Raw genomic sequence first — 55,296 nt, forward strand, 5'->3', positions numbered from 1 at the left:
AAGGAGGGGGCGGTGAGGGTGGCGAAGACGCGAGGGTGGTCGCGGACGGTGGCGGGGATGTCGCGGCGGTCGTCACCCGCGAGGCCCGCGCGGATCAGGTGGTAGGTGTCGCCCGCGTACGTCCAGGCGCAGGCCGGGCAGCGGGAGGCCCGGCGGTTGCCGCAGGCCACGCGGAGACGTCCGCCGGGCTCGTTCTCGGTGCTGTAGTGGTGCAGGGTCTCGCCGGTGACCTTGTCTTTGTGGAGGACCCAGCCGCGCAGGTGGATGGGGTCGGCGCAGCCACCAGTGCGGCGGATCTGCTCTTCCCAGCGGGCGTAGTCAGGGGCCGAAGCCACCCTCAGCAGGTCGCCAAGGGTGGTCGGGTTCAGCAGCAGGTCAGGCACGGGCACCCTCCCGGTCACGGCGGGCGGGAGCGGTGCCGGTGCCCTGGCAGGCCGGGCAGTCGGCCGTGATGGTGCGCAGGTGCCCGCGGCGGTCGCGGCCGCCGACGGTGATGGCGACGGAGGCGAAGCCGTCGCAGTTCGGGCAGATGCGGGGCGAGGGTGTGGCGCGGTCGGTCATGCTGGGTGTTCCTTCCGGTTGCGAGATCGGTTGGGGGCGCGGCTTCCGGGGCGGCGGAGACTTGGCGGTTGACGGCCGCCCCGGGGGCCGGTCAGCGGTGCTTGGCGTCGGCGTTGATGAGCGAGCGGATCACCAGGGCGCAGATGGCGACCGAGGCGCCGGTGATGGCGACCGCGAGGAGCATGGAGACCAGGACTGCGCCGACGACCAGGACCACGGCGGTGCCGCCGCCGACGAGGGCGAGCGCGGCGCCGGGGGTGAGCTGGACCGTGGGCCGGGACGGCACCGGAGCCGCCGGGGCGGGCGGAGGGGTCTGGGCAGCCGGGACGACGGCGGTCGGCTCGACCACGGCGAGCGGGGTCACCTGGCCGGTCGGCGTGGGATTGGTCGGAATCTTCGGGCGGAACATCAGGGGTTCTCCCTTCCGGGTGGGCTACTTGATGAGCGCGTTGATGGCGGGGGCCAGGACGCTGTCGGCGAGGAGGAAGCCGCCGAGCAGGAGCACGGCGATGAGCCACCAGGGCGGGCGGATGAGCTTGACGCCGAGCCATCCGACGACGAGCAGCGCGAGCCAGAGCGGAACCTGCACGGGGCCTCCTAACGGACGCGGCAGCGGTGGGTGCGGGCGGCGAGCTGAGCGGCGGACTGGCTTGAGTAGTCGGCGGACCAGCCGCAGCGGTCCGCGGTGCACACGGCGGCGTGCTTGGTCCGGCCGTTGCGGTCGCGGTGGGTGCCGATCTGCACCGGGCCGATGCTCATGACGGAGTGGAAGTGGTCGCGGGCAGGCATCGCGGCGGTTCTCCTTTCGGGTCAGGCGATTTGAGTGGCGATGGCGTCGGCCAGCTGGGGCGGGACGCCGAGGCGTGCGCGGAGGGTGTCGGTGTCGATCCGGGCTCCGGTGCGTGCTTCGTGGTCGGCGGCGACCTTCCGGGCGTGCTCGACCAAGGCGGCCGGGACCGGCACGGCCGGTGCGGCGGGCGGAGGCGGAGCGGCAGCGGGCAGCGCGGGGGTCTCTTCGATCTCTGCCTCCGGGGACATGTCCGTTCCCGCCTCGCGGGTCGGTGCGTCAGGGACGGGTTCCGGCTCGGCGGCGGGTGCCGGCGGAACCGTCTCCCGGTCCGTGGCCGCTGAGTGGGCGAGGAGGGTGCCGCCGAGGAAGGCCAGCGCAGGCCATCCGGCGACGCCGAGGCGGAGCAAGGCGGGCGGGTTGGCCAGGTCGAGGAATCCGGCGGTGGCGACGTTGGCGCCGAGGGAGGCGAACAGGGCGATCAGGAACCAGCACCAGGCCAGCCGGGACGGACCGTCCGAGCGGAGCCGTCGCCAGGCGGCGACCAGGAGCAGGTCGACACTGATCGGGTAAGCCCAGGCCTTCCACCCGCTCTGCCCGGCAGCGGCGGCCAGGTCGTGCAGGTGGGCGAAGGACAAGGCCCCGGCGATGACGGCCTGGACCAGGACGGCGTCGACGCGCAGGGCGGGGCGGGCCATCAGGAGTCCTCGCCGGGGTAGGCGGGGCCGTCGTTGGGGTCGTAGCCGGGCGGGAACATTCCGGGCGGCGGCTCGGGCAGCGAAGCGGCCAGCGACGGGCCGATGGCCTCGATGAAGCTCTGGTCAGCGCCGGTCGTGTGGGCGTAGTGGCCGAGCTGGAGGAGCAGGAACACCGTGCGGGCGAAGTCCTCGCGGTGAGGGCACATAGCGGGGCTCTCCCTTCGTCAGACATGGCGGGGGTAGGGACCTGGCGCGAAGCGGTCGCGCCGACCATGGGGAGGGGAGGGTCAGGCCGTCGCGGGGGCTGTCTTGGTCAGCGGCACCCGGGCCGAGGGCAGCAAGGCAACCGCGGGCCTGTAGGCCGCCAGCGCGGGCAGGTCGGGCGTGCGGTCGGCGTACTTGTTGCAGATGTTCACGGCCTGCCGCAGCGAGGTGTGCGGGGCGCGGATGCGGTGCCAGCCACCGGTGGAATCACCCGCGATGGCCACCCCGCGCATCTCAGCCGGGATCTGGATAGCGGCCAGGACAGCGTCCGGGGAGATGTCCCCGAAGGCCATGTTGGCCGAGGTCTCGTCGTTGACGCGGTGGGCGGTGCGGCCGGTGAGCTGCGCGCGGAGCATGGTGATGCCCTTACCGAGTTCGGAGCCGAAGCGCTGCCCGCAGATCTCCAGGTAGATGCCGGCCGCGCGGCCGAGCTGAGCGAGCCGAACCAGGGCGGTGATGATCCGGTCCCTGCGCTTCTCCTCCTCCTTCGTGGTGAACAGGGACAGCTCGGCGACCTCGTCGACCAGGACCACGACCGGAATCGGGCGCAGGTCCTCGGCCAGGTCCCAGATGTCGGCGGCGATCTCCGCATCCGGCACGGCCACGCTGATGCGCTGCTCGGCCCGTATGAGCTGGTACACCTCCTCCATGTGCGCGACCAGAGCTTCGAGCACCTCCAGCGCGGTGTCCGGGTTGTCGGCCAGTGCGGAGAAGCGGCGGGCCAGCGGGAACAGCTCGACCCCTTGCTTGCAGTCGATCCCGACCAGGGCCACGTGGTGCGGGGCCAGCCCGGCTACCAGGTTGCGCTGGTAGACGGACTTGCCGGACTCCGTGGCACCCAGAGTCAGGCCGTGGGGGACGGCCCGGTAGTCGCGGTAGTGGACCGAGCCGTCCTCCCGCAGCGCGACCGGGATCCGCATCGGCGCACGGTCGACCTTGGTCGGCATCTGCACTCGCTTGAGCACGTCGTAGCCGGTCATCCGCACCTCGACCACACCCGAGCGCACCTCGCGGGAGGTCACGCCGTACATCGCGAAGGAGTGGCGCAGCCGGTCCGTGGCGGCCGAGACGTCGAAGGCGTCCTGTCCAGGCCGCAGCTTCAGCCGCAGCACCAGGCCGGTCCGGGTCGGTCGGAACCGCAGGATGCGCGGCGGGCGGGATTCCGGCACCGGGCGGTTGGTCATCCGGGCCAGGGCCAAGCGCCAGCGGGAGGGCGGGACGGTCAGGCCGCAGGCGTCCATGACCGAGGCGTAGCGGATCAGGACCCGCAGCGTGGCGAGGGTGACCCCGAAGGTCAGCCAGTACCAGGCGGGGCGCCGCCACCGCAGGAGACCCGCAGCGGCGACGACCACAACCACAGCGACCATGAACCACGTCATGATCAGGCCGCCTTGGACGCCGAGCCGGTGGCGGCCAGCGAGGTGACGGCGACCGCGCGGAAGGCGATCCCGTGCCGCTTCTGGCCGTTGAACTCGTTCTCCCACGGCCGGGCGATCAGACCCGTGAGGGCGACGGGCGTGCCCATGGCCAGGTCACCGGAGATGCCGGTCTCCGGGACGGTGATGGACAGGATCTCGACCTCGTCGTTCGCCGCGAACATCACATCGACGGTCATCAGCTTCGCGCCGGTCTCGGTGTCCGTGGCGATCTCGCCGGTACGGCGGTCGCGGACCTTGGGCTGAGGGGTCTTGGCGACCATCACGGTCGCGGCGGTGGTGTCCACGGGGATCTGACGCATCATCTTGTCTCCTGGCTGACTGAGTCGTTGGCCGACGTACCGTCGGTGAAGCCAGGAGACCGTGAGAGTGGGTGGACGCATCACCGTCCCCATGGACGTTTAGGGACGTCTGAGGTATCGTCAAAACGTCCTCAGCGTCCCGAGGAAGGGCACGTTCATGGCGAACGAGCGTCTGCGCGCGGCGATTTCAGCGAAGGGCGAGACGATCCAGTCCGTTGCCGAACACGTCGGAGTGGACCCCAAGAGCGTCGAGCGGTGGATCACCACCAACCGCACCCCGCACCGTGGGCACCGCTGGAAGGCGGCGAGCTTCCTGGGAGCCGACGAAGTCTACCTCTGGCCGTCAGTGGAGCAGCAGGCGGAAAAGGCCAGCACCTCCGAACTGATCACCTACTACCCGCACCGCGGCGCGGTTCCAGCTCCGCTCTGGTCGTCCCTCATCGAGAAGGCGAAAGACCAGGTCGACATCCTCGTCTACGCCGGACTGTTCCTCTTCGATAACCACCCCGACCTGCCCGACCAGCTGGCCGAGAAGGCGAAGGCCGGCGCCCAGGTCCGCATCCTTCTCGGCGACCCCGACTCCGAAGCAGTCCGCCAGCGCGGCGAAGAGGAAGGCATCGGCAACGACCTGGCCGCACGCGCCCGGATCACCCGCCGCTACCTCGAGCCCGCCATGTCGACTCCAGGCGTCGAAGTCCGGCTGCACGACACGATCCTCTACAACTCCATATACAGGTTCGACGAGGACGTTTTGGTGAACCCGCATGTACTGGGAGCTCCCGCCGGGCAGAACCCGGTGATGCACTTCCGGTACCTCCCCGGAGCGCGGACCTTCCGGCACTACATGCGGAGCTTCGACTACGCATGGGAGCAGGGCCGGACGGCATAGCAGGCCCGGGACGTGCAACGCTGAACACATGGCCCGTGTCGACTACTTCAACGATCCCAACGCCCCGAAGGCGAACAGCCTCGTCCCGTCCGTGACCGCCGTTGCCCGCAACGAGGCCGGAAAGGTCCTGCTGATCCACAAGACCGACAATGACCTCTGGGCCCTGCCCGGCGGCGGCGTCGACCTGGGCGAGTCGGCCCCCGACGCAGCCGTACGCGAGACGAAGGAAGAGACCGGCTTCGATGTGGAGGTGACCGGCCTCGTCGGCATCTACACCAACCCCGGGCACGTCATGGCGTACGACGACGGCGAGGTCCGCCAGCAGTTCTCCATTTGCTTCCACGCCCGCATCATCGGCGGCGAGCTGCGGACGAGCAGCGAGAGCAAGGAAGTCGCCTTCGTCGACCCGAGCAAGCTGGACGAGTTGAACATCCACCCGTCCATGCGCATGCGGATCGAGCACGGCCTGGCCGACCGAGCAGAGCCCTACATCGGCTGATGGAGCATGCGGTCGCGAGTCCGCTCGACAGCGCCACGGAGGTAGGGCCGTGCCTTGCTGATCGCGTTGTGCACCTCCGAGCCCGGTTCGTAGCGGACCAGGATCTCGTCGATCCGGGTATCGAAGTCGAACGACTGTCCGGCCGGGCCGGTTGTCATGTCGGCGAAGATCAGGGCGTCCAGGACCGGGGAGTCCTCCCGCTCGTAGACGGCCAGCTCGGCCGACAGCCCCCGCTGTTCCGCCTCGTACACGGCCCCGGAGTGGTGGGCGACCAGCCGCACCAGGCGCGCCGGCGCACCCAGCGATTCGAGGTAACGGGCACCGTCGAGGGGATGGAACCCCGTATCGCGCAGCTCGGGCGCATAGCCGATGTCATGCAGCCACGCGGCAGCGACGAGGAGATCCCGATCCGCCTCGGACACAGCCGCGGCAGCCTCACGAGCCCGAGCAGCCACGGCCTGAGTGTGCAGCCAGCGGTTCCCGAGCGGAGGTAGCAGGGACTCGGCGAGTTCGGCCGATCCCTGAGGCGTGTCCAGTGCAGAAGGCATGGATGGAACGGTAGCCGAGTCGAGCTGTGAGCCGACAGGCCATGATCCGACGATTACCGATCATGGTGCGGTAAGACTTTCCCTACGTTCATCAAGGCCCGCGCACGGCGCGGGCGCGCGCCGCCTTTGCGGCGCGGCCTGCCTCCTGTCTTCGCCCCGGCTGGCCGCGCCCGGCGGCGCGCTGCGTGCAGCGGGCAGAGCAGAGGAAACCCTCTGTGGCTGAGGCCGGTCGGCTCCACGACTTTAGCCAGCCACTTTGGCGCGAGCCTCGCAGATCATGGCCCCAACGTCGTGCTTTACCGGGCAGGTGCACAGACTGCCCGACGCGCCGGAAGCTTACGGGGCCATGATCACTCGCGCCAAAGCAGCTCCAGGCCAAAGTCGTTCCGCCGACCTAATTTGCGCTTCCCTCTGCATCTCCGCCTAGCCGACCGAACGACCATCCTGCAATATCAATCAGCCTACCCCTCCAAAGCATTCCGTTGGCGGGCAGGGGAGATTGCCCCGGATGAAACACCTTGGCCTTTCTGAGGTGAATAAAACCGGTAGTGGTCGCTTCGAGTATAGCCTGCTGAAATCGTGGCGCTAGAGACTCTGCCGCAGCCTCGGCTTTATCCTGCTCTTCCTTCTCTTCTTTCAGGGTGTCTTTGAAAGAAGAGAAGAAGTAGGCCCAAGGATTTTCATCCGAAGGAGTCTCTAGCTCTTTCTCGTAAGTCTCAAACCACAGCCAGTTGGGAATTAGTTGGCCGCTGATAACCAGCCCGCCAGTGGTCAATACCAACCAAGGGCCTCCGATGTCTTCTTTGGAGGCATTGAGTAGGTTGACCAGCGTCACCAGCGAGTAGTCCAGGTCATCCCGGGCAGACATGTTGATCCATTCTGTCTAGCGACTTTCCGCGTGCCGGTGTACTAGCCTGCTAAGCTTCGCGTTCCGTGCTTGCGTGTCAGCGGTGAGTAGGTCGTGTCCCGAATTCAACGCGTATCGCGCCCTTACTGAGTGGCTCAACGACCTGAGTCGCTCAAATGAGACGGAAGTCGTTTCATTTGGCGCGGAAGTGATAACCACGGGCCCGGTATCTTGGGTCGGTGTCGAAGATTCGTCGGCTTTGGCTTTTTCGAGTCCCTGCTGCACCCATTGACGCATCAACTGGGTTACCGGAATGCCGCACCTGGACGCTACCTTGCGGATCTCAGACATTGTGGACTGTTCCATTCGGATGGAACGAGACACCATCGGCATGCGTGAAGGTTCGATCGGCACTTCTTCGCTGTCTATATCAGCTAGACTGGTCGACTCGAACAGTTGTGCCAGCCTCTCAAGATCTTGAGGGCTTTCCGCCTGTGGCTGCATTTCCTGATCACTCATTTTCCCGCCTTCCTGAAAGTTGCGCGCTCCCTTGCGTCCATGTCTCGGGCCGTCACGACGTAGTACGAATTCCTACCTCTAGGGGCTAGAATGACTATGAGGTATCGGCCGCTGTGCGTTATTCCAAGCACTGCATATTTGTCATCGCGTACACGCCGCGCTTGAAGGGGTTTCGTCTGGCAGGCCTCCTCAACCTCGTCGGCAGTCACGCTGTGTCCGGCTATGTGCTGCTCGTTCCAGTCGTCCCAGATCAGCTCGTCGACCCGCACGCGGGGACCGTACCACGGTCGTACCACGCCTGCGTATGACGGAAACGCGTGCCGAGGTGATCGTCATTCCCGGTACTGCTCGCCAGGTTGCCCAGTAGTTGCAGTGGGGCAGTCCAACCAGGCGGGGCCGGATGCTCTGGGCAGCGGCCTAAATGTCGAAGTCGCCGCTCTTTGGGCGGCCTGAGAGCGGTCCTGGTGCCGACCCTGAGCCGTCGCTGGGCCGTCCGCCGAGGCTCCCCGAGGCCGGCCAACTGCGACCGACAGCGACAGACGAGCCCAAGCCATCGGCAGCGAAACCGCAGGTCGGAGCCCCTCGAGCATGCGCGTTTCCGCCCAGGGCTGCCGCACGGCAAGAGGGGGTGTTCTTGCCCTATTCCGCTTGCGTACCCGATCGACCGGTCAACTACGGTGCTCGGAACTGCCGCCTCGGAGCCACTCCTCGATGTCGCTTCTCTGCCAGTACAGGCGATACAGCAGCCGATGCGGTGACGGGAACGGTCGCTTCTTCGGCCCTCCACGCGCCAGCCAGCCGGTAATGGTCTTGGGATTGACGCGCACCAATGCCGCTGCACCAGCGGTGTCTACCCACACATCATCGGCGTCCAGTTCCGGCAACCCAAGCAGGCGGCCGGCCGGGACAGGCCGAGAGCCAGCCAGGGCCTCAAGGAGCGCCTGGTGCTGTGCAGCCAAGGTCACGCGGACTCCATCAGCTTCAGCCATTGCGCCATCGTACAGTTTTAAGACTGCAACGCCGGGCGCTCTGCACCGCCCTAGGTGATCTCCGGTTTTGAAACTGTCCGACTTATTCCGATACTTGGCGTTGATCGACACCAAGCTCAGAGAGGACAGAAGCCACCTGGTCGTCAGGGATTCGCTGAAGTAGTTGCCGCTTCAGCGCAAGCGTTTCACGCTTGCGCTTGTGGTCAAGGATGTCGCGGATGATGCACCGCAACACCCATCCAACTCCAGGAATCGCTCCCAACGAAGCCAGGCCACCAAGGATTTGCACCTAGGGCTCCTGGGATATAGAGGCTGGTTAACTCGTTCCAGCCGTATAAGTGTCACCACTCATCACGAGTGCATGAGAATGGGTCACGGAGAGGCCCGAAACACGTTCGGGCAACCAAAAAGGCGGAGACTTCTTGCTGTCCCCGCCTTCTAGGCATTCGCGCACCCAAAGATGGCCTACACCTCAGGTCGCGGAGAGGTTCAGTCAGGTCGAACCGAGTCCGTGTCTGCATACATGACATCTGGAGACGAGCTATGGAGCAGATGCCCGCGGTCGCTCCAACCCGGCGAACTCATGTCGTTTCTTGGCTAGCCGAGGATGCGCGGCGCTTGCGCTGCTCAATCAGCGCCTGTACGTGGTAGTCAGCGAAGAGGTGGCCTTGTTGGTCCGTGAGGACCGGTACTAGCTTCCCTCGACGAACCCACTGCAACACGGTTAGGTGCTGCACACCACACCGACGAGCTACCTCGACAGTGTTGATCAACTGTCGTGGACGAACGTTAAAGATCTCGTCGCTTGCCCTGGTGGTCATAGCCCTCCAGACATGCAAAAACCCTCCGCATCCGCGAAGGGTGATGAGTTTAGGCGCACTTGTGCTGCCTGCAGGAACTATGACAGGACGCCGCCGATGATCGCAACAGCCCCCCGGGCAGGTCGGCGTGATGGTGCAGGCTGGGCCGTCTCTGGGCCGTTCGAGATCACTCGACGCCGACCAACAACGACAGAAGCCCACGGCATCTGAGCTGGTCAGAGCCGTGGGCTTCGTCGGATCCGCTGGTCAGCGGAAGGGGCCATCAGTAGACCGGCTACTGAGAGCCGTCTGCGGGTCTCACGAAGGCGAGTCGAATGCGTGTCGAAGTCGGCAGGCAAGCCGCCATCGGGCCGAGCGACTGCCCAGGTCAGAGCCCTGTTATGGGCAAACGCACAAAGCGCCTTCTAAGCGCTTGGCCGCAGGTTCGAGTCCTGCCGGGGGCGCACGTTTCTGCCCTCCCTTCGGGGAGGGCTTTTTGCTGGTCAGGGTGGGTGCAGGTCTACGCAGAAGAGCGCCGGACCGCTCCTGGTGGTCGCGGTGGGAGTCCGGCGCTGTCCGGCTGTCACCGGTTTCCTGCGGGTGGCTGCGGTGAATACGCGGAGAAGTTCTCCGGGCACCGTCAGGCCGTTCAGGCAGGGCGGAGAGGTAACCGCGAGCCAAGGTCGCTCTCGTCCCGAAGCTGCTTCGAGATGCACAGGGGCAGCTCCGACCGTGCGGTCACCCGGCGGCCGGCACGGCCCCCTCGCCGAAGGCAGCAACGTCCTGTGGCGCCATGTCCCCACGGAGGCGGATGAACCGCACCGGATGCCGCCCAGGCTCCCCTGTCCTGGGCAGTGTCCACGTCGATCTCCGCGACCAGCGCTGGCTCGACGAGGACGACGTCGAGTGGTGTCCGGGACGCCCAGGACGTGGTGAATCGCACACCCTCCCACGTGTGCCCAGGCCCGGCAGCGGTGAGCCTGCCGGCGACACGCCGGGCCGACTCAGGGGACAACTGGGTGCTACGGGCGACCAGATGCAAGGCTCCGTCCTGGTCGTAGCGGCCCATCAAGAGGCTTTGCGGGCGGGGCAGGGTGCCGGTGATCGCCCCGACGATGCCCTCGGTCGTGTTCCTGCGGCGGATCTTGTACCAACCCCGAACGCCCGGGAGGTACCGCTGGTCCCGCCCGCGGATCACCAGCCCCTCAAGGCCTGGCACCTGCGTCCAGGAGGCCAGCCACTCCTGTGCAGTCCGGACGTCGCTTGTCTCGGGGCACAGCGTCCACGGCGTAATCAGCCTGTCGATGATCACCGCCGGACGACCGCGGAAGCACGCCTACTTCTGAATGGTCACCGGCCGCCAACACCGTTTTCACACGTGGCCCAAAGGTTCCTCTCAGGGGCGGCTGACACCGTCGGCGTGGACACTGCCTGACTGGGAGAAACGCCATCATGAACGCTTACGACCCCACAACCCCCCATGAGACGAGCGCGACGTCAGGGCCCTCGGTCGCTGGGAGTTCAGGCGGCGCCGTACGGCGATCGCTGACGAGCACAAGAAGTGGAGGGATCGGGGCCGCTGCGCTCATGTGTGCGGTGATCGGACTTTCCGCCGGTTGCGCCACGTCCCCCCCGGCAACGGCCGGGTCCCCCTCGGCAACGACCGGGTCCGCCTCAGCAGCAGGGCACCCCAGGCCTGGAGGGAGCGGCTTCCCTGGCGGTCCCGGAGCCGCCGGCGGAGGATCCAACGCTCGGTCTGGACCGGCCCCAGGGGGAGTAGCTGGCACAGTCGCCAGCACGTCCAAGGCGACCTTCACACTGTCGACAGCAACGGGTCAAAAGGTGACCGTCGACGAGGCGTCCTCCACGACGTTCCAGAAGGGGACGAGCTCGGCCTCGGCGAGTGCCGTTACAAAAGGCGAACCCGTCCTCGTCATTGGGTGGGCCAGCAGTTCGACCATCACGGCCACGCAGGTGACCGTGCAACCGACTGGCGGCGTATCTGCAACTTCCTCGGCGATCCCCTTCAAACAGGGTTCACCGGCCGTAGACAAGAAAGTCGGTCAGATCCCCGCGAACTACACAGAGGGGGATGGAACGCTCGTCATCGGAACGGCAGCGACTAAGGCGACGGAAGCTTCGCTGACGTCCGCCTACTCGGGGGGCGTCGTCGACCGTGTTGTGAAACTGAGCAACGGCGAGTACGAGGTCCACAACATCGGCACGCAATGGCCGCACCACATTTTCGTCAACCAGGACTTCAAGTTCGTTGGCGCCTTTTAGCCGTCGAGGTAGAGCGTCGGTGAACTTCGTACGATCAACTCGCCTGAAAAGCGGAAGGTCGCCCAAACGAAAGTCTCGGTGGCCTGCTTAGCATCCGGCCACTCCTGCAGGTCGCGGCTTCGCGAGCTAAGCCGCAGTTCCAGAGAACGTTGACATCAACGACCACAGACAGCGGCAACATCCAGCAGCCACGTGCGGCCCCTATGGGTGCGGTGGACCGCGACCACGCCGGAGTGAGATCGAACTTGTAAAGCGGCGGTCGGTGCGGTTGCTGTACAGCAGGGAGGTACAGCAACCACCGCAACCACTCACGACTACCAGCGGCCCCAAGTGACCGTGTGACGTGCCCAGCAGACCTCATTGACCGCCATGCCCATGGTTCGCATCGAGGGGCGTCGATCCCGGTCGGCGGGTTGCCTCGGCCATTAAAACTGCTCCATCCGAGCGGTATCGGGCTGCCAGAACTGCGGAGGGAATCAGGCTCGACGGTCGCCGTAGTACGGTTTCCGCTCCCGTGACCAACATAATTCACTGGGGAGCTGACGCATGGCCAGCTACGAAGAACACTGCCAAGCCGCGAGCGATCTATTGGCATCGATGAAGCTCGGAAAGCTGTCCTCGTATGAAGACCGTGCCAAGGCCGCACAGGTCGAAGCCCTACTGGCACTCGCCGCAGCCGTCGCCGGCAGTCAGACGGGATCGTCATTGCAACCGCCACAGTGGGAGCGGTAGCTGGGCCGTCCGGAGCGGACCACCTAACCACGAGTCCTCCGGGCCCGGGACAGACCGTGCCGCCTACCGTCGCCCGTAGCTGAACCAGGCGGGGTCTCCTGACATCCATGGCTGACATCAACGGCACTGGACTCGAGCGACTTCGGACGGCCATAGGCGTTAGCTCAAGCCCTGCGCCAGCCGACCGCTGAAGGGATGGGATCGAACTCCTAAAGCGGTGCTCATACACGAGCGCCCTCCGGGGCCGCCCTGGGGCCGTGGAAGGGCACTCAATGGTGACCAACGTCGACAACTACCGACAGCTCAGCAGCAGGTCAGAGCGTTGATCGATAAGGCGGCCGCAGGTCGCGGCCGCGCGGATCAGTTGTGGCTGTGCAGATCACACAGCGCCGAGCTGAGCGGCCAGGAACACCGCTGCCACCGAGGGGCGGACCGCGTACGTTGCGCCCGCGCTCCCCTCAGAAGCCTCCCACCAGTAGAACGGAAGCCGCCGCTCGCTGTTGCTGTGTGCCTTGCTCATCCCGGACAGCACCCCTGCCACGCGCCGCGCCGGGTCACTCTCGTTCGGCCCGCCCAGGGCCTTGTCCACCAGCTCCGTGCAGTGGATCCTCCGGCCAGGGTTGCGCAGCAGGTGCTCGAACACTTGACGGGCCTGCAGCGCGAGTTCAGCCGAGAAGGTTGCGGCGCGCTCCAAGTCCTCCGGACCCCATTCCGGGGCACCGTAGTGCCCCTCTTCGCCAGAGTGCTCAGCCCATCGCGGATCAACCTCTGACAGATACTCCGTCATGCCCGCCCCCAAGAGTTAGTCCCTAGCGTGTGTGTCGTTCGCACCGTACAGATCGGCCAGGACGCTGTGTGTCGAATCCGTGTCGAAGTTCTACTGGCAAGCCGCTCAGCTGAGGAAGAGCCACAGGTCAAGAGGAGGGCGGAGCCCAGCCACAAGGTGCCGTCTCAGAGGTCGTTTCCTCCCGATGTTTCATCCCGGAATTGGTGTTTGATCCCGGGACGTCGGGTCGCGCCAGGAGATGGTGGCTTCGCCGGTGAGGCGGCGGGCCATCAGGTCGGTCATGGCGAGGTGGATCATGGCTTCCGAGCGGGCCGGGAGGGTCTCGTAGTCGCGGGCCAAACGGCGGTGGAACATCAGCCATCCGTAGGTCCGCTCCACGGTCCAGCGTTTGGGCAGCGGAGTGAAGCCCCTGGTCCCGGGGGTGCGTTGGACGATTTCCATGTCGATGCCGAGGGTGGCGGCGTGCTCGACGAGGTGCTGGCGGTAGCCGCCGTCGACCCAGACTTTGCGGATGCCGGGGTGTTCGGCGGCGACCTGGTCGATCAGGTGAGTTCCGGCTGCGGAGTCCTGCACGCTCGCGGCCGTGACCAGCACCGCGAGCAGCAATCCGAGGGTGTCGGTGACGATGCTCCGCTTGCGGCCCACGATCTTCTTCGCCGCGTCCGTGCCCTGTCCGGCGGCCGGGACGCTGGTGGAGGTCTTCACGCTCTGCGCGTCGATGACGCACGCGGACGGCTCCGCACGCTTGCCCTCCTGCTGCCGTAACAGCCTGCGCAGTACGCCGGTGAGCTGGGCGAACACACCCGCCTTCTGCCACTTGGCGAAGTAGCCGTACACGGTTTCCCAGGGTGGGAAGTCGTGCGGCAGGTAGCGCCACTGCACCCCGGTGCGGTCCACGTACAGGATCGCGTTCATGATCTCACGCAGATCGTGCTCGGGCGGGCGTCCGATGTTCAGCGCATGCCGGCGCCGCTCGGCCCGCCAGGCGCTCAGCACCGGCTCGATCAACTCCCAGCGGGCATCTGACAGATCACTCGGATACGGACGTCGTTCAGCCATGACTTGGACGTACCGCCGGCCAGGGGCGTGCGCCCAGGCGCTTACCGCGAGCGGCGGGAGCACGTCCCATACGACCGGCGTCTTGGGATGAGACGGGTGCAAGCCACACTCCGTCCCAGCCGTCACCCCATCCGGCGCATCCGCCACATGCACCACACCAGGCCCGCCGGGATAGCGACCCTTCGTCAAAAAGCCCAGGGCAAAGCACACATCACAGGTGAAAACGACCTCTCAAAGAGCGTTTTGTCCCGGCGAGGCTGTTTGGTGGCGTTTCGGGGGACGAGCGGATCTACGGCTGCTGAGGCGAGAGTGGTCAACGCGAGCTGTGCGACAGGAGACTCCATAGCTCTGCCCGTTTGAGTCGAGTCGCTCCTGTCCGATCCCAAAGCGCCCCCGGCTGAAGCTGTTTGCGCCCTGCAGGTGCGTCGTGCCCGACGGTACTACCGAAACATGACGCAGCACCGCCCGTATCCCAGCGACCTCTCCGACACTCGCTGGGAGTTGATCGGTCCCACCCTCACCGCCTGGCGGGCCGAGCGCAGAGGCAAGGGCCTGGACATCGGCCGCCCGCCCGAGCACGACCTGCGCCGCATCATGGACGCCATCCTCTACGTCGACCGCACCGGGATCCCCTGGCGGTACCTGCCGCACGACTTCCCGCCGTGGGAGACGGTCTACGGCTACTTCACCGCCTGGCAGAAGGAAGGCATCTTCGACCAGCTCAACGGCCTGCTGCGGCGCCTACTCCGGGAAGCCGAAGGCCGCAACGCCGAGCCGAGCGCCTGCGTGCTGGACGCTCAGAGCGTCAAGACCTCCGCCAACGTCCCCACAGCCGACCAAGGTATTGATGCAGGGAAGAAGATCGCAGGTCGCAAGCGCCACATCGGCGTCGACACCCTCGGCCTGCTGCTGGCCGTCTGGGTGACTGCTGCCAGCGTCTCCGACAACGCCGGCGGCATCCACCTGCTCTCCCAGATCTCCGCCACCAGTCCTCAAGTGACCAAGGCGTGGACCGACACCGGCTATCGCACCAAAGCCATCGACCACGGCGCCCGCCTCGGCATCGACGTCAGGTCGTCCAACGCGACCCCGGCGTCAAAGGGTTCAAGGTGATCCCCCGACGTTGGGTGGTCGAGCGGACCTTCGGCTGGCTGATACACCACCGCCGTCTCGCCCGCGACTACGAGACCCACTCCCACCGCTCCGAAGCCATAATCCACGTCGCGATGACCGCACCCGCCCGCTGGCGCGCTGCGTGCATGCGGGCAGAGATGGGAAAACCCTCTGTTGCTGAGGCCGGTCGGCTCCACGGCCCTCAGTCGTTCACCTCGAACGAGTCGATCTGACTCTGGGGTGTGCGCCGGGGTTGGTGCGAAGGTGACGGGATGACACGAGCAGAGACCGCGTACCACGGAGAGCTGGGCGAGTACTTCGCCGCCCTTGCCACGAACAACGCCTCCAACGCCCACACAGATCGGCCGGCCATGCTCAAGTTGGCCGGGGACGTTCGCGGGCTGCGGGTGCTCGACGTCGGGTGCGGGGCCGGTCACTACGCGGCCGAGCTGCGGGATCGTGGGGCGGCGGAGGTCGTCGGGGTGGAGGGCAGCGAGACGCTGCTCCGCGCCGCGCGCGAGCGGCTCGGGGACGGCGTCGAGCTGCACCAGCATGACCTGGAGGAGCCGCTGGCGTTCCTGAAGGACACCTCGTTCGACCTGGCGGTGATGGCACTGGTGTATCACCACGTGGAGGCACGCGAGCAGTTGCTCGCCGAGCTGCGGCGCGTCCTTCGCCCCGGTGGCAGGCTGCTGGTCTCCACCACGCACCCCGCCGGTGAGTGGACATGGTTCGGGGGCTCGTACTTCGCCGACGAGCGTGTCGAGGCCCCCCTCGACGGAGGGTTCACCATCCACTACTGGCGGATGACGCTGGAGAAGTTCCTCGGAGAGCTGCTCGGGGCCGGGTTCGTGCTGGAGCAGCTGATGGAGCCGCGGGCAGTGGAAGAGGCCCGCGAAATCGATCCCCGCCGGTACGAGAGGACCCACACCGTGCCCTACTTCCTGGCCGTCCGGCTACGCCGCCCGTAGCCGGCTCCGGTTCGAGATCTTGTCCGGTCGTCTCTTGCGTGGCGAAGTGACCACGGCAACGTGTCTGCCTGCCGGTTATCCTCCCTTGTCCTGGACAAGTCAGGGAGGCCCCCACCATGAGCAGCACCAGGCCCTTTCCCGAGCGGATCGAGCTCTCGGGTGAGGGGCTCGTTCTCCGCGACTGGACGGAGGTGGACCTGGCCGCGATGCCGGAGTTGTTCGACCACCCCGACATCGCGTACTGGACACCGATCGTCTCCCCCTTCGACGAAGCGGCCGCCCGAGCACGGTTGGTCCGGGACCGGCAGCTGCGGGCGGAGGGCACGACCATCCTGCTCGCGATCACCGTCGACGGCGGCGCACCGCTCGGCGAGGTGATGCTGCGGCGTACCCGGGAAGGCGCAGAGCTCGGTTACGCGGTCGGCCCGGCGCACCGCGGCCAGGGGCTGGCGGCGCGGGCGGTGCGGGTGATGGCTGCTTACGCCTTCGAGCAGCTGGGCGCGAGGCAGGTGATCCTGGAGCTTGAGGCCGAGAACGCCGCCAGCGTCGCCGTGGCCACCAAGACGGGCTTCACACTGCTCGACGTGCCGCTGATCAGGGGGGAGGAGAAGGGCCGGCCCTACGCCCTGCAGACGTGGGGTATGAACCGCCCCTGACCGACCGGCCGTATGCCCCACTGGGGCCGTGACTGGAGCCGTGCCCATCAGGAGGTGTCTCCTCCGACAGGCCCTTCGCTGATTCAGGTGCTGTCGTGCTGTCCCACACATGCACGTGCCGATGTGCCTTACGAGTGAATCCAGCCGTTCGTTGCTTGGCAGCCGACGTGACAGCGGGAAGGCCATTCTGCACACCGGACAAGTGACGGGCAGGGAGCGCCCTATGCCGAAGTTCCTCATCCAGTCCACCTACACGCCCGAGGGGACGAAGGGCTTGCTCAAGGAAGGCGCCAGTGGCCGCCGCGCCGCCGTCGAACAAGTCGTCGCCGGCCTCGGCGGGACGGTCGAGGCCATGTACTTCGCCTTCGGAGAGGACGACCTCGTGTGCATCCTCGACTTCCCCGACCCGGTCTCCATGGCTGCCGTAAGCCTCAGCGTCAAGGCCAGCGGAGCGCTCCGCACCCGGGCCACTCCCCTCCTCACCGTCGACGAGATCGACGAGGCTGCCCGCCGGCAGGTCACCTTCCGCCCTCCCGGCGCGTAAGCCAAGGCGGCCTGGCCCGGGAGAGCTTGCAGACACGGCACAGATCGTGCAGACGGCACAGATCGTGCGGGCAGAGGACTCCGGGGCCCAGACACCTTTCGGAGGCTCAGCCACTCTCCTGGTACGGGTGACCCACGTCACACCCGGCTCCTGTCAGCAATCGGGGCGCCGTCTCGTTCAAGGGGCACGCGAACGAGACAGGAGCATCGCCATGAAGCACCGCATCGTCGTACTCGGCGCCGGATACGCCGGGGCCTTCGCCGCCGGAAACCTGGCCCGCCGGCTGTCCCCCGCCGACACCGAGATCACCGTCGTCAACGCCGTGCCCGACTTCGTTGAGCGGATGCGGCTCCACCAGCTCGCGATCGGCCACGACGTCGCGTTCCGCAAGCTCGCCGACGTGTTCGCGGGCACCGGGGTGCGGCTGCGCCTGGCGCGCGTCACCGGCGTCGACCCCGAGCGCAGGACCGTCGCCGTGACCGGCGAGGACGGCGACGGCGAGCTCGCGTACGACACCCTTCTCTACACGCTCGGCAGCTCCGTGGCCCACCACGGCGTGCCCGGCGTGGCCGAGTACGCCTTCGATGTGACCGGCCGGTCCTCGGCGCTGCGTCTGCGCGAGCGTCTGGCCGGCCTGGGTGAGGGCGGCACCGTGCTGGTCGTCGGTGAGGGGCTGACCGGCCTGGAGACCGCCACCGAGTTCGCCGAGTCCCGGCCCGACCTCTCGGTCGCGCTCGCCGCCCGCGGCGAGCCGGGCGCCTGGCTCTCCCCGAAGGCCCGCCGCCACCTGCGCCAAGCCTTCGACCGGCTCGGCATCACCGTCCACGAGCACACCTGCATCGAAGCGGTCGAGCCGACACGGGCAATAGCCGCCGACGGTACTGCCATCCCGGCTGACGTGATCGTGTGGTCGGCCGGGTTCGCCGTGCATCCCATCGCGGCGGCCAGCGGCCTGGAGGTCGCCGAAACCGGCCAGATCGTCGTCGACCGCACCATGCGCTCGGTCTCGCACCCGGACGTCTACGCCGCCGGTGACTGCGCCTACGCGATCGGCGAGAACGGCCGGCCGCTGCCGATGTCCTGCGCCTCGGCCGGCTTCACCAATATGCAGGCGACCGCCGCGATCATCGCGCGCCTGACGGGCAGCCAGGTCCCGACCGTCGGGCTGAAGTACCACGGCAACCACATCAGCCTCGGGCGGCGGGACGCGATCTTCCAGATGGTGGACGAGGACGTCCGGTCGAAGGACTGGTACCTGGGCGGCCGGACCGCCGCGTGGCTCAAGTCGGGCATTCTCAAGGGGTCCGGGTGGAGCATCGCCCACCCGACCTTCGGCATGCCGAAGCGCAGGCGCCGCCTGGTCACCGCGCCTGACCGGGCCGGTGCGAAGGTCGCCGCATAGGCTCCTGCGCATGGACAGCGCAGCCATCGATCGATTCGAGGCCGGCCGGGGCCGGCTGGCCTCGCTCGCGTACCGTCTGCTCGGCTCGGCCGCCGACGCCGAGGACGCCGTGCAGGACGCGTTCCTGCGCTGGCAGGCCGCGGACAGGGCACGCATCGAGGTGCCGGAAGCGTGGCTCACCAAGGTCGTCACCAATCTCTGCCTCGACCGGCTCCGCTCGGCGCAGGCCCGCCACGAGCGCGCTGTCGGAGACTGGATGCCCGAGCCGCTCCTCGAGGGCGACCCGATGCTCGGTCCTGCCGACACCTTCGAGCAGCGCGAATCGGTGTCCTTGGCCGTACTGACCCTCATGGAGCGCCTGTCTCCGGTCGAGCGGGCCGCTTACGTCCTGCGCGAGGCCTTCTCGTACACCCACGCAGAGATCGCCGGGATCCTCGACATCACCGAGTCCGCGAGCCAGCAGCACGTCCACCGGGCCCGGCGCCGGGTCGCCGCCGAGCGCCGCGGCGGCGACGAGGTGGATCCCGCGTCCGCGCGCCGGATCGTCGAGGAGTTCCTCGCCGCGGCCACGTCCGGGCGCACCGAACGGCTGGTGGCGATGCTCACCGCCGACGCGACCATGGTCTCGGACGGCGCCGGACTGGCCAGGCGGCTGCTGCGGTACAAGACGCGCGAGCGCATCGCCTCCTACGTGCGGGCCGGCTTCAAGCCCACTCCGGCGAAGCGGCGGTTGGCCGGCGGCTCCCCCGCGATGCACATCGCGCTGGTCAACGGCTCCCCGGCCGTGCTCGCCGTGATCGACGACCGGGTCGTGGGCGCCGTGGCGTTCGAAGTCAGCGACGGCAAGGTCGCGTCCCTGCGCGGCATCGCCGCCGCGGACCGGCTCGCGCGCCTCAACGAGGCCTGGCAGCAGCACGAACCCGAGGCGCCGGTCATCAACGCATGGTGACCGGGCTTCGGCCACCGGTTCCGTCCTCGATCTCGGCCTCCCGCCGGGCGTGCCGTGGTTGTTCCCGCGCACCTCACGGCCACGAGCACGCCGTCGACGCCATGCTCGGCGCCACCGCCCTCGCCGCCCCCGGACCGGTCACGGTCCTCACCTCGGACCCGGAGGGCTTGACTGCGTTGTGCGGCGGACGACCACCGTGATCAAGGTCTGACCCAGCCCCTCGTCGCCGGGCAGCGCCCGGCATCCACGCCTCCCGGGAGCCGGCCGGTGCCTGGTATGTCGACACGGTTGCCGACGAGCTGAAGGACGTCTGCGCCAGGTGATCCGCACGGGGACGGGCCGGCGGAGCCGTGGTCAGAACAGCCATACCCCGAAGGCCGCGACCGCCATGCCGACGGCGAGGATGACGGCCGCCGTGACGGTGAGCGGAAGCAGTTGCCTGCGTCGGCGCGGCGGATCGAGGCCGCGCCATGTGCTGCCCGCCGCGTAGACCCCGACGAGCGCGATCACACAGCCGAACACCACGGCCAGCAGCCCGAAGAACTTCGCCCAGGTGTAGGGGTGGTCAGGGTTAGGGGTCCAGACCGCGGCCAGGTCGGTGGCGCTCGGTACTCTCACTCGTCCTTCTCGTCCTTCTCGTCCTTCTCGTCCTTCATCAGGTCCTGCAGGTCGGACTCGATACCGGAACCGGCGGCGTAGACACCCGTGTTGAGGGTGGTGCCCACGGTGTTCCTGAAGGCGCCGTCCGCGAGTTTCCCACGGTCGCCGAGGTTCTCTCCGCCGAGGCTGCCGTGCTGCTCCAGGGCATGGTTGACGCCGTGGTTCTGGGCGTTGCCGAAGGCACCCGTGGCGGCGTTGGTGAGCGCGTCCTGGCCGATCGTCGACGGGTCCTGGCCGGCGATGACGTCGGCCGTGAGACCGCCCGCGACATTGCCGGCCGCGCCGTTGACGGTCGTACCGAGGAGGCCGTCGCCGCGCAGGATGTCGCCGGCCGTCCCGGTCAGGCGCGCTCCCGCGGTTCCGGCGGCCGCGGTGAACGCCGCCGTGCCGGCCGCGGCGCGGCTGCCGGCGGTGAGGTCCGCGCCGACGGTCACCGGCCGCCCGTCGACGGCCTGGTTCAGCATGAGGCTGCCCGAGTCCGCCGCGAAGTTGGTCACGAAGCTCTCCAGCCCCGTCTTGGTGAAGCCCGCGGTGATCCTGGCCACGGTCGTGAGGACCCGCTCCAGGGTGGCGACGGTCTCCGCGCTGAGCCCCGTGAACCGCTCCAGGAGAGCGGCCACCTTCTCCGCCGCCGACGTGAACAGCTTGACCAGGTCCACGATCCTGGCCACCCGCTCGGCCACGGCCGTGTTGGCGACGAGGTCGGAGAGGAAGCCGGTGAAGAAGGACAGTGCGGCGCCGCGATCTCGCCGAGGTCCGCGCCATGGGCTTCCCTGTCTTCGCCCGGGGCGTCATCCCCGTCCCCGGCGCCAAGTCGGTCGTGGAGCCGCTCAACGTGGAGGTCCGCTGCGGCGGGGTGCCGGTGCGCGCCGGTGACCTGGTGGTGGCCGACGAGGAGGGCGTCGTCGTGGTCCCCGCCGCCCGCGCGGACGAGGTGCTCGCCGCGGCCCGGGCCAAGCTGGCCAAGGAGGCCGCCGAAACCATCGACGCGTGGGAGGAGGCTCACCGCGCCCGCGTCGACGCGATCCTGCGTGCCCAGGGCTTCGAGGGCTGACGGCACGCCTGACGGGCCGTCGGAGGCCGAAGGGCACCGTCCCGGGAGTGCCGCCGGGGGCATTGGGGTGATGCCCCCGGCGCCTCCGTTTGACAGGAACGGGAAACGTCAACTGGTTCCCCGTCGACGCACGCCCGGGAATTCCATGGGCCCGGTACCGAGAGGGAACCTGATGGCACGGAGGAAACGAATCCCCTTCCGTTGGATTCGCATCTGGGCCACAGTGGGCATGGCATTTCCCATCACGCTCGCCGCCACCTCGGCTTCTTCGGCCACGAGCATGCCTCACATCCGCCCCGCCGACGACGAAACCCCGGAATGCCGGCTCACCACGGGGCCTTTTCAACGGCAGGTGGAGAAGTATCTGGGTCTGCTCGAGGACGGACAGCAGTCCGCGACGGACTGCGCGGCCATCCAGAAGATGCAGCAGAAGTACGAGATCGATCCGGCGGACGGGTATGCCGACCTCATCAGCTACCGGGCCGCGACCGCGGCCTGGGCCGCGGCCCACAAGAAGTCCCTCACCGGATGCCCCAGCGGGGCGAAAGTCGCGGTCTGCGTGGACCAGAACCGTCAGCTGCTGTGGGTGCGGAAGAACAAGAAGATCGTCTTCGGCCCCGTCCCCGCCCGTACCGGCAGGCCCGGATACGCGACCCGCAATGGCCGGCACAAGATCTACCGGCGCGTGAAGGACTTCTGGTCGACCCAGTTTCCCGGCCCCATGCCGTACAGCCAGTTCTTCGACCGCGGTGAGGCCCTCCACGCGAGCCGCCGGCCGATTTTCGAGGACCCGGGATCGCACGGGTGCGTGAATCTCCGGTACGACGACGCGAAAGCGCTCTGGTCCCTGCTCCGCATCGGTGACAGCGTCTACCTCTGGGGGACCAGGAAGGGAGAGTAGTCACACGGCGAATTCCCGGGCAGCCGTCCACAGGGCCACCAGGCCGCCGTACCCCGTCCGATAAGGTGCCCCCGTTGATCAAAGGGGGCTGACATGCGGCTTCGCTGTGCCGTGCTCGACGACTTCCAGCAGATCGCGACGACCGTCGCGGACTGGTCACCGATCGGGGACCGGGTGGAGGTGGTGTCCTTCGCCGAGCACTTCGGCGACGAGGACGCCCTGGCCGCGGCGCTGGCGGGGTTCGACATCGTGGTCACACTGCGCGAGCGCGTGCCGTTCCCTGGCTCGCTGTTCTCCCGGCTGCCCCGGCTGCGACTGCTCGTCGCCTCCGGCATGCGCAACAGCGTCATCGACTACGCCGCCGCTGAGGCGCACGGGGTGACCGTCTGCGGCACGGAGAGTTCCGGCACACCGCCCGTCGAGCTGACCTGGGCCCTGCTGCTCGGGCTCGCGCGCGGCATCGTCGAGGAGAGCAACGCCCTGCGGCACGGCGGCCCTTGGCAGAGCACCGTGGGCGCGGACCTGCACGGACGGCGGCTCGGACTCCTCGGTCTCGGCAGGATCGGCAGCCGGGTGGCGCGGGTCGGGCTCGCGTTCGGAATGGAGGTCGCCGCCTGGAGCGAGAACCTCACGAAGGAGCGCGCGGACGAGGTCGGGGTGGAACTCGCCGGCTCCAAGGAGGAGTTGCTCGCGGCGAGCGACTTCGTCTCGGTGCACCTGGCGCTCGGTGATCGCACCCGCGACCTGGTCGGCGCCCGTGAACTGGCGCTCATGAAGCCGACCGCCTACCTCATCAACACCTCCCGTGCGGCCATCGTCGACCAGGACGCCCTGCTCGCGGCCCTGTACGAGGGCCGTATCGCGGGCGCGGGCGTCGACGTGTTCGACGTGGAGCCGCTTCCGGCCGACCACCCGATGCGCACCGCTCCGCGCCTGCTCGCCACCCCGCACCTGGGCTACGTCTCGCGCGACAACTACGCGACGTACTACGGCCAGGCTGTGGAGGACATCGAGGCATACCTGGCCGGTAAGCCGGTGCGCCGCCTCGGCTGATCGGCGGCCGCAGAGGGTCAGCCGCGCAGGCTGAGGGCGGGCACCAGTACGTGCGCGGCCGTGCTCAGCGTCTCCTCGGCGCCCGCGAACGCCGCCAGCCGCTCCGGCTCGACGGGCCTGCCGGGCGCGGCCTCGGGCCAGGGGCGGGTGGTGAACAGGAAGTAGGCGTGGCCGCGTGCGCGGAGGGCGGCGAGCCACTGAGGCGGCACGGTGCACTGCGCGTTCAGATAAGGCATCGTGACGACGGCCTGGCCCGCCTCGGCCAGCAGCGTCACGGGCAGGCCGGGGCGCTGGGTGCCGTCGATGAGCTGGTCGCCCGGGTCCAGCCCGTTGGCGCGCAACAGCGCCTCGACGGCGGCCGCCGAGCCCTCCGGACCGCTCTCCCCGTCGCCGAGGGAGTAGGCGAGCAGGTAGGGCATGTCCCCGCCGGGGGCCTCGCCGCTCCAGGCCAGGACGACGAGCGTGCCAAGGTCGGCGGGGCGGAAGGGGCGCGTTGCGCCGGAAGTTGTGGTCACCGCGGAACCGTATCGACGCCCCGGCGGGCCACCGGGCGCTTTCTCGCCCGACCGGGGGATGCGGATGGCGGCGACCACACGAACGAGGGACCCGGACGACTGGGGTCTGTCTTTCGGATCGGGTCGGCTCTGAGGACGGGTCCTCCGGAAGGCGGGTCCCAGTGCCCCTGCAGGCAACGTTCGCCCCGTCGCGACGCCCGGCCCTTGACGGGCAAACGTGACCGGCCGGGGCACTGGCTGCGCCATCTCATGACATTGGTTTCTCGCGTTCAGGCTTGGCGGGCGTAGGACGCGAGGCGTTCGGCGTGCGCGATGACGAGGTCGCGCAGTTCATCGGGGCGCTCGATGACGAACGGCCGGTCGAGTGAGGCGAGTACCGGAGGCAACCAGTCGAGCTGCTCCGCCCGCAGCTCGACGCGCAGCCAGCGCTCGGTCGCCTGGTGCTCGCCTGCCGCGGGCGCGTAGTCCTCCAGGCTCGCGACGCTGGCGGGAAGCTGGGCACGGATCTGCCCAACCGTCCCGTGGATCCGCAAGGTCACCTCGTGCCGGTACTCGGCTGTGGCGAAGGCTGACAACAGACGATGTGCCGGGTCGGGACCCGCGGGCGCTTCGAATGAGCCGGGCAGGGTTCGTGCGTCTGCGATGCGATCGAGCCGGAAGGTCCGGTCCTCGCCGATCCGGGCGTCCTGGCCCGTGACGTACCACCGACCCGCGTGGGCGACGACCCCGTACGCGTGCAACGTGCGTTCACTGCGCCGTCCGTCACGATCGGTGTAGCGGATCGAGACGGGTCGGCGGTGGCGCACCGCATCGGCGATGGTGAGCAGGACCTCGGCGTTCGGGGTGTCGAAATCACTGGGCTGATCCGTGAAGGCGACGGCTTCCAGGAGTGTGTCCAGCCTGCGGGCGATGTGCTTGGGCAGCACCCGCCGGATCTTCGCCGCTGCCGTCTCGCTCGCCGTGCGCTCCGTCGTCGTCAATCCCGCTCGGCGACCGGCGACCAGGCCGAGCAGCACGGCCAGCGCCTCGTCGTCGCTGAGCATGAGCGGAGGCAAGCGGTACCCGGGGGCCAGCCGGTACCCGCCGTAGCGCCCGCGCACCGATTCCACCGGCACGTCCAGATCGATCAGCTGGTCCACATACCGCCGCACGGTGCGCCCTTCGACGCCGAGCCGGTCGGCGAGTTCGGCCACCGTCCGGGTGCCGCCCGACTGCAGCAACTCCAGGAGTGTCAGCACGCGGCCGGTGGGTCGAGGCATGTGCACAGCCTAACGCGAAAAGGGGACGGATTCTGTCCACTATTTCTCCTAGCCTGCGACGCGCAGCGATTCCAGCAGCCAAGGAGACCCCATGGACTTCGTCTCGATCCGCATCATCACCAGCGACGTCGCACGCCTCGTCGAGTTCTACGAGCGAGCCACAGGGGCGCGGGCGACGTGGGCCACCGAGGACTTCGCCGAACTCAAGACCGCGGGCGCCACCCTCGCGATCGCCGGCACCCGCACCGTCCCGCTGTTCGCCCCGGGCTCTGCCCGCCCTGCGGACAACCACGGCGTGATCACCGAGTTCCTCGTCGACGACGTGGACCGCGTTCACCAGAACCTGACCGGCTTCATCACCGACTTCGTCAACGGGCCCACCACGATGCCCTGGGGCAACCGGTCCCTGTTGTTCCGTGACCCCGACGGCAACCTCGTCAACTTCTTCACCCCCGTCACCCCGGAGGCCATCGAAAAGTTCGCACGCTGACGCCACGCACAGCCGCTCACGCGGGAGCCCCGAGACCCCAGGGCTCCCGGTGAACGCGGCCGCCCAGTCCGGGAGCGCCACCAGCAGGGCACATCGGCGGCACCCTGGCCCGGGAATGGGCCTACGTCCGCAACTACACGTCCGAGCACGAACGCCGCGTCGCACTCGCCGACTTCCTCAGCCACTACAACCACGAGCGGCCCCACGCCGCCCTGGGCGGAAAGCCGCCGATCAGCCGGACCGCCGGCAGCGACTACCGCGTCACCTTCGCCCAGCCGCTGGAACCGCTCGGCATCCTCCCGCAGCAGCCGGCATTCGAAGACGTCGTGGAACCAACGTCCGAAGACACCACAACTAGCGGCCCCGGAGCGGAAGACCGCCGAGCAGCCGGGCCGGGCCGGCCTGCCGGTTGAGGGCGGCCGCCGCGCCGTTCACGGTGCTCAGCACGGAGTGCTTGTTCTCTGTGTCCAGGGTGTCGGACTGGTGGGCGATGGGGCGGATGTCCAGGGTCTTCTGGGTGGTGACGGTCTGCAGCGCACCGTTGAGGCTGGTGGGCGTCAGGTCGGAGGCGTCGTCGGCGAAGGCGGGTGCGGCGACGCCGGCGGCGACCAGGGACCCGGCGACGACGGCGACGGCCTTGAGGGACTTCATCCGTGTTCCTTTCTTCGGCGACCGAAGTCGCCGGAGCTTCGGTGACCGAAGTCACCGGAGGGGACGGTTGCGTCCTGGCTAACGAGCCCCCGACCCGGCGGAAACCCTTACGGCCTCTCGTTCGGATCAGGCCGGTTCAGCGCTTGGGCGGGTACGGCATGGCCGAGACCGTGTGCTGCGGCGGGTCCGTGGGCTTGCCGGCCGGCGCGAGCTTCGAGCCGGACGTCGTAGAAGCCGCCGGGCTGGGCTTGGCAGTGGGGTTCCCGCTCGGCTTCGGCATCATCGACGGCGGAAGGCCGGGCATGCTCGGCAGGCTGGGAAGGGGCGGCATGGTCACCCCGCCGGCCACGAAGGTGACGAGCACGCTGATGAGCTTGTTGAGCACGCCCGTGGCCGCGGGCAGTACCTGACCGCCGTTGCCGGACGTGGTCGCCGCGGCCAGGTCGTCGACCGCCTTGCGCAGAGCGGTGAGCGCGTCGCCCTGCACGTCGTTGCGCGACGGTATGGGCCCGGTCGGCGCGGGGGTGGGCGGGGCCATCCTGGTGATGGCGTCCTGCGCGGCCCTCCTGAGCTCTGCCGCCTCCTTGGCGGACAGTCGGCGGTTGTCCGCCGTGAGCGCGGCCTTGAGGAGCTCGGAGACCGGGGCCACGGCGCGGTCGGCTTCGGCGAGCCGCTGGACCCGGGGCAGGAGCACCTCCGGGCCGGGCAGGGGGGCGGAGGCGTGGGTACGGCCGCGGGGCGCGTCGTGCTCGGCCGCCGCCGCGGCAGGGCCGGTGATGCCGAGCAGCAGGGTGGCGCAGACAGCGGTGGAAGCAAGGCGACGGGTGGGCACAGCAGACATGAGTGGTCCCCTTCGTGGTCGGTGAGGGTGCTTGTGCTCACCGTGGAAGGAGCCGCCAGGGCGTGCAACAGGTCGGCTGCCCGCAGTAGCGTCCGCGGCCTGTCGTGCACCATGTTTTCGCTGATGAGGGGCCATGTGCACGCATGGGCGACGGCGCCACCCGTTTGGTGCAACGCCGAGCGGGCGCGATGACGCCAACCGGCCGTCCCCCCGAGGGGGGAACGGCCGGCAGAAGGGTCGCTGTCGGGCGTCAGCCGTTGGCGCAGGTGTTGCCGAACGCCGGGTTCAGCAGGCCGACGACGTCGATCGTGTTCCCGCACACGTTGACCGGAACGTGAATCGGGACCTGCACGACGTTGCCCGACAGAACGCCCGGAGAGTTGTCGGCGGCGGCGCTTGCGCCGCTGTCAGCGGCGGCGATGCCGGCGGTGCCCGCCACGGCCGCGGCGGCAACGGAGGTCAGGGCAAGGCCCTTCGCGATACGCGACATGGAGAGGTGCTCCTTGGGGATCGTCACAACAGCCGGGCGGAATGCCCGACGTTGAGTCAACTGCGGAGCACCCGCCCGGGTTGCGCCTCCGATGGGGTGATATCCGGAATGGCCGCGATTCACCCTTCCGGCGCACTTGACGGGTTTCGCACGCCGTGGCGGCCAGTGCACCGCGGGAGCCGGCACTCAAGCCGTGGCCGGACGGTCGCTGCCGCGCCGTGCGAACCGGTGACGCGTACGGATCCCGGCCTGCCGGGCCACCCCGGCCCGGCCCTGCCCCCGTGCAGGGCCGGCCGGACCCGCTGCGCCGGGCCCGGCCCGCCGGTCCGTGCTTCCCCCGCAGCGACCGCCGCGGACCCAGCCTGCCGTCAGGCGATCCTTCCGGTCTTGGAAAAATGCGCACTGCCGTTCGGCGAGAGCACCAGGCTCGTCACCTCCCCCGTCATCCGGTCCGTTCCGGGCAGTCCGGACCGCGTCGCCGCCACCTCCCCGCGTGCCGCGGCGAACTCCCGGGGCGTGCACCCGGTCATCGCCCGGAACTCCCCGTTCAGATGCGCCTGGTCGTAGAAGCCGCAGAGCGCCGCGATCTCGGCAACCGACCGCCCGGAGGCGAGCAGCCGCCGGGCACGTTGCAGCCGCAGCACACGGGCCGCGGCCTTCGGGCCGAGCCCGATCTGTTCGCGGAAACGGTTCTCCAACTGCCGTACGCTCCAACCGACCTCGTCCGCGAGCCGCGCCACCGGCACGGCACCGCCGCTGCGCCGCAGCAGCGACCAGGCGCGCACCACCCGGGCCGAACTCGGCGGCCCCGCCTGCGTCCAGCGCGCGAGCACGTCGTCGAGCAGCCGGAAACGATCCGTCCAGCCGGGCAGCACGGCCAGTGCGGCGGCGAGTTCGGCCACGCCCGCCCGGCCGCCACCACCTGTGGGACGCGGCAACTCCTCCGGGTCGACGGGCCGGTTGGTCAACTCGTGCTGAGAGGTGCCGAAGAGCGTGAACGCGGCCCAAGGGGTGAACAGGATCTCGATGCCGAATATGCGGCCGCCGTGCTCACCGACGGCCGCAGTGGTGTTCAGAGCGGAGTACACCGACTCAAGGGTCGTCGGGAGCCGGCCGGGCCGCGCGATCCGGACGGAGCCCTCGAAGCCCAGCAGGAGCGTGGCCGCGCCGATGGGAGTCTCCAGGCGGCTGCGCGGGCCGTCGAGCGCGAGCCGGATCCCGCGGTAGCTGATCACACCGGGTCGCAGCCGGGGGTGCGGCCGCGCGACCACGGTTTCCCAACTCCCGCGCGCTCCGCGCCCGCTGCGCGCCACCATCCCGCTCGCCATACGCCCTCCCGGCACACCCGGAAACCATCCATGGTGCCCACCACCACGCGCCTCCGAAAGCCCACCGCCCTCGGTTTCCCGAAACCACGTCAAGGTGTCATCCGAATGTCCGGACAAAACATTGACAGGGCTCTCCGGCGCGGCTAGACCTGGGGACAGCCGATGCGAAGGGAACCCGATGGAGGCCTACGACCTGATCACCATGGGCCGGATCGGCGTGGACCTCTATCCACTGCAGACCGGGGTGCCCCTGCCGCAGGTGAGGTCCTTCGGGAAGTTCCTGGGCGGTTCGGCGACGAACGTGGCGGTCGCCGCCGCCCGGCTCGGCCGGCGCACGGCGGTGATCACGCGCACGGGCGACGACCCCTTCGGCGCCTACCTCCACGAGGCGCTGCAGGGCTTCGGCGTCGACGACCGCTGGGTCACACCGGTGGCGGGGCTGCCGACACCGGTCACGTTCTGCGAGGTGTTCCCGCCGGACGACTTCCCGCTGTACTTCTACCGGCAGCCCAAGGCGCCGGACCTGGAGATCGACGCCCACGAGCTGGACCTGGACGCGATCCGCGCCGCGCGCGTCTTCTGGATCACGGGCACGGGCCTGTGCGAGGAGCCCAGCCGCACCGCCACGCTCGCGGCGCTCGCCCACCGCGCCAAGGCCGGTACGACGGTCTTCGACCTCGACTGGCGGCCCATGTTCTGGCGCGACCCGGACACCGCACGCCCGTTCTACGCCGAGGCCCTGCGGCACACCACCGTCGCGGTCGGCAACCTCGACGAGGTGGAGATCGCCACCGGTGAGCGCGATCCGCACACGGCGGCACGCGCCCTGCTGGACGCCGGTGTCGAGCTGGCGGTGGTCAAACAGGGACCCAAGGGCGTCCTCGCGGTCAGCCGCACGGGCGAGTCGGCCGAGGTGCCGCCGCTCCCGGTGAAGGTCCTCAACGGTCTCGGCGCGGGCGACGCCTTCGGCGGGTCGCTGTGCCACGGACTGCTGGCCGGCTGGGACCTGGAGCGGATCATGCGGTACGGCAACGCGGCGGGCGCCATCGTCGCCTCCCGCCTCGAGTGCTCGTCCGCGATGCCCACGGCCGACGAGGTGGAGGCGGCGATCACGGCAGGAGCGGTGCTGTGACCGCCACGACCGGAACATAGCCCACAAACTTGACAACTCCCGGGCAGGGACACCGTCTTCGCGGGGATGACCGACCTCGCGCACGGGTCCGGGGCGCCCGGGCACGATCGCCTCCGGCGCGGGAGACCGCTTCGCCCTGGCAGGAGCGAAGTGCGAGCGCAGACTCCCCGCCCGCTACGGCCCCGCGCCGGAGGTCCGAGCGACGTACGGTCGAGACGTGCAGGGCGGCAGGGCCGTACCCCAGGTGCGGATCTGCTTCCACCCGGACCACACGGAGGGATACCGATGACCTCAACGACGAGGCTCACGGTCGCTCAGGCGCTCGTACGCTTCCTGGCCGCCCAGTACACCGAGCGCGACGGCGTGCGCCGCCGGCTGATCGCCGCCACCTGGGGCGTCTTCGGGCACGGCAACGTCGCGGGCCTCGGGCAGGCGCTGGTCGAGTACCCCGACGCCATGCCGTACCACCAGGGCCGCAACGAGCAGTCGATGGTGCACGCGGCGGTCGGCTACGCCCGCCAGTCGAACCGGCTGTCCACGCACGCGGTGACGACGTCCATCGGGCCGGGCGCGACCAACCTGGTCACGGGTGCCGCCCTCGCCACGATCAACCACCTCCCGGTCCTCCTGCTGCCCGGCGACGTCTTCGCCACTCGGCCGGCCGACCCGGTCCTGCAGCAGCTGGAGGTCCCGCAGGCCGGCGATGTGTCCGTCAACGACTGTCTGCGCCCGGTGTCGAAGTACTTCGACCGGATCACCCGCCCGGAGGCGCTGATACCGGCCGCCCTGCAGGCGATGCGCGTGCTCACCGACCCGGTGGAGACGGGCGCGGTCACACTGGCGCTGCCGCAGGACGTGCAGGCGGAAGGCTTCGACTGGCCGGAGGAGTTCTTCGCCGAGCGGACCTGGAACGTGCGCCGCCCGGGCCCCGACCCGGTCGAACTCGCCGAGGCGGTCCACACGATCCGCGCCGCCCGGCGCCCGCTCGTGATCGCGGGCGGCGGTGTCCACCACAGCCGTGCCGAGGAGGCCCTCGCCGAGTTCGCCGAGGCCACCGGCATCCCGGTCGCCTCCACCCAGGCCGGCAAGGGCTCGCTCGCCTGGGACCACCCCCAGGACGTCGGCGGCATCGGCCACACCGGCACGGCGGCCGCCGACGAGCTGGCCCGCACCGCCGACCTGGTCATCGGCGTCGGCACCCGCTACACGGACTTCACCACGGCCTCCGGCACCCTCTTCACCGGCGAGGGCGTCCGCTTCCTCAACCTCAACATCGCGTCGTTCGACGGGCACAAGATGTGCGGGACGCCGTTGGTCGCGGACGCCCGCAGCGGGCTGGAGGAGCTGACCGAGGCTCTGGAGCTGCACGACCACCGGGTCGATCCGGCGTACGTGACCGAGTACACGGAGGACAAGGAGCGCTGGGAGCAGCGCGTGGAGGCCTGCTTCGAGGCCGAGGAACCGGATCTGCGACCGACGCAGCCGCAGGTCATCGGCGCGCTGGACGCGGTGGTGGACGAGTCGGACGTGATCGTCAACGCGGCCGGTTCGCTCCCCGACGACCTGCACAAGCTGTGGCGGTCCCGCTCCCGCGACCAGTACCACCTCGAGTACGGCTACTCGTGCATGGGCTACGAGATCCCGGCCGCGATCGGCGTGAAGCTGGCCGCGCCGGAGCGGCCCGTGTGGGCGCTGGTCGGCGACGGCACCTATCTGATGATGCCGACGGAGATCGTGACGGCCGTGCAGGAGGGCATCGCGATCAAGGTGCTGATCGTGCAGAACCACGGCTACGTCTCCATCGGCGGTCTGTCGGAGTCCGTGGGCGGCGAGCGGTTCGGCACCGCCTACCGCTTCCGCTCCGACGACGGCACGTACACGGGGGCGAAGCTGCCCGTGGACCTCGCCGCCAACGCGGCCAGTCTCGGGATGCGGGTGCTGCGCGCCAGGACCGTACGCGACCTGGGTGACGCGCTCGCCGAGGCGCGCGCCGCGGACACTCCCACATGTGTCTATGTGGAGACCGAAACCGCAGACACTGTGTCGGGCGCGCCTCCGGCGCAGGCCTGGTGGGATGTACCCGTGGCCGAGACCGCGACCCGGCCGTCCGCGGTCAAGGCGCGCGAGGTCTACGAACGGCACGTTGCCACCCGACGCCGCCATCTGTGAAGGAGTTCTCGGGCATGACGAAGATCGTCAACCACTGGATCGGCGGCAAGACCGCCGAAGGCGCTTCGGGCACGTACGGGCCGGTGACGGATCCGGCGACCGGCGCGGTCACCACGAAGGTCGCGTTCGCGACCGTGGAGGAGGTGGACGCGGCCGTCGCCGCGGCCAAGGAGGCCTTCGCGACCTGGGGTCAGTCCTCGCTCGCGCAGCGCACCTCGATCCTCTTCCGGTTCCGGGCGCTGCTTGACGAGCACCGTGACGAGATCGCGGAGCTGATCACCGCCGAGCACGGCAAGGTGCACGGCGACGCGCTCGGCGAGGTGGCGCGCGGCCTGGAGATCGTCGATCTGGCCTGCGGCATCACCGTGCAGCTGAAGGGCGAGCTGTCCACGCAGGTGGCGAGCCGGGTGGATGTGGCCTCGATCCGGCAGCCGCTCGGCGTCGTCGCGGGCATCACGCCGTTCAACTTCCCGGCGATGGTGCCGATGTGGATGTTCCCGATCGCCATCGCGTGCGGCAACACCTTCGTGCTGAAGCCGTCCGAGAAGGACCCGTCGGCCTCGATCCGCCTGGCCGAGCTGCTGGCGGAGGCCGGGCTGCCGGACGGCGTCTTCAACGTCGTGCACGGCGACAAGGTGGCCGTGGGCCGGCTGCTCGAACACCCCGACGTCAAGGCGGTGTCGTTCGTCGGCTCCACCCCGATCGCCCGCTACATCCACACCACGGCCTCCGCGCACGGCAAGCGTGTCCAGGCCCTGGGCGGCGCCAAGAACCACATGCTGGTCCTGCCGGACGCCGACCTGGACGCGGCGGCGGACGCGGCGGTGTCGGCGGCGTACGGCTCGGCGGGTGAGCGCTGCATGGCGATCTCCGCGGTCGTCGCGGTCGGCTCGATCGGCGACGAGCTGGTGGACAAGATCCGCGAGCGCGCCGAGAAGATCAAGATCGGCCCCGGCGACGACCCGGCGTCCGAGATGGGCCCGCTGATCACGAAGGCGCACCGCGACAAGGTGGCGTCGTACGTCGCGGGCGCGGCGGCGGAGGGAGCCGAGGTCGTCCTCGACGGCACCGGATACACCGTCGACGGCTACGAGGACGGTCACTGGATCGGCATCTCGCTCCTCGACAGGGTGCCGACCAGCGCGAAGGCGTACCGGGACGAGATCTTCGGCCCGGTCCTGTGCGTCCTGCGCGTGGACACCTACGACGAGGGCGTGGCGCTGATCAACAGCTCGCCGTTCGGCAACGGCACCGCGATCTTCACCCGGGACGGCGGCGCGGCCCGCCGCTTCCAGCTGGAGATCGAGGCCGGGATGGTCGGCGTGAACGTCCCCATCCCGGTCCCCGTCGGCTACCACAGCTTCGGCGGCTGGAAGGACTCGCTCTTCGGCGACCACCACATCTACGGGAACGACGGCACGCACTTCTACACCCGCGGCAAGGTGGTCACCTCCCGCTGGCCCGACCCGGCCGACGCCCCGGCGGGCGTGGACCTGGGGTTCCCGCGCAACCACTGATCATCGCCCGGCAGGGCTGACGAGGCCGTCCGTCATACGGACGGCCTCATTTTTTTCCGGGACCCCGCTGCGGTTCCCGTATGCGCGCAAGATGCCGAACAGACGGACCGATTGACGCGCGATTCCGTCGTAGATCGCGTTTCTGATGCGGATTCCGTAGGTGAACACCCATTGACGCGGCGGTTTTCGTCGGGGTTCGATGCGTCCGCCGGGAGCGGACCAGAGCACGTACGACCGAAGCCGCGGAGGCGATAACGCTCCCGACCCCACCATGTCGCACGAGTCGATCGGAACCGCCGCATGACCGACACGCTCCGCCCTGTCGAGAACGCCCCCGTCCCGCCACCGGACAGTCCACAGAAACTCAAGCGTTCCATCGGCGTCGTCGGCGGCACCCTGCTCACCCTGTCGTGCGTGACGCCCGCCTCCACTCTCTTCGTGGTCGTCCCCGACCTGTTCGGCTCGCTGGGCACCGCCACCGCCCTCACCATCGCCATCGGCTCCGTCCTCTGTATCGCGGTGGCGTTCTGCTACTCGGAACTGGGCACCCTGATCCCCAGCGCGGGCGGCGAGTACGCGATGGTGTCGACGCTGGCCGGACGGCTCGCGGGCTGGCTGGTGTTCGTGCTGTCCCTGCTGGTCGTCATGATCGTGCCGCCGGTGATCGCGATGGGCACGGCGGACTACCTGGCTCCGGTCGTGCACCTGGACCCGGCCATGACGGGCGCCGGGGTCATGCTCCTCGCCACCCTCGCCGGCCTGCTGGACCTGCGCGCCAACGCCTGGATCACGGGCATCTTCCTGGTCCTGGAGGTCGTGGCCGCGGGCGTCGTCGCGGTCCTCGGCTTCGCGCACGGCGAGCGCGGGGCGGGCAGTCTGGTCTCGATGCAGGTGACCGGCGCCGGCGGGCACACGGACCACGTCACGGCCATGATGGTGGTCTCCGGCCTCGCCATCGCCCTCTTCGTCACCCAGGGCTTCTCGACCGCCGTCTACCTCTCCGAGGAACTGGAGAACCCGCGCCGCACCGTCGCCCGCACGGTCCTCGCCACCCTCGCCATCTCCTCGGTCGTCATCCTGGTCCCGGTCGTCGCGATCACCATGGGCGCCCCCGATCTCAAGGCGCTGACCGGCGGCGACCTCAGCAGCATGGTCACCGCCTGGTCGAACACCGCCGTCGGCACCTTCGTGAGCCTGTGCGTCGCGCTCGCGATCATCAACGCGGGCATCGTCATGGTCATCCAGAACTCCCGCGTCCTGTTCGCCTCGGCCCGCGACAAGGCCTGGCCCCAGCCGGTCAACAACGCGCTCGCCAGGCTCGGCCGGTTCGGCTCCCCGTGGGTCGCCACCCTCGTCGTCGGCGTCCCCGGCGCACTGCTCTGCTTCGTCAACCTGGACACGCTCTACGGGGTCACGGGCGTCTCGGTGACCGGCATGTACCTGCTCGTCGCGGTGGCCGCCCTGCTGTCCCGGCGCGGCAGGCACGCGACGACGCCGGCCTGGCGGATGCCGCTGTGGCCCGCGATGCCCATCCTGCTGATCGCGGTCCTGGGGTACATCCTCACCCAGCAGGAGGTGACGTACCTGCTGTGGACGGGCGGCATCACGGCCGCCGCCACCCTCTACTGGGCCCTCTACCTCCGCCCGCGCCGCGCGACCCGCTGGCTGGTGTCGCTCCCGGAGGACGCGCGGGCCTGAGCCGGCTCCCCCTCGCCCCGTCGCCCCTGCCGCCCGCACCACGACCGGCGGCAGGGGCGACCGCGTCGCCGTACCACGACTGCGGTACGCGGCAGCAGGCCCGTACGCCCGCAGGAGGGGCCGTGGTTCAGCCCCGCGGCTGCCGCGGTCGTCGGTGGCGGCCTCTACCGTTGACGCATGGATCTTCGACTGCCCGCATTCCGTGGGCTGCGCCGAGGGGCCGTGGCCGCCGTGGTCGCGGTCCTTCTCGTGCTGGCCGGTGTCGGGACGTGGACGGCCGCCGCTTCGGACGACGCGCCGGCCGTGCACCGCACCGACAGAGTGATGGACATGGGCGGCGGAGTACGGATCGACACCTCTTTCTTCACGTCCGGATCCGCGGGCCGCCGCCCGGCCGTCCTGCTCGCGCACGGCTTCGGCGGCAGCAAGGACGACATGACGGACCAGGCGGTCACGCTCGCCCGGGACGGGTACGCGGTGCTGACCTGGTCGGCGCGCGGCTTCGGCAGGTCCACGGGGAAGATCGGGCTGAACGACCCGAAGGGCGAGGTCGCCGATGTCTCCCGGCTCATCGACTGGCTGGCGAAGCGGCCGGAGGTCCAGCTGGACAAGCCGGGCGATCCGCGCGTGGGCATGGCCGGCGCGTCCTACGGCGGGGCGATCGCGCTGCTGGCCGCGGGCTATGACCACCGGGTGGACGCCATCGCCCCGGCGATCACGTACTGGAACCTCGCGGACGCCCTGTTCCCGAACGGCGTGTTCAAGAAGCTGTGGGCCGGCGTCTTCGTGAACTCCGGCGGCGGTTGTGCCGAGTTCACCGCCGAGCTGTGCCGGATGTACGAGCGGGTCGCCGAGTCCGGCAAGCCGGACGCCGAGGCGCGTGCCCTGCTCCAGGCGCGTTCGCCGTCCGCCGTGGGCAAGGACATCAAGGTGCCCACCCTGCTGGTGCAGGGCCAGTCCGACTCGCTGTTCCCGCTCGGCCAGGCGGACGCGGCGGCCCGGGCGATCCGCGCCAACGGCGCCCCCATGGACGTCGACTGGATCGCGGGCGGTCACGACGGCGGGGACATGGAGACCAGCCGCGTGCAGGCCCGTGACACCGCCTGGTTCGACCGCTATCTGAAGGGCGACAAGGGCGTCGACACGGGGCCCGCCTTCCGGATCACCCGCACCGGCGGCATCGACTCCACGGACGGCGCGGCCCAGTTGAAGGGCGCGAGCGGCTCCTCGTACCCGGGACTGGAGAGCGGGCAGCGGACGGTCGAGCTCAGCGGCCGTCAGCAGCGCTTCACCAACCCGGCCGGCGCCACCCCGCCCGCGGTCTCCGCGCTCCCCGGCCTCGGCGGCTCGGGCGGCCTCGCCCAGCTGTCGTCGCTGGGCGTCGGGGTGTCGCTCGACTTCCCCGGACAGTACGCGCAGTTCGACTCCCGTCCCGTGCGCCAGGACCTGTGGATCACCGGCTCGCCGACCGTGACGGTGCATGTCACGTCGACGAGCGACGAAGCCGTGCTGTTCGGGAAGGTGTACGACGTCGGCCCCGGCAAGGGACAGCCGGTACTGCCCTCGCAACTGGTCGCCCCGGTCCGGGTGGAGGGCGCCAAGGCCGGCAAGGACGTCACGCTGACCCTGCCCGCCGTCGACCACGAGGTGCAGAAGGGACACCGGCTGCGGCTGGTCCTCGCCTCCACGGACCTCGGCTACGCCTCCCCGACCGCACCCGCCACGTACACGGTCTCCCTCAAGAGCGCACTGAAGGTGCCGACGGCACCCGGGGTCGCGACCGCGGCGGCCCCGCTCCCCTCCTGGGTGTGGTGGCTGCCGGTGACCGGTGCGGTCGTCGCGGCCGCCCTGCTGCTCACGGCCCGCCGCCGTACGACGGCACCGGTGCCCGACCCCGCGCTGGCGGAGGTACCGCTGCAGATCACCGGCCTGAGCAAGCGGTACGCGAAGTCGGCGGACAGGTACGCGGTCAGGGACCTGTCCTTCCGCGTGGAGAAGGGACAGGTGCTGGGCCTGCTGGGGCCGAACGGCGCGGGCAAGACGACCACGCTGCGCATGCTGATGGGCCTGATCCGGCCGGACGGCGGCGAGATCCGCGTCTTCGGGCATGCGGTGCGCCCCGGTGCCCCGGTGCTGTCACGGGTCGGGGCCTTCGTGGAGGGCGCCGGCTTCCTGCCGCACCTGTCCGGCCGGGAGAATCTGGAGCTGTACTGGCGGGCCACGGGCCGCCCGGCCGAGGACGCGCACCTGGACGAGGCGCTCGAGATCGCGGGGCTCGGCGACGCGCTGGAGCGCGCGGTGCGCACGTACTCCCAGGGCATGCGGCAGCGCCTCGCCATCGCGCAGGCGATGCTCGGCCTGCCGGACCTGCTGATCCTGGACGAGCCGACCAACGGCCTGGACCCGCCGCAGATCCGCGAGATGCGCCAGGTCATGATCCGGTATGCGGCGGGCGGCCGCACGGTCATCGTCTCCAGCCACCTGCTGGCGGAGGTGGAGCAGTCCTGCACCCACCTGGTGGTCATGGACCGCGGCCGACTGCTCCAGGCGGGCCCGGTCAAGGAGATCATCGGCTCGGGCGACACCCTGCTCGTCGGCACCACCGCACCCGTGGAGGAGCCCCTCGTCGAGAAGGTGGGCGCACTGCCGGGCGTGGCCTCGGTGGTGCGCACGGAGGACGGGCTGCTGGTCCGGCTCGACGCGGGCGGCAGCGCGCGGCGGCTGGTCGCGGAGCTGGTGCGGCTGGACGTCCCCGTGGAGTCCGTGGGCCCCCACCGGCGTCTGGAGGACGCCTTCCTGACCCTGATCGGAGGTTCCGCATGAGCGCGCTCGCCGAGCGGACGGAGACGGCCGACGGGTACCGGGCGCGGCGGACGCTGCCGCTGCGCGTGGAACTCGTGCGGCAGTTGAAGCGGCGCCGCACCCTCGTGATGGGTGCCGTCCTGGCCCTGCTGCCGTTCGTGCTGGCCGTCGCCTTCGCCATCGGCGGCGACCCCGGCTCGCGCAACGGCCAGGTGACGCTGATGGACACGGCGACCGCGTCGGGGGCCAACTTCGCCGCGGTGAACCTGTTCGTCTCCGCCGGGTTCCTGCTGGTCATCCCGGTGGCCCTGTTCTGCGGTGACACGGTCGCCTCGGAGGCGAGCTGGTCCTCGCTGCGCTATCTGCTCGCGGCGCCCGTCCCCCGCGCCCGCCTGCTGTGGTCCAAGCTCGCGGTCGGACTCGGCATGAGCCTCGCGGCCATGGTGCTGCTTCCGGTCGTCGCGCTCGCGGTGGGTACGGCCGCCTACGGCTGGGGGCCGCTGGAGATACCGACCGGCGGCTCCCTCTCCCCGGGCACGGCGGCTCAGCGGCTCGTCGTCGTGGTGGCGTACATCTTCGTGTCCCAACTGGTCACAGCCGGGCTCGCGTTCTGGCTGTCGACGAAGACGGACACCCCGCTGGGCGCGGTGGGCGGCGCGGTCGGGCTCACCATCGTGGGGAACGTGCTGGACGCGGTCACCGCTCTGGGCCACTGGCGCGACTTCCTGCCGGCGCACTGGCAGTTCGCCTGGGCCGACGCGGTGCAGACCCGACCGGAGTGGGCGGGCATGGTCCAGGGCACGGCGATCTCGGTGACGTACGCGCTCGTGCTGTTCGCCCTGGCCTTCCGCGGTTTCGCCCGCAAGGACGTCGTTTCGTAGAGCAGCCGGACATCCCCGGAGCACAACGGCCGGGGCGCATGCCGGAGCGGCCCGCCGAATCGCTCGGCGGGCCGCTCCTCGTGCGCCGGATGCGCCGGACTCGGCAGACTCAGCCGTTGTTGGTGCCGTTCGCGGACAGGACCGGAACGTCGTCCAGGATGTGCGACAGCGGCTCGTCGCCCTTGGCCTGGGTGGAGTTCTCGGTGCACTGCTGGTTCTGCGACGCCGACAGGACCGGGACGTCCTGCACGGCGACCGGCACGACACCGACGAGCGAACCGGCGTTGACCTTCGCCGGCAGACCGACACAGGGCTTGTTCAGCGAGCCCTGGATGAGCGCCATCTGGGGGCTCATGGCGCCGTAGGTGGCCGAGTTGCCGTACTGCTGCGTCGAGGTGTTGCCGTTGGTGGACGTCGTCCCGGTGTCGTTGCCGACCGCCAGCGCCTGCGGAGCGGCCGCCGCCGAGACGCCCACCACGGAAGCAGCGACCGCCGCGGCGGCCATGAACCTCTTCATCACTTGCTAGTCCCTTCTGGAGAAACCCCGTCCACCGGAGCGCTCTGGACAACTGCCGCACGGTGTCATGGTTGCTCCCCTTCACTCCGATGGCCGATATCGAGAGGCGCAGGCGGACCCGTATGCCGGGCGCGTATTTCCAGAATTACTGCCCGCGCAACGGGCCCGACCGGGTGAATGGCCGAAACCAATTCGAGGGTGCCGGGTTGATCGCAGGAGCAGGAACACGTGTCTTCTGTCAGAAGGGAACCGACATGTTCAAGAAGGCGATGGCCGCGGCTGCGGTCGCTGCTTCCGTGGTGGGCGTCTCGGCGGCGGCCGCTCCGCAGGCGCTGGCGCTCGGTGACGACACCGGGACCACGTCCACCAATTCGAACACCATCTCGGAGTCGTTCGGCAACTCGGCGACCTCGGGCGCCATGAGCCCGCAGATGTCCCTGGTGCAGGGCTCCTTGAACAAGCTGTGCCTCGGTGTGCCGGCCAAGGCCAACGCCGGTTCGCTCGTCGGCCTGGTGCCGGTCGCCGTGCAGGACGTCCCGGTCCTGTCGGCTCCGCAGAACCAGCAGTGCACCGAGAACTCCACCCAGGCCAAGGGCGACGAGCCGCTGTCGCACATCGTGGACGACGTTCCGGTCCTGTCCGCGAACGGCACCGGCAACAGCTGACCGCCTTCGCCCACCGGCCGGCCGCCCGCTTCCGGGTCTTTCGGGCGGCCGGGACACGGGCCGCCCTGCATATTCTTCTTTTCCGGCTTCCTCTCGCGTGGCTTTCGATCACCCGAAGTCACGCGGACGACCCGCCCTGCCTTTCGTGTGTCTTCGCGATCGGCGTTCGGGTGAATTGCGCAGCGGCCCGTGCGAGGGAGTTGCTTCGGCCGTCTATTCCTCGTTTGACAGATGCAGGTCGTGCGGCGAGCCGTTTCGAATTGTGCTCGCTCGGTTTCGGCCGTCACAGGGGCACGACCGCACAGAAGGGAAACTCCGTGAAGCACAAGAAGAGCGCCGCCGTAGTGGCCGGCGCCATCATGGCTCTGGGAATGGCCGCACCGGCCATGGCGGACTCCGGAGCCGACGCGTCCGCGACCAACTCCCCGGGTGTCCTGTCCGGGAACGTCATCCAGGTTCCCGTGCACGTGCCCGTCAACGTCTGCGGCAACAGCCTCGGCATCATCGCGCTGCTGAACCCCACTGCCGGCAACGCGTGCTCCAACCACTGACGCCATGGCCGACAACGGCTGAGGGCGTCACGCACCAGCCGTCCGGCTGTGGCACGGCCGGCCTTGGACTGCTCTTCTCGGTTCCAGGGCCGGCTTTACCACTTCTCCCACCTCTACCAGCAGGAAGACAACGAGATTGCGACAGACCCTGAACAGGGGAATGGTCGCGGCGGCCGCCGCGACGGGCATTCTGTCCCTGTGCGGCAGCCCGGTGTTCGCCGATTCGAGCGCCGACGGCTCGACGTCCGGATCACCCGGCCTCGCGTCCGGCAACACCGTCCAGGCCCCCGTGAACGTCCCCGTCAATGTCTGCGGCAACACGGTCAACGTGATCGCCGTGCTGAACCCGGCGTTCGGCAACGCCTGTGCCAACGGCCGGGGCGCCACGGCGTCCCCTGCACCCGTGACCCCCGCCCCCACCCCGACCGTCCCGGTGCAGACGCCGCCGCGCGGCAACGGTTCCGGCACGCCGACCACCCCGCCCGGGTCCGGCACCACGACCACCCCGCCCGGGTCCGGCACCACGACCACCCCGCCCGGGTCCGGCACCACGACGACTCCGCCCGGGTCCGGCACCACGACCACCCCGCCCGGGTCCGGTGCGACGCCCCAGACGCCGGGCACGGGACAGGGCAGCCAGCCACCGGGCACCGGGACGACCCCGCCGGAAGGAACGCTGCCGCCGCAGGCAGGTGTCCCTCAGGCGGACGTCCCGCGGGCCGGCGCACGGCCCGTCGCGGCCTCGCGCACCCTGCCCGCGCTGGCCGAGACCGGCAGTGAGGGGCTCCTCGCAGCCTCGGCCGTCAGCGTCGCGATGCTGACCGGCGGGCTCATCCTGTACCGACGGGGGCGGGTCACCTCCCGCCGGTAGCGCGCCGGGGGCCGGACGTGCCGCGTCCGGCCCCCGTGCCGTGGTTCACCCGTCACTCCCTCAGTTCACCGCCCAGGGGCGGCGTCCACTCCGGGCGCCGCCCCTGGGCCGTTGATCCTCGCAGGCACTCCCGCCCCGATTGCGCCACCCGTGTCACAAAGAACTCCCTCCGGTCACGCATGTCCCGGCTGTGCGGGCCTTCTGTCACAGCGGGTTCACAGGCCCTTTCCAGCGAGCGCCGTGGGTCGTTGACCCGGCACAGGCTTTGTGATCGCCAGCGCGGGCCCGGCTCCCCCGACGACCTCCCCCCGGTCGCCGCCGTGGCGTGCGCGAGGAGGTGCTTGAAGATGACCGACCGTCGCCTCTGGTCCTACAAGGACATCGCCGCCCACATCCGCGTGCAGCCGGACACCGTCAGGTCCTATCGCAAACACGGGCTGCTTCCGCCACCGGACCATGTGGAGGGCGGAAAGCCCTACTGGTACGCCGACACGGTCCGGGCCTGGGTGGCCTCCCGCCCCGGCAACCGCGGCCGCGGAGAGCCCTGACGCCTCCCCCCGGCGCCCGCGGGTGGCCCGTCCCGGTCGGGACGGGCCACCCGGCTGTCGCCGCCGGTGACCGGCCGGCTCAGCTCCACGGCTCGACGACCGTCACCCCCTGCCCCCGTGCCGAACCCATGGTCGCCAGCGCCTCGGGGGACGCCGACAGCGGGATGGCCGACGTGACCAGGAGGTCGGGGCGCACGGCGCCGGACCGGACCAGTTCCAGCATCGGCGGATACGTGTGTGCCGCCATGCCGTGGCTGCCGAGGATCTCCAGTTCCAGGGCGATCAGCCGGGACACGGGGACGGGAGTGGTGCCGTCGGGGGAGGGCAGCAGGCCGACCTGGACGTGACGTCCGCGGCGCCGCAGTCCGTTCACCGACGCGGCGCACGTCGCCGGGGAGCCGAGCGCGTCGAGGGAGACGTGGGCGCCGCCACCGGTCAGGGTGCGGACCGCTTCGGCCGTGTCGTCGGTGCCGGTCGCGTCCACACATTCCACCGCGCCGAACTTCCGTGCCAGTTCAAGGGCCTGGGGCGACACGTCGACGGCCACGACCCGCGCGCCCACGGCCGCCGCGATCATCACCGCCGACAGCCCGACACCCCCGCAGCCGTGCACGGCGACCCACTCCCCCGCGGCCGGCCGGCCCTGCTGGACGACCGCCCGGAACGCCGTGGCGAACCGGCACCCGAGCGCCGCCGCCGTCCGGAACGACATCTCCTCCGGCACCGCGACCAGGTTCACGTCCGCGTGCTCCAGCGCCACGTACTGTGCGAAGGACCCCCAGTGCGTGAACCCCGGCTGGGTCTGCCGCTCGCACACCTGCTGGTCGCCCGCCGCGCAGGAGGGACAGCTCCCGCAGGCGCAGACGAACGGCACCGTGACCCGGTCGCCGGGCCGCCAGCGCGTCACCCGGGCGCCGACCGCCTCGACGACACCGGCGAGTTCATGGCCGGGCACGTGCGGGAGTCTGATGTCCGGATCGTGTCCCATCCAGCCGTGCCAGTCGCTGCGGCACAGCCCCGTCGCCTCGACCCGCACCACGGCCCCGTGCTCGGACGGCTCCGGGTCCGCCACCTCCCGCACCTCGGCCCGCTCCCCGTACCGCTCGAACACCACCGCACGCATACGACCGACCCTCCGCCACGTCCGCGGTCCCTGCCCCGGAGACCGTCTCCTGCCGAACGCTAGTGCCCCACCCGTGTGCCGTACCCGGGCCTCCTCCCCGCCCTCCGTACCTGGACGCGATCCCCACTGACGGCGGCCGAACCGAACGCGCCCCGCCGACGCGCCCCCGCTCCCCGTCATCAGGTACCCCCAGGGGGTATAGTGTGATTCTCGTAAGTCCCACACGCCTCCCCCTGAGGAGTAATGCCATGACCGCGCAGACCGACACCCCGGGTTCCGTGACGACCGTCTACAAGGTGAGCGGGATGAGCTGCGGGCACTGTGAAGGCTCCGTCTCCGGCGAGATCTCCGGCATCGACGGCGTCACCTCGGTCTCCGCCGTCGCATCCACCGGCGAGGTCACGGTCGTCTCCGCCGCCCCCCTCGACGAAGAGGCCGTGCGCGCCGCGGTCGACGAGGCGGGCTTCGAGCTCGTCGGCAAGGCCTGAACCACCGGCATCGCCCACCGCACCGGGCCGTACCGACCAGCTGATACTGGCTCCGCACGGCCCGGTCCGTTGTCTGGAGTCCGGACATGACCAGCACCACTGCACCAGCCCCGATGAACGACACGACCGCGCGTTCCGAGGTCGAGCTCACGATCGGCGGCATGACCTGCGCCTCCTGCGCGGCCCGTGTCGAGAAGAAGCTCAACCGGATGGACGGCGTCACCGCCACCGTCAACTTCGCGACGGAGAAGGCGAAGGTCTCCTACCCCGAGGGGATCCAGGTCGCCGATCTGATCGCCACGGTGGTGAAGACCGGCTACACCGCCGAGGAACCCCCGCCCCCGCAACCGGAACGGCCTGCCGGGACCGAGGATCCTACGGGGCTCGAAAAAGACCCGGAGCTCGCCTCTCTCCGTCAGCGCCTGACCGTCTCCGCGCTGCTCGCCCTGCCCGTCGTGCTGCTCGCGATGGTTCCGGCCCTGCAGTTCGACAACTGGCAGTGGCTCTCGCTCACCCTCGCCTCACCCGTCGTCGTATGGGGCGCACTGCCGTTCCACAAGGCGGCGTTCACAGGCGCCCGGCACGGCGCGGCCACCATGGACACACTCGTCTCGGTCGGCACGCTCGCCGCGTTCGGCTGGTCGCTGTGGGCGCTGTTCTGGGGGCACGCGGGCATGCCCGGTATGCGCCACGGCTTCGAGCTCACCGTCTCCCGTACGGACGGGTCGTCCGCGATCTACCTCGAGGTGGCCGCCGGTGTCGTCGCGTTCATCCTGCTCGGCCGCTACCTGGAGGCCCGCTCCAAGCGGCGCGCGGGCGCGGCCCTGAAGGCCCTGCTCGAACTGGGCGCGAAGGACGTCGCGGTGCTGCGGGAGGGACGCGAGGTGCGCGTTCCGGTGGCGCGGCTGGCCGTCGGCGACCGGTTCGTGGTCCGGCCCGGTGAGAAGATCGCCACCGACGGGACCGTCGTGGAGGGCGTCTCCGCGGTCGACGCGTCCATGCTCACCGGCGAGTCGGTGCCGGTCGATGTGGCGGTGGGCGATTCCGTGACCGGCGCGACCGTGAACGCCGGGGGCCGGCTGGTGGTCGAGGCGACGCGGGTCGGCGCGGACACCCAGCTCGCGCGGATGGCGCGGCTCGTGGAGGACGCGCAGAACGGCAAGGCCGAGGTGCAGCGCCTCGCCGACCGCGTCTCCGGGATCTTCGTGCCCGTGGTGCTGCTGATCGCGCTCGGCACCTTCGGGGTGTGGCTCGGCGTCACCGGGGACACCGTCGCCGCCTTCACCGCGGCGGTCGCGGTGCTGATCATCGCCTGCCCCTGCGCGCTGGGCCTCGCCACCCCGACCGCCCTGATGGTCGGCACGGGCCGCGGCGCCCAGCTGGGAATCCTGATCAAGGGTCCCGAGGTGCTGGAGTCCACACGGCGGGTCGACACCGTGGTCCTGGACAAGACCGGAACGGTGACCACCGGCCGGATGACGCTCCAGGAGGTGCACGCCGTCGAGGACAGCGACGAGAAGGAGGTTCTGCGGCTCGCAGGGGCCCTGGAACACGCCTCCGAGCACCCGATCGCCCGGGCGGTCGCGGAAGGCGCTCAGAAGCGCCTCGGTGACCTTCCCGCGCCGGAGCACTTCGAGAACGTGCCCGGACTCGGCGTGCGCGGCCGCGTCGAGGGACACGAGGTCACGGTGGGCCGCTTCCCCGGCGTGCTCCCGGAGCCGCTGGCCCGCGCGAAGGCCGGGGCCGAGACGGAGGGACGCACGGCCGTCGTGGTCGTCCGGGACGGTGTGGCACTCGGTGTCGTCACCGTGGCCGACGCCATCAAGGAGACCAGCGCCGAAGCCGTACGGGACCTGCGCGCGGTGGGGCTGCGGCCGGTGCTGCTGACCGGGGACAACCGGACGGTGGCCGAGGCGGTGGCGAGGGCCGTGGGCATCGACGGCGCGGACGTGATCGCCGAGGTGCTGCCCGAGGACAAGGTCGGCGTCGTCCGGCGGCTCCAGGGCGAGGGGCGGACCGTCGCCATGGTCGGCGACGGCGTCAACGACGCGGCCGCCCTCGCCACCGCCGATCTGGGCCTGGCCATGGGCACCGGGACGGACGCGGCGATCGAGGCGAGCGATCTGACGCTGGTGCGCGGGGACCTGCGGGTGGCCGCGGACGCCATCCGGCTGTCACGGCGCACGCTCGCCACGATCAAGGGGAACCTGGCATGGGCGTTCGGGTACAACGTGGCCGCCCTGCCGCTGGCCGCGGGGGGCTTCCTCAACCCCATGATCGCGGGTGCGGCCATGGCCTTCTCGTCGGTGTTCGTGGTCACGAACAGCCTGCGGCTGCGGGCGTTCTCATGAGGGCGCAGCAGACGCGCCGGCCTCGTGGCGCGGTTCCCGGGACGGAGCGGTAAGAGTCCCTCTAGAGTCGGAAGCGAGCCTCACATAAGCTCTTCACAAGGCCCGCGCAGCATCCTTACGCTGGGGCCTCGATCAACGTGTCGAGGCTCTTGCGCATCTTCAGGTGGTGCGCAAGAGACACAGATCACAGTGACGTGAACGTAACCAGCGGAAGGGTTCGTGGGTCTAAGTTGGCGATGTCGGAAGCGTCTTGGGGGGCGTGACCGACATCTGGGGATGTCTTGGGGGACGTCCTCGGGAAACTGCGTTGCCGGGGCACGTACACCGGGGAGCTTTGAGCGGCCCTCCCGTCCGTACGCGTCCCGGCAGACCGCACCGCAGTGGTATGCCGACTTCTGCTCGTTTTGCTCACAGCGATTCAGGCGCTGTCCCGCAGACGCCCGGCCGGATCCCGTGGGGGGAATCCGCACCGGGACATGGGAAGGCGCCCTGGTCGTCGGCCCGTGGGGGGACCGGCGCGCCGGGGCGCCTTCTGTTTTCCGTGGCTCGGTTCGCCTCCGGGGCGCCGCAGTACCGACATGCGCCTACCGGCGCGTGGCGGTGTCGAGAGCACGACCGTGCTCGGCCCTTCGGACCTCCGGGCTCCCCCGAGCTCTCGACTCAGCTCGAGCAGGGGGGACCCCCAGCGCTCTCGACACCGGCCCGCCCCTTCGGCTCACTCGCCGGGCCAGGCTGCGGTGAACGCTGTCAGCGCTCCTCGACGGGAACGAAGTCCCGCTCGACGACACCCGTGTAGATCTGGCGCGGGCGGCCGATGCGGGAGCCCGGCTCCTTGATCATCTCGTGCCACTGGGCGATCCAGCCCGGCAGGCGGCCGAGGGCGAACAGGACCGTGAACATCTCGGTCGGGAAGCCCATGGCGCGGTAGATCAGGCCGGTGTAGAAGTCCACGTTCGGGTAGAGCTTGCGCTCGACGAAGTAGTCGTCGGACAGCGCGTGCTCCTCCAGCTTGAGCGCGATGTCGAGGAGCTCGTCCTCCTTGCCCAGGGCGGAGAGGACGTCGTGCGCGGCGGCCTTGATGATCTTGGCGCGCGGGTCGAAGTTCTTGTAGACCCGGTGGCCGAAGCCCATCAGGCGGACGCCGTCCTCCTTGTTCTTCACCTTGCGGATGAAGGTGTCGACGTCGTTGCCGGAGTCGCGGATGCCCTCGAGCATCTCCAGGACGGACTGGTTGGCGCCGCCGTGCAGCGGGCCCCACAGCGCGTTGATGCCGGCCGAGATCGAGGCGAACATGTTGGCCTGCGAGGAGCCCACCAGGCGGACCGTGGAGGTCGAACAGTTCTGCTCGTGGTCGGCGTGCAGGATCAGCAGCTTGTCGAGCGCGGACACGACGACCGGGTCCAGCTCGAACTCCTGCGCGGGGACCGAGAAGGTCATGCGCAGGAAGTTCTCGACGTAGCCGAGGTCGTTGCGCGGGTAGACGAACGGGTGACCGATCGACTTCTTGTAGGCGTACGCCGCGATCGTCGGAAGCTTGGCGAGCAGGCGGATGGTGGAGAGGTTGCGCTGCTTCTCGTCGAACGGGTTGTGGCTGTCCTGGTAGAAGGTGGACAGCGCGGAGACCACCGAGGACAGCATCGCCATCGGGTGGGCGTCGCGCGGGAAGCCCTTGTAGAAGTTCTTGACGTCCTCGTGCAGCAGGGTGTGCTGGGTGATGTCGTTCTTGAAGGCGGAGAGCTCGTCGACCGTGGGCAGCTCGCCGTTGATCAGCAGGTAGGCGACCTCCAGGAAGGTGGAGCGCTCGGCCAGCTGCTCGATCGGGTAGCCGCGGTACCGGAGGATGCCCTGCTCGCCGTCGAGGTAGGTGATGGCGGATTTGTAGGCGGCGGTGTTGCCGTAGCCGCTGTCCAGGGTCACCAGACCGGTCTGGGCGCGGAGCTTCCCGATGTCGAAGCCCTTGTCACCGACGGTGCTGTCGACCACCGGGTAGGTGTACTCGTTGCTGTTGTACCGCAGTACTACAGAGTTGTCGCTCACGTCTTCCCTCACCGACGTAGTGCCTCATCTTCGAGGTGCCCTGACTGTCTCTACCATCCCCCATTTGGCGCAGGAGAGTGCACTCGGGGTCGGCCGTTGGGCTCATCGGCGGCACTGAGTGCCGTCAACCTGCTCATCCTGCCCCCCTCCGACCGGTTCCGGAAGTGCTCTGTGACCTTCGCGACTCATTTGATCGATCATTTTTTCCATGACCGGGGTGACGGGGCGGAGCCGCCGGGTCGACGGGAGGGTTCAGCCGTCCAGGGGCCGTGGCGACAGCCTGAAGTCCAGTGCCGTGCAGCGGCGGCCGGCCGACACCGTGCGTACCGCCTGCCCGATCGCCTTGCGTGAACCGACGAGCACCACCAGCTTCTTGGCCCGGGTGACCGCGGTGTAGAGCAGGTTGCGCTGGAGCATCATCCAGGCCCCGGTGGTGACCGGGATGACCACCGCCGGATACTCGCTGCCCTGGGAGCGGTGGATCGTCACCGCGTAGGCGTGGGCCAGCTCGTCGAGCTCGTCGAACTCGTACGCCACCTCCTCGTCCTCGTCCGTCAGCACCGTCAGGCGCTGATCGACCGGGTCGAGCGCGGTGACCACGCCGACGGTGCCGTTGAAGACACCGTTCTTGCCCTTCTCGTAATTGTTGCGAATCTGGGTCACCTTGTCGCCGACGCGGAAGACGCGGCCGCCGAACCGCTTCTCGGGCAGGTCCGGGCGGGCGGGGGTGATCGCCTGCTGGAGCAGGCCGTTGAGGGTGCCCGCGCCGGCGGGTCCGCGGTGCATGGGCGCCAGCACCTGCACGTCGCGGCGCGGGTCGAGGCCGAAGCGGGCCGGGATCCGCCGCGCCGCCACGTCCACGGTGAGCCGGCCGGCCGCCTCGGTGTCGTCCTCGACGAAGAGGAAGAAGTCCTTCAGGCCGTCGGTGAGGGGGTGCTGTCCGGCATTGATGCGGTGCGCGTTGGTGACGACGCCGGACTGCTGGGCCTGGCGGAACACTCGGGTGAGCCGGACGGCCGGAATCGGGCTGCCGTCGGCCAGCAGGTCCCGGAGGACCTCGCCGGCACCCACGCTCGGCAGCTGGTCGACGTCGCCGACGAAGAGGAGGTGGGCGCCGGGCGGCACGGCCTTGACCAGCTTGTTGGCGAGCAGCAGGTCGAGCATGGAGGCCTCGTCGACGACGACCAGGTCCGCGTCCAGCGGGCGGTCCCTGTCGTACGCCGCGTCGCCGCCGGGCTTCAGCTCAAGGAGCCGGTGCACGGTGGAGGCCTCGGCGCCGGTCAGCTCGGACAGGCGCTTGGCGGCGCGTCCGGTGGGCGCGGCGAGCACGACCTTGGCCCGCTTGGCCCGGGCCAGCTCGACGATGGACCGTACGGTGAACGACTTGCCGCAGCCGGGACCGCCGGTGAGGACGGCGACCTTCTCGGTCAGCGCAAGCCGTACGGCCTGCTCCTGCTCAGGCGCGAGGTCGGCGCCCGTACGCCCCTTGAGCCAGCCCAGGGCCTTGTCCCAGGCCACGTCCCGGAAGGCGGGCATCCGGTCCTCGTCGGTGCGCAGGAGGCGCAGCAACTGGGCGGAGAGGGAGAGTTCGGCGCGGTGGAAGGGGACCAGGTAGACGGCGGCGACGGGGTCCCCTCCGTCCGGCCCGGGCACCTTCTCCCGTACGACACCGGGGTCGTCGCCGTCCTCGGGGGATGCCGCCAGCTCCGCGAGGCACTCGATGACGAGCCCTGTGTCGACCTGGAGGAGCTTGACGGCGTCGGCGATGAGCTGCTCCTGCGGGAGGTAGCAGTGCCCCTGGTCCGCGGACTGCGACAGCGCGTACTGCAGGCCGGCCTTGACGCGCTCGGGACTGTCGTGCGGGATGCCGACGGACTGGGCGATGCGGTCTGCGGTGAGGAAGCCGATGCCCCAGACGTCGGCGGCGAGCCGGTACGGCTGGTTCCTGACGACGGAGATGGAGGCGTCGCCGTACTTCTTGTAGATGCGGACGGCGATGGAGGTGGACACCTCGACGGTCTGCAGGAAGAGCATGACCTCCTTGATCGCCTTCTGCTCCTCCCAGGCGTCGGCGATCTTCTTGGTGCGCTTCGGGCCGAGGCCGGGGACCTCGATGAGCCGCTCGGGCTCCTCCTCGATGATCTTCAGGGTGTCCAGCCCGAAGTGCTGGGTGATCCGGTCGGCGAAGACGGGCCCGATGCCCTTGACCAGGCCCGAACCGAGGTAGCGGCGGATGCCCTGGACGGTGGCCGGGAGGACGGTCGTGTAGTTCTCCACGGTGAACTGCCGGCCGTACTGGGGGTGCGACCCCCAGCGGCCCTCCATCCTCAGCGACTCCCCCACCTGGGCACCGAGCAGCGCGCCGACGACGGTGAGCAGATCGCCTCCGCCGCGGCCGGTGTCGACGCGGGCGACGGTGTATCCGTTCTCCTCGTTGGCGTACGTGATCCGCTCGAGCACACCCTCCAGCACGGCGAGCCGCCGCTCGCCGCTCCCGGCCGCTTCCGCCAGCCCCGCCCGACTCGCCTCCTTGGTCATGATCCGACGCTACCGCCGGGGTGTGACAGACGGGGGCGGGTGGGCCGGACAACGGTGAGCACGCGGGGGCGGGTGGGCCGGGCAACGGTGAGCACCCGGCAGTTCAGCTCCCGGCAGGGCGCGCTGCCCTGACGCGACGTCAGCCGGTGGCTCCCCTCAACCAGGGAGTCCTCGACGGACGTTGACGACCATCGCACCGACCGCGCCGCTGCCGACCGCGCTGCCCCATGACCCCGCCCGCCCCAAGTGACCCCCGTCACACAGGTCACAATCCGGTCTCGCCCTGACTCCACCCCTTGAAGGCCGGAATGTAATCGTTTCCAATCCTCTTTGTCAGTCGTGAAAACGATTCCACGGACTCACAAGGAGGTGGTCCGGCGATGGCGAGCATCAAGGACGTCGCCGCCGAGGCGGGGCTCTCCGTCGCCACGGTGTCGCGCGTCCTGAACGACCACCCGTCGGTCAGCGCCGAGGCACGCACCCGTGTGCTGGCCGCCGTCGAGGCGCTGGGCTACCGCCCGAACGCCGTCGCCCGGTCCCTGCGCACCGACCAGACCCGCACCCTCGGCCTGGTCATCAGCGACGTGCTCAACCCGTACTTCACCCATCTGGCCCGCTCCGTCGAGGAGGAGGCCCGCGCCCTCGGCTACAGCGTGATCATCGGCAACGCCGACGAGCGGCCCGACCTCCAGGACCACCATGTGCGGACCCTGCTGGACCGGCGGATCGACGGGCTGCTCGTCTCCCCGACGGACGGCGGGTCGCCGCTCATGCTGGACGCCGCGCGGGCCGGCACCCCGATGGTCTTCGTCGACCGGTGGATCGCGGGCGTCGACGTACCCGTCGTACGCTCCGACGGCCGCGCCGCCGTCCACGATCTCGTCCGTCATCTGCACGGGCTGAGCCACCGGCGGCTCGCGATCATCGCCGGTCCGGCGGCGACCACGACCGGCCGTGAGCGTGTCGAGGCCTTCCGCGAGGCGCTGGCCGAGTACGGGCTCCCCCTCCCGGACGCCTACATCGGCCAGGGCGACTTCCAGGCGGAGAGCGGGCGACGCGCCATCGAGGCGTTCCTCGACCTGCCCGAGCCGCCCGAGGTCGTCTTCGCCGCCGACAACCTGATGGCGCTCGGCGCCCTGGACGCCGTCCGGGCGCGCGGGCTGCGGGTGCCGGACGACATCGCGCTCGCCGCGTTCGACGACATCCCGTGGTTCGTGCACACCGATCCGCCGATCACCGCGATCGCCCAGCCCACGGGCCGGCTGGGACGCGCCGCCGTGCGCGCGCTGGTCGACCGCATCGAGGGGCGGCACCCCGAGTCCGTCACCCTCCCCGCCCGTCTCGTCGTACGCCGCTCGTGCGGCGAGCCGCCTGCACAGGCCCCCGCTGTGCAGTTCCCCGTACAAAGGAGCCAGTCGTGAGCAACCCGGACGAGTTGCTGCGCATCGAAGGCATACGCAAGACCTTCCCCGGCGTGGTCGCGCTCGACGGCGTCGACTTCGATCTGCGCCGCGGCGAGGTGCACGTGCTGCTCGGTGAGAACGGCGCGGGCAAGAGCACCCTCATCAAGATGCTCTCCGGCGCCTACCGCCCCGACGCCGGCCGGATCCTGGTCGGCGGCGAGGAGGTGCGCATCCACGGTGCGCAGGACTCCGAGCGCCTCGGGATCGCCACCATCTACCAGGAGTTCAACCTCGTTCCCGACCTGACCGTCGCCGAGAACATCTTCCTGGGCCGCCAGCCGCGCCGTTTCGGCATGATCGACCGCAAGAAGATGGAGGCGGACGCCGCCGAACTCCTCGAACGCGTCGGCGTGCACGTGTCGCCCCGCGCGCGGGTGCGCGAACTGGGCATCGCCCGGCTCCAGATGGTCGAGATCGCGAAGGCGCTCAGCCTCAACGCGCGCGTGCTCATCATGGACGAGCCGACGGCCGTGCTCACCTCCGAAGAGGTCGAGAAGCTGTTCGCCATCGTGCGCTCACTGCGTGAGGACGGCGTCGGCATCGTCTTCATCACCCACCATCTGGAGGAGATCGCCGCTCTCGGGGACCGGGTGACCGTGATCCGCGACGGCAGGAGCGTCGGGCAGGTGCCCGCCTCCACGCCCGAGGACGAGCTCGTGCGCCTCATGGTGGGACGGTCGATCGAGCAGCAGTACCCGCGCGAACGGCCCGATGCCGGCGCGGCGTTGCTCACCGTCGAGGGGCTCACCCGGGACGGGGTCTTCCACGACGTGTCGTTCGAGGTGCGGGCCGGTGAGGTCGTCGGCATCGCGGGGCTGGTGGGGGCCGGCCGTACGGAGGTCGTACGGGCCCTGTTCGGCGCCGATCCCTATGACCGGGGAGCCGTGCGCGTCGCCGGCACCCAGGTGCGCCGCTACGACGTGAACGCCGCGATGGAGGCCGGGATCGGGCTCGTCCCCGAGGACCGCAAGGGCCAGGGGCTCGTCCTTGACGCGTCCATCGAGGAGAACCTCGGACTCGTGACCATGCGGGCCGCGACCCGCGGCGGGCTCGTCGACCGCAAGGGGCAGCACGCCGCCGCGGCCAAGGTCGCCGACCAGCTCCGCGTGCGGATGGCCGGTCTCGGCCAGCACGTGCGCACGCTCTCCGGTGGCAACCAGCAGAAGGTCGTCATCGGCAAGTGGCTCCTGGCGAACACCAAGGTGCTCATCCTCGACGAGCCGACGCGCGGTATCGACGTCGGCGCCAAGGTCGAGATCTACCAGCTGATCAACGAACTCACGGCCGCGGGCGCCGCCGTCCTGATGATCTCCAGCGATCTGCCCGAGGTGCTCGGCATGAGCGACCGGGTGCTGGTGATGGCCCAGGGCCGGATCGCGGGCGAACTGACCGCCGACGAGGCGACGCAGGACTCCGTCATGGCGCTCGCCGTCAGCACACCCACCACGTCTGTGAACGAAATGGAGGCCACCCGTGGCCACTGACACGCTCAAGAGCACAGCGGGCGCCGGTGGCGCCGCGGGGGTCCGCAGACTCCTGCTCGACAACGGCGCGCTCACCGCACTGATCGTCCTCGTCATCGCGATGTCGGCGCTGTCCGGCGACTTCCTGACGACCGACAACCTCCTGAACATCGGCGTCCAGGCGGCCGTCACGGCCATCCTCGCCTTCGGCGTCACCTTCGTGATCGTCTCGGCGGGCATCGACCTGTCGGTGGGTTCGGTCGCCGCGCTGTCGGCCACCGTCCTGGCCTGGAGCGCCACGTCGGCGGGCGTCCCCGTCGCGATAGCGGTGATCCTGGCGATCGCGACCGGCCTCGCCGCCGGCCTCGTCAACGGCATCCTGATCTCGTACGGGAAGCTCCCGCCGTTCATCGCGACCCTCGCCATGCTGTCGGTGGGCCGCGGTCTGTCGCTGGTCATCTCGCAGGGCTCCCCGATCGCGTTCCCGAACTCGGTGTCGCACCTCGGTGACACGCTGGGCGGCTGGCTGCCCGTGCCGGTCCTCGTCATGGTCGTCATGGGCCTGATCACCGCGTTCGTCCTCGGGCGTACGTACATCGGCCGTTCCATGTACGCGATCGGCGGCAACGAGGAAGCGGCCCGTCTGTCGGGTCTGCGGGTGAAGAAGCAGAAGATCGCGATCTACGCGCTGTCGGGTCTGTTCGCCGCGGCCGCGGGCATCGTGCTCGCCGCGCGCCTGTCCTCCGCGCAGCCGCAGGCCGCCAACGGCTACGAGCTGGACGCGATCGCCGCGGTCGTCATCGGCGGCGCCTCCCTCGCGGGCGGCACCGGCAAGGCGTCGGGCACGCTGATCGGCGCGCTGATCCTGGCGGTGCTGCGCAACGGCCTGAACCTCCTGTCGGTGTCCGCCTTCTGGCAGCAGGTCGTCATCGGTGTCGTGATCGCCCTGGCGGTGCTCCTCGACACCGTGCGCCGCAAGGCCGGGGCCACCCCCGTGGCCGCCGGCACCTCTCCGGGCGGCCGGGGCCGGCAGACGCTGACGTACGCGCTCGCGGCCGTGGTCGCGGTGGCCGTGGTGGGCGGGATGTCCTTCCTGCACGGCGGCTCGTCGTCCACCACGCCGAAGGTGGGCCTGTCGCTGTCCACCCTCAACAACCCGTTCTTCGTGCAGATCAAGCAGGGCGCGCAGGCGGAGGCCAAGAAGCTGGGCGTCGACCTGACCGTCACGGACGCGCAGAACGACGCCTCGCAGCAGGCCAACCAGCTGCAGAACTTCACCAGCTCGGGCCTCGGCGCGATCGTCGTCAACCCGGTGGACTCGGACGCCGCGGGTCCGGCGGTGCGGGCCGCGAACAAGGCGGGCGTCCCCGTCGTGGGCGTCGACCGAGGCGTCAACAAGGCGAAGACGGCCGCGCTGGTCGCCTCCGACAACGTCGAGGGCGGCAAGCTGGGCGCCAAGGCGCTGGCCGAGAAGCTCGGCGGCAAGGGCAAGATCGTGATCCTGCAGGGTCTGGCCGGGACGTCCGCGAGCCGTGAGCGCGGCGCGGGCTTCGCGGAGGGCCTGAAGGCCTACCCGGGCATCCAGGTCGTCGCCGAGCAGCCCGC

Annotated in this window: 53 protein-coding genes, 1 tRNA gene and 6 pseudogenes (1 of these 60 only partly in view); 33 read left to right on the top strand and 27 right to left on the bottom strand. The window is 69.8% G+C overall.

Annotated elements, in window-relative coordinates; translation table 11 throughout:
* The 9 genes and pseudogenes from repSA to ACFYZE_RS16265 all read right to left on the bottom strand — a co-directional run.
* Positions 1-383: pseudogene (gene repSA, locus ACFYZE_RS16225) on the bottom strand (replication initiator protein RepSA); the annotation flags it as partial.
* Positions 376-561 (bottom strand): hypothetical protein, encoded by a 186-nt coding sequence (locus ACFYZE_RS16230; protein WP_388993499.1) that lies wholly within the window; start codon positions 559-561, stop codon positions 376-378. The gene ACFYZE_RS16230 and the pseudogene repSA, both read right to left, overlap by 8 nt.
* A 91-nt stretch (positions 562-652) precedes the next feature.
* Entirely contained in the window at positions 653-970 is a 318-nt protein-coding gene (locus ACFYZE_RS16235) for a SpdD-like protein (RefSeq protein WP_388993502.1), read from the bottom strand.
* A gap of 24 nt (positions 971-994) precedes the next feature.
* Positions 995-1,150, bottom strand: a complete 156-nt coding sequence (locus ACFYZE_RS16240) for a hypothetical protein (RefSeq protein WP_366024575.1) — start codon at positions 1,148-1,150, stop codon at positions 995-997.
* 8 nt (positions 1,151-1,158) lie between these two features.
* Entirely contained in the window at positions 1,159-1,350 is a 192-nt protein-coding gene (locus ACFYZE_RS16245) for a mobile element transfer protein (protein ID WP_388993505.1), read from the bottom strand.
* A 21-nt stretch (positions 1,351-1,371) separates the two neighbouring features.
* Positions 1,372-2,046, bottom strand: coding sequence for a DUF2637 domain-containing protein (locus ACFYZE_RS16250; RefSeq protein WP_388993508.1), 675 nt, complete (start codon positions 2,044-2,046; stop codon positions 1,372-1,374).
* The gene (locus ACFYZE_RS16255) at positions 2,046-2,252 is read right to left on the bottom strand and encodes a hypothetical protein (RefSeq protein WP_388993511.1); all 207 of its coding nucleotides are present in this window, start codon (positions 2,250-2,252) and stop codon (positions 2,046-2,048) included. The genes ACFYZE_RS16250 and ACFYZE_RS16255 overlap by 1 nt, the downstream gene beginning before the upstream one ends.
* An 81-nt stretch (positions 2,253-2,333) precedes the next feature.
* Positions 2,334-3,689, bottom strand: a complete 1,356-nt coding sequence (locus ACFYZE_RS16260) for an FtsK/SpoIIIE domain-containing protein (RefSeq protein ID WP_388993514.1) — start codon at positions 3,687-3,689, stop codon at positions 2,334-2,336.
* 2 nt (positions 3,690-3,691) lie between these two features.
* Complete coding sequence (locus ACFYZE_RS16265; RefSeq protein ID WP_388994366.1) at positions 3,692-4,048, bottom strand: hypothetical protein; 357 nt, start codon at positions 4,046-4,048, stop codon at positions 3,692-3,694.
* Positions 4,049-4,205: 157 nt separating this feature from the next.
* Here ACFYZE_RS16265 and ACFYZE_RS16270 point away from each other — a divergent pair, with 157 nt between their 5' ends.
* Both ACFYZE_RS16270 and ACFYZE_RS16275 read left to right on the top strand, forming a co-directional pair.
* The gene (locus ACFYZE_RS16270; RefSeq protein WP_388993517.1) at positions 4,206-4,937 is read left to right on the top strand and encodes an XRE family transcriptional regulator; all 732 of its coding nucleotides are present in this window, start codon (positions 4,206-4,208) and stop codon (positions 4,935-4,937) included.
* 28 nt (positions 4,938-4,965) lie between these two features.
* Positions 4,966-5,436: an NUDIX hydrolase gene (locus ACFYZE_RS16275; RefSeq protein WP_388993521.1), complete on the top strand. Its 471-nt coding sequence runs from the start codon at positions 4,966-4,968 to the stop codon at positions 5,434-5,436.
* Here the strand turns inward: ACFYZE_RS16275 and ACFYZE_RS16280 are convergent.
* From ACFYZE_RS16280 to ACFYZE_RS16295, 4 genes are all read right to left on the bottom strand, one after another.
* Complete coding sequence (locus ACFYZE_RS16280) at positions 5,424-5,984, bottom strand: HD domain-containing protein (RefSeq protein ID WP_388993524.1); 561 nt, start codon at positions 5,982-5,984, stop codon at positions 5,424-5,426. The genes ACFYZE_RS16275 and ACFYZE_RS16280 overlap by 13 nt on opposite strands.
* 394 nt (positions 5,985-6,378) lie before the next feature.
* Entirely contained in the window at positions 6,379-6,852 is a 474-nt protein-coding gene (locus ACFYZE_RS16285) for a hypothetical protein (RefSeq protein ID WP_388993527.1), read from the bottom strand.
* A 494-nt stretch (positions 6,853-7,346) separates the two neighbouring features.
* A complete protein-coding gene (locus ACFYZE_RS16290) occupies positions 7,347-7,619 on the bottom strand; it encodes a hypothetical protein (protein ID WP_388993530.1) in 273 nt (90 codons plus the stop codon).
* A gap of 399 nt (positions 7,620-8,018) precedes the next feature.
* Positions 8,019-8,339, bottom strand: coding sequence for a helix-turn-helix transcriptional regulator (locus ACFYZE_RS16295; protein ID WP_388993533.1), 321 nt, complete (start codon positions 8,337-8,339; stop codon positions 8,019-8,021).
* A gap of 1,193 nt (positions 8,340-9,532) precedes the next feature.
* Between ACFYZE_RS16295 and ACFYZE_RS16300 the strand changes: the two genes are divergently transcribed.
* The 3 genes from ACFYZE_RS16300 to ACFYZE_RS16310 all read left to right on the top strand — a co-directional run bounded on the left by ACFYZE_RS16300 (position 9,533) and on the right by ACFYZE_RS16310 (position 12,154).
* Positions 9,533-9,603, top strand: a tRNA-Ser gene (locus ACFYZE_RS16300).
* Positions 9,604-10,981: 1,378 nt separating this feature from the next.
* Positions 10,982-11,422 (top strand): hypothetical protein, encoded by a 441-nt coding sequence (locus ACFYZE_RS16305; RefSeq protein ID WP_388993536.1) that lies wholly within the window; start codon positions 10,982-10,984, stop codon positions 11,420-11,422.
* 546 nt (positions 11,423-11,968) lie between these two features.
* Positions 11,969-12,154, top strand: a complete 186-nt coding sequence (locus tag ACFYZE_RS16310; protein WP_388993539.1) for a hypothetical protein — start codon at positions 11,969-11,971, stop codon at positions 12,152-12,154.
* Positions 12,155-12,533: 379 nt separating this feature from the next.
* On the opposite strand, the gene ACFYZE_RS16315 is transcribed toward ACFYZE_RS16310, so the two are convergent.
* Together ACFYZE_RS16315 and ACFYZE_RS16320 are read right to left on the bottom strand one after the other, a co-directional pair.
* Complete coding sequence (locus tag ACFYZE_RS16315) at positions 12,534-12,941, bottom strand: DUF6416 domain-containing protein (RefSeq protein WP_388993542.1); 408 nt, start codon at positions 12,939-12,941, stop codon at positions 12,534-12,536.
* 189 nt (positions 12,942-13,130) lie between these two features.
* A complete protein-coding gene (locus ACFYZE_RS16320; RefSeq protein WP_388993545.1) occupies positions 13,131-14,000 on the bottom strand; it encodes an IS5 family transposase in 870 nt (289 codons plus the stop codon).
* A 450-nt stretch (positions 14,001-14,450) separates the two neighbouring features.
* Between ACFYZE_RS16320 and ACFYZE_RS16325 the strand changes: the two are divergent.
* From ACFYZE_RS16325 to ACFYZE_RS16355, 7 genes and pseudogenes are all read left to right on the top strand, one after another.
* A pseudogene (locus ACFYZE_RS16325) lies at positions 14,451-15,172 on the top strand (IS5 family transposase); the annotation flags it as partial.
* A gap of 213 nt (positions 15,173-15,385) precedes the next feature.
* Positions 15,386-16,084 (top strand): class I SAM-dependent methyltransferase, encoded by a 699-nt coding sequence (locus ACFYZE_RS16330; RefSeq protein ID WP_388993548.1) that lies wholly within the window; start codon positions 15,386-15,388, stop codon positions 16,082-16,084.
* Positions 16,085-16,200: 116 nt separating this feature from the next.
* Complete coding sequence (locus ACFYZE_RS16335) at positions 16,201-16,740, top strand: GNAT family N-acetyltransferase (protein WP_388993551.1); 540 nt, start codon at positions 16,201-16,203, stop codon at positions 16,738-16,740.
* 223 nt (positions 16,741-16,963) lie between these two features.
* The gene (locus ACFYZE_RS16340) at positions 16,964-17,284 is read left to right on the top strand and encodes a GYD domain-containing protein (protein WP_388993554.1); all 321 of its coding nucleotides are present in this window, start codon (positions 16,964-16,966) and stop codon (positions 17,282-17,284) included.
* Between the two features lie 211 nt (positions 17,285-17,495).
* Positions 17,496-18,686, top strand: coding sequence for an NAD(P)/FAD-dependent oxidoreductase (locus ACFYZE_RS16345; RefSeq protein ID WP_388993557.1), 1,191 nt, complete (start codon positions 17,496-17,498; stop codon positions 18,684-18,686).
* A 10-nt stretch (positions 18,687-18,696) separates the two neighbouring features.
* Entirely contained in the window at positions 18,697-19,635 is a 939-nt protein-coding gene (locus tag ACFYZE_RS16350; RefSeq protein WP_388993560.1) for a sigma-70 family RNA polymerase sigma factor, read from the top strand.
* 74 nt (positions 19,636-19,709) lie between these two features.
* A pseudogene (locus ACFYZE_RS16355) lies at positions 19,710-19,846 on the top strand (DNA-binding protein); the annotation flags it as partial.
* A gap of 143 nt (positions 19,847-19,989) precedes the next feature.
* Here ACFYZE_RS16355 and ACFYZE_RS16360 read toward each other — a convergent pair.
* Together ACFYZE_RS16360 and ACFYZE_RS16365 are read right to left on the bottom strand one after the other, a co-directional pair.
* On the bottom strand, positions 19,990-20,253 hold the full coding sequence (locus ACFYZE_RS16360) for a hypothetical protein (protein ID WP_388993562.1): 264 nt from the start codon (positions 20,251-20,253) through the stop codon (positions 19,990-19,992).
* Positions 20,250-20,978, bottom strand: coding sequence for a hypothetical protein (locus ACFYZE_RS16365; RefSeq protein WP_388993565.1), 729 nt, complete (start codon positions 20,976-20,978; stop codon positions 20,250-20,252). Before ACFYZE_RS16365 ends, ACFYZE_RS16360 begins: the two co-directional genes overlap by 4 nt.
* Positions 20,979-21,034: 56 nt before the next feature.
* On the opposite strand from ACFYZE_RS16365, the pseudogene ACFYZE_RS16370 reads away from it, so the two are divergent.
* The 3 genes and pseudogenes from ACFYZE_RS16370 to ACFYZE_RS16380 form a co-directional block, all read left to right on the top strand.
* A pseudogene (locus tag ACFYZE_RS16370) lies at positions 21,035-21,349 on the top strand (RraA family protein); the annotation flags it as partial.
* Positions 21,350-21,578: 229 nt separating this feature from the next.
* Positions 21,579-22,250, top strand: a complete 672-nt coding sequence (locus ACFYZE_RS16375) for a L,D-transpeptidase (RefSeq protein ID WP_388993567.1) — start codon at positions 21,579-21,581, stop codon at positions 22,248-22,250.
* Between the two features lie 93 nt (positions 22,251-22,343).
* The gene (locus ACFYZE_RS16380; protein WP_388993570.1) at positions 22,344-23,303 is read left to right on the top strand and encodes a D-2-hydroxyacid dehydrogenase family protein; all 960 of its coding nucleotides are present in this window, start codon (positions 22,344-22,346) and stop codon (positions 23,301-23,303) included.
* A gap of 17 nt (positions 23,304-23,320) precedes the next feature.
* Here ACFYZE_RS16380 and ACFYZE_RS16385 read toward each other — a convergent pair whose 3' ends face one another.
* Both ACFYZE_RS16385 and ACFYZE_RS16390 read right to left on the bottom strand, forming a co-directional pair.
* On the bottom strand, positions 23,321-23,818 hold the full coding sequence (locus tag ACFYZE_RS16385) for a DUF5949 family protein (protein ID WP_388993572.1): 498 nt from the start codon (positions 23,816-23,818) through the stop codon (positions 23,321-23,323).
* Between the two features lie 269 nt (positions 23,819-24,087).
* A complete protein-coding gene (locus ACFYZE_RS16390) occupies positions 24,088-25,077 on the bottom strand; it encodes a helix-turn-helix transcriptional regulator (RefSeq protein ID WP_388993575.1) in 990 nt (329 codons plus the stop codon).
* 91 nt (positions 25,078-25,168) lie between these two features.
* Here ACFYZE_RS16390 and ACFYZE_RS16395 point away from each other — a divergent pair, with 91 nt between their 5' ends.
* Positions 25,169-25,567 (top strand): VOC family protein, encoded by a 399-nt coding sequence (locus tag ACFYZE_RS16395; RefSeq protein WP_388993578.1) that lies wholly within the window; start codon positions 25,169-25,171, stop codon positions 25,565-25,567.
* A 101-nt stretch (positions 25,568-25,668) separates the two neighbouring features.
* Positions 25,669-25,806: pseudogene (locus ACFYZE_RS16400) on the top strand (integrase core domain-containing protein); the annotation flags it as partial.
* Positions 25,807-25,921: 115 nt separating this feature from the next.
* Here ACFYZE_RS16400 and ACFYZE_RS16405 read toward each other — a convergent pair.
* The 4 genes from ACFYZE_RS16405 to ACFYZE_RS16420 form a co-directional block, all read right to left on the bottom strand.
* Positions 25,922-26,218 (bottom strand): hypothetical protein, encoded by a 297-nt coding sequence (locus ACFYZE_RS16405; protein WP_388993582.1) that lies wholly within the window; start codon positions 26,216-26,218, stop codon positions 25,922-25,924.
* A 136-nt stretch (positions 26,219-26,354) separates the two neighbouring features.
* The gene (locus tag ACFYZE_RS16410) at positions 26,355-27,059 is read right to left on the bottom strand and encodes a hypothetical protein (protein ID WP_388993585.1); all 705 of its coding nucleotides are present in this window, start codon (positions 27,057-27,059) and stop codon (positions 26,355-26,357) included.
* Between the two features lie 250 nt (positions 27,060-27,309).
* Positions 27,310-27,549, bottom strand: a complete 240-nt coding sequence (gene chpG, locus ACFYZE_RS16415; RefSeq protein WP_181138935.1) for a chaplin ChpG — start codon at positions 27,547-27,549, stop codon at positions 27,310-27,312.
* Between the two features lie 368 nt (positions 27,550-27,917).
* Positions 27,918-28,877, bottom strand: a complete 960-nt coding sequence (locus ACFYZE_RS16420) for a helix-turn-helix domain-containing protein (RefSeq protein ID WP_388993588.1) — start codon at positions 28,875-28,877, stop codon at positions 27,918-27,920.
* Positions 28,878-29,055: 178 nt separating this feature from the next.
* On the opposite strand from ACFYZE_RS16420, the gene iolC reads away from it, so the two are divergent.
* From iolC to ACFYZE_RS16455, 7 genes and pseudogenes are all read left to right on the top strand, one after another.
* A complete protein-coding gene (gene iolC / locus ACFYZE_RS16425) occupies positions 29,056-30,009 on the top strand; it encodes a 5-dehydro-2-deoxygluconokinase (protein ID WP_388993591.1) in 954 nt (317 codons plus the stop codon).
* Between the two features lie 33 nt (positions 30,010-30,042).
* Positions 30,043-30,205 (top strand): annotated as a pseudogene (locus ACFYZE_RS16430) (5-deoxy-glucuronate isomerase); the annotation flags it as partial.
* Positions 30,206-30,294: 89 nt separating this feature from the next.
* Complete coding sequence (gene iolD / locus ACFYZE_RS16435; protein WP_388993593.1) at positions 30,295-32,178, top strand: 3D-(3,5/4)-trihydroxycyclohexane-1,2-dione acylhydrolase (decyclizing); 1,884 nt, start codon at positions 30,295-30,297, stop codon at positions 32,176-32,178.
* 14 nt (positions 32,179-32,192) lie between these two features.
* Positions 32,193-33,695: a CoA-acylating methylmalonate-semialdehyde dehydrogenase gene (mmsA, locus tag ACFYZE_RS16440; protein WP_388993596.1), complete on the top strand. Its 1,503-nt coding sequence runs from the start codon at positions 32,193-32,195 to the stop codon at positions 33,693-33,695.
* 300 nt (positions 33,696-33,995) lie between these two features.
* The gene (locus ACFYZE_RS16445) at positions 33,996-35,393 is read left to right on the top strand and encodes an APC family permease (protein WP_388993599.1); all 1,398 of its coding nucleotides are present in this window, start codon (positions 33,996-33,998) and stop codon (positions 35,391-35,393) included.
* Positions 35,394-35,570: 177 nt separating this feature from the next.
* A complete protein-coding gene (locus ACFYZE_RS16450) occupies positions 35,571-38,216 on the top strand; it encodes an alpha/beta fold hydrolase (protein ID WP_388993602.1) in 2,646 nt (881 codons plus the stop codon).
* A complete protein-coding gene (locus ACFYZE_RS16455) occupies positions 38,213-39,076 on the top strand; it encodes an ABC transporter permease (protein ID WP_388993605.1) in 864 nt (287 codons plus the stop codon). The genes ACFYZE_RS16450 and ACFYZE_RS16455 overlap by 4 nt, the downstream gene beginning before the upstream one ends.
* Positions 39,077-39,185: 109 nt before the next feature.
* Here the strand turns inward: ACFYZE_RS16455 and ACFYZE_RS16460 are convergent, their stop codons facing one another.
* Complete coding sequence (locus tag ACFYZE_RS16460; RefSeq protein ID WP_388993608.1) at positions 39,186-39,593, bottom strand: rodlin; 408 nt, start codon at positions 39,591-39,593, stop codon at positions 39,186-39,188.
* Between the two features lie 254 nt (positions 39,594-39,847).
* On the opposite strand from ACFYZE_RS16460, the gene ACFYZE_RS16465 reads away from it, so the two are divergent.
* The 4 genes from ACFYZE_RS16465 to ACFYZE_RS16480 all read left to right on the top strand — a co-directional run bounded on the left by ACFYZE_RS16465 (position 39,848) and on the right by ACFYZE_RS16480 (position 42,228).
* Entirely contained in the window at positions 39,848-40,258 is a 411-nt protein-coding gene (locus ACFYZE_RS16465; protein ID WP_388993611.1) for a rodlin, read from the top strand.
* A gap of 317 nt (positions 40,259-40,575) precedes the next feature.
* Entirely contained in the window at positions 40,576-40,809 is a 234-nt protein-coding gene (locus ACFYZE_RS16470) for a chaplin (RefSeq protein WP_388993614.1), read from the top strand.
* Between the two features lie 136 nt (positions 40,810-40,945).
* Complete coding sequence (locus ACFYZE_RS16475; protein WP_388993617.1) at positions 40,946-41,680, top strand: chaplin; 735 nt, start codon at positions 40,946-40,948, stop codon at positions 41,678-41,680.
* A gap of 347 nt (positions 41,681-42,027) precedes the next feature.
* The gene (locus tag ACFYZE_RS16480) at positions 42,028-42,228 is read left to right on the top strand and encodes a helix-turn-helix transcriptional regulator (protein ID WP_388993620.1); all 201 of its coding nucleotides are present in this window, start codon (positions 42,028-42,030) and stop codon (positions 42,226-42,228) included.
* 79 nt (positions 42,229-42,307) lie between these two features.
* Here ACFYZE_RS16480 and ACFYZE_RS16485 read toward each other — a convergent pair whose 3' ends face one another.
* A complete protein-coding gene (locus ACFYZE_RS16485; RefSeq protein WP_388993623.1) occupies positions 42,308-43,351 on the bottom strand; it encodes a zinc-dependent alcohol dehydrogenase family protein in 1,044 nt (347 codons plus the stop codon).
* A 248-nt stretch (positions 43,352-43,599) separates the two neighbouring features.
* Here ACFYZE_RS16485 and ACFYZE_RS16490 point away from each other — a divergent pair, with 248 nt between their 5' ends.
* Together ACFYZE_RS16490 and ACFYZE_RS16495 are read left to right on the top strand one after the other, a co-directional pair.
* Positions 43,600-43,839 (top strand): heavy-metal-associated domain-containing protein, encoded by a 240-nt coding sequence (locus ACFYZE_RS16490; protein WP_388993627.1) that lies wholly within the window; start codon positions 43,600-43,602, stop codon positions 43,837-43,839.
* Positions 43,840-43,925: 86 nt separating this feature from the next.
* On the top strand, positions 43,926-46,190 hold the full coding sequence (locus tag ACFYZE_RS16495; RefSeq protein WP_388993631.1) for a heavy metal translocating P-type ATPase: 2,265 nt from the start codon (positions 43,926-43,928) through the stop codon (positions 46,188-46,190).
* Between the two features lie 747 nt (positions 46,191-46,937).
* On the opposite strand, the gene ACFYZE_RS16500 is transcribed toward ACFYZE_RS16495, so the two are convergent.
* Both ACFYZE_RS16500 and ACFYZE_RS16505 read right to left on the bottom strand, forming a co-directional pair.
* The gene (locus ACFYZE_RS16500) at positions 46,938-48,227 is read right to left on the bottom strand and encodes a citrate synthase (protein WP_388993633.1); all 1,290 of its coding nucleotides are present in this window, start codon (positions 48,225-48,227) and stop codon (positions 46,938-46,940) included.
* Positions 48,228-48,479: 252 nt separating this feature from the next.
* Positions 48,480-50,765, bottom strand: coding sequence for an ATP-dependent RecD-like DNA helicase (locus tag ACFYZE_RS16505; protein ID WP_388993636.1), 2,286 nt, complete (start codon positions 50,763-50,765; stop codon positions 48,480-48,482).
* 380 nt (positions 50,766-51,145) lie between these two features.
* On the opposite strand from ACFYZE_RS16505, the gene ACFYZE_RS16510 reads away from it, so the two are divergent.
* The 3 genes in view from ACFYZE_RS16510 to ACFYZE_RS16520 are tightly spaced (each overlapping or abutting the next) and all read left to right on the top strand, a layout consistent with a single transcriptional unit that may run on beyond the window.
* Positions 51,146-52,186: a LacI family DNA-binding transcriptional regulator gene (locus tag ACFYZE_RS16510; protein ID WP_388993639.1), complete on the top strand. Its 1,041-nt coding sequence runs from the start codon at positions 51,146-51,148 to the stop codon at positions 52,184-52,186.
* The gene (locus ACFYZE_RS16515) at positions 52,183-53,712 is read left to right on the top strand and encodes a sugar ABC transporter ATP-binding protein (protein ID WP_388993642.1); all 1,530 of its coding nucleotides are present in this window, start codon (positions 52,183-52,185) and stop codon (positions 53,710-53,712) included. The genes ACFYZE_RS16510 and ACFYZE_RS16515 overlap by 4 nt, the downstream gene beginning before the upstream one ends.
* A protein-coding gene (locus tag ACFYZE_RS16520; RefSeq protein WP_388993645.1) for a substrate-binding domain-containing protein crosses the window boundary here: on the top strand, positions 53,702-55,296 show its 5' portion. It continues 352 nt past the right edge of the window; 1,595 of the gene's 1,947 nt are visible here — the first part of the coding sequence; its start codon is at positions 53,702-53,704; its stop codon lies beyond the right edge, outside the window. Before ACFYZE_RS16515 ends, ACFYZE_RS16520 begins: the two co-directional genes overlap by 11 nt.

It is taken from the genome of Streptomyces sp. NPDC001796 (genome assembly GCF_042892355.1).
GTDB lineage: Bacteria > Actinomycetota > Actinomycetes > Streptomycetales > Streptomycetaceae > Streptomyces.

Excerpts from the sequence above, each read along its gene's own strand:
- ACFYZE_RS16230 (WP_388993499.1), bottom strand. The coding sequence starts at position 561 with ATGACCGACCGCGCCACACCCTCGCCCCGCATCTGCCCGAACTGCGAC.
- ACFYZE_RS16235 (WP_388993502.1), bottom strand. The coding sequence starts at position 970 with ATGTTCCGCCCGAAGATTCCGACCAATCCCACGCCGACCGGCCAGGTG.
- ACFYZE_RS16245 (WP_388993505.1), bottom strand. The coding sequence starts at position 1,350 with ATGCCTGCCCGCGACCACTTCCACTCCGTCATGAGCATCGGCCCGGTG.
- ACFYZE_RS16250 (WP_388993508.1), bottom strand. The coding sequence starts at position 2,046 with ATGGCCCGCCCCGCCCTGCGCGTCGACGCCGTCCTGGTCCAGGCCGTC.
- ACFYZE_RS16255 (WP_388993511.1), bottom strand. The coding sequence starts at position 2,252 with ATGTGCCCTCACCGCGAGGACTTCGCCCGCACGGTGTTCCTGCTCCTC.
- ACFYZE_RS16260 (WP_388993514.1), bottom strand. The coding sequence starts at position 3,689 with ATGACGTGGTTCATGGTCGCTGTGGTTGTGGTCGTCGCCGCTGCGGGT.
- ACFYZE_RS16265 (WP_388994366.1), bottom strand. The coding sequence starts at position 4,048 with ATGCGTCAGATCCCCGTGGACACCACCGCCGCGACCGTGATGGTCGCC.
- ACFYZE_RS16270 (WP_388993517.1), top strand. The coding sequence starts at position 4,206 with ATGGCGAACGAGCGTCTGCGCGCGGCGATTTCAGCGAAGGGCGAGACG.
- ACFYZE_RS16275 (WP_388993521.1), top strand. The coding sequence starts at position 4,966 with ATGGCCCGTGTCGACTACTTCAACGATCCCAACGCCCCGAAGGCGAAC.
- ACFYZE_RS16280 (WP_388993524.1), bottom strand. The coding sequence starts at position 5,984 with ATGCCTTCTGCACTGGACACGCCTCAGGGATCGGCCGAACTCGCCGAG.
- ACFYZE_RS16285 (WP_388993527.1), bottom strand. The coding sequence starts at position 6,852 with ATGTCTGCCCGGGATGACCTGGACTACTCGCTGGTGACGCTGGTCAAC.
- ACFYZE_RS16295 (WP_388993533.1), bottom strand. The coding sequence starts at position 8,339 with ATGGCTGAAGCTGATGGAGTCCGCGTGACCTTGGCTGCACAGCACCAG.
- ACFYZE_RS16310 (WP_388993539.1), top strand. The coding sequence starts at position 11,969 with ATGGCCAGCTACGAAGAACACTGCCAAGCCGCGAGCGATCTATTGGCA.
- ACFYZE_RS16315 (WP_388993542.1), bottom strand. The coding sequence starts at position 12,941 with ATGACGGAGTATCTGTCAGAGGTTGATCCGCGATGGGCTGAGCACTCT.
- ACFYZE_RS16320 (WP_388993545.1), bottom strand. The coding sequence starts at position 14,000 with ATGGCTGAACGACGTCCGTATCCGAGTGATCTGTCAGATGCCCGCTGG.
- ACFYZE_RS16330 (WP_388993548.1), top strand. The coding sequence starts at position 15,386 with ATGACACGAGCAGAGACCGCGTACCACGGAGAGCTGGGCGAGTACTTC.
- ACFYZE_RS16335 (WP_388993551.1), top strand. The coding sequence starts at position 16,201 with ATGAGCAGCACCAGGCCCTTTCCCGAGCGGATCGAGCTCTCGGGTGAG.
- ACFYZE_RS16340 (WP_388993554.1), top strand. The coding sequence starts at position 16,964 with ATGCCGAAGTTCCTCATCCAGTCCACCTACACGCCCGAGGGGACGAAG.
- ACFYZE_RS16345 (WP_388993557.1), top strand. The coding sequence starts at position 17,496 with ATGAAGCACCGCATCGTCGTACTCGGCGCCGGATACGCCGGGGCCTTC.
- ACFYZE_RS16350 (WP_388993560.1), top strand. The coding sequence starts at position 18,697 with ATGGACAGCGCAGCCATCGATCGATTCGAGGCCGGCCGGGGCCGGCTG.
- ACFYZE_RS16375 (WP_388993567.1), top strand. The coding sequence starts at position 21,579 with ATGGCATTTCCCATCACGCTCGCCGCCACCTCGGCTTCTTCGGCCACG.
- ACFYZE_RS16380 (WP_388993570.1), top strand. The coding sequence starts at position 22,344 with ATGCGGCTTCGCTGTGCCGTGCTCGACGACTTCCAGCAGATCGCGACG.
- ACFYZE_RS16390 (WP_388993575.1), bottom strand. The coding sequence starts at position 25,077 with ATGCCTCGACCCACCGGCCGCGTGCTGACACTCCTGGAGTTGCTGCAG.
- ACFYZE_RS16395 (WP_388993578.1), top strand. The coding sequence starts at position 25,169 with ATGGACTTCGTCTCGATCCGCATCATCACCAGCGACGTCGCACGCCTC.
- ACFYZE_RS16405 (WP_388993582.1), bottom strand. The coding sequence starts at position 26,218 with ATGAAGTCCCTCAAGGCCGTCGCCGTCGTCGCCGGGTCCCTGGTCGCC.
- ACFYZE_RS16410 (WP_388993585.1), bottom strand. The coding sequence starts at position 27,059 with ATGTCTGCTGTGCCCACCCGTCGCCTTGCTTCCACCGCTGTCTGCGCC.
- chpG (WP_181138935.1), bottom strand. The coding sequence starts at position 27,549 with ATGTCGCGTATCGCGAAGGGCCTTGCCCTGACCTCCGTTGCCGCCGCG.
- ACFYZE_RS16420 (WP_388993588.1), bottom strand. The coding sequence starts at position 28,877 with ATGGCGAGCGGGATGGTGGCGCGCAGCGGGCGCGGAGCGCGCGGGAGT.
- iolC (WP_388993591.1), top strand. The coding sequence starts at position 29,056 with ATGGAGGCCTACGACCTGATCACCATGGGCCGGATCGGCGTGGACCTC.
- iolD (WP_388993593.1), top strand. The coding sequence starts at position 30,295 with ATGACCTCAACGACGAGGCTCACGGTCGCTCAGGCGCTCGTACGCTTC.
- mmsA (WP_388993596.1), top strand. The coding sequence starts at position 32,193 with ATGACGAAGATCGTCAACCACTGGATCGGCGGCAAGACCGCCGAAGGC.
- ACFYZE_RS16445 (WP_388993599.1), top strand. The coding sequence starts at position 33,996 with ATGACCGACACGCTCCGCCCTGTCGAGAACGCCCCCGTCCCGCCACCG.
- ACFYZE_RS16450 (WP_388993602.1), top strand. The coding sequence starts at position 35,571 with ATGGATCTTCGACTGCCCGCATTCCGTGGGCTGCGCCGAGGGGCCGTG.
- ACFYZE_RS16455 (WP_388993605.1), top strand. The coding sequence starts at position 38,213 with ATGAGCGCGCTCGCCGAGCGGACGGAGACGGCCGACGGGTACCGGGCG.
- ACFYZE_RS16460 (WP_388993608.1), bottom strand. The coding sequence starts at position 39,593 with ATGAAGAGGTTCATGGCCGCCGCGGCGGTCGCTGCTTCCGTGGTGGGC.
- ACFYZE_RS16465 (WP_388993611.1), top strand. The coding sequence starts at position 39,848 with ATGTTCAAGAAGGCGATGGCCGCGGCTGCGGTCGCTGCTTCCGTGGTG.
- ACFYZE_RS16480 (WP_388993620.1), top strand. The coding sequence starts at position 42,028 with ATGACCGACCGTCGCCTCTGGTCCTACAAGGACATCGCCGCCCACATC.
- ACFYZE_RS16485 (WP_388993623.1), bottom strand. The coding sequence starts at position 43,351 with ATGCGTGCGGTGGTGTTCGAGCGGTACGGGGAGCGGGCCGAGGTGCGG.
- ACFYZE_RS16490 (WP_388993627.1), top strand. The coding sequence starts at position 43,600 with ATGACCGCGCAGACCGACACCCCGGGTTCCGTGACGACCGTCTACAAG.
- ACFYZE_RS16495 (WP_388993631.1), top strand. The coding sequence starts at position 43,926 with ATGACCAGCACCACTGCACCAGCCCCGATGAACGACACGACCGCGCGT.
- ACFYZE_RS16505 (WP_388993636.1), bottom strand. The coding sequence starts at position 50,765 with ATGACCAAGGAGGCGAGTCGGGCGGGGCTGGCGGAAGCGGCCGGGAGC.
- ACFYZE_RS16510 (WP_388993639.1), top strand. The coding sequence starts at position 51,146 with ATGGCGAGCATCAAGGACGTCGCCGCCGAGGCGGGGCTCTCCGTCGCC.